This is a genomic window from Rhizobium sp. SEMIA4064 (assembly GCF_003025035.1).
Lineage (GTDB): Bacteria > Pseudomonadota > Alphaproteobacteria > Rhizobiales > Rhizobiaceae > Rhizobium > Rhizobium paranaense.
In genome coordinates this window covers 57,672-112,943 of record NZ_PYJN01000006.1, presented here as the reverse complement: position 1 = coordinate 112,943, position 55,272 = coordinate 57,672, and the positions used below count along the sequence as shown (strand labels likewise).

At 60.6% G+C, this 55,272-nt stretch carries 57 protein-coding genes and 1 pseudogene (2 of these 58 running past the window's edge); 26 read left to right on the top strand and 32 right to left on the bottom strand.

The features are described from left to right. Together chrA and C9E91_RS04350 are read right to left on the bottom strand one after the other, a co-directional pair. On the bottom strand, nt 1-1,380 hold the 5' portion of the coding sequence (chrA, locus tag C9E91_RS04355; RefSeq protein ID WP_181316008.1) for a chromate efflux transporter. 57 nt of this gene lie to the left of the window's left edge; 1,380 of the gene's 1,437 nt are visible here — the first part of the coding sequence; it begins with the start codon at nt 1,378-1,380; its stop codon lies off the left edge, out of view. Further along, nucleotides 1,377-2,198 carry a chromate resistance protein ChrB domain-containing protein gene (locus C9E91_RS04350; protein WP_107107143.1) on the bottom strand — a complete coding sequence of 274 codons (822 nt, stop codon included), beginning with the start codon at nt 2,196-2,198 and terminating at the stop codon, nt 1,377-1,379. Before C9E91_RS04350 ends, chrA begins: the two co-directional genes overlap by 4 nt. A 267-nt stretch (nt 2,199-2,465) precedes the next feature. Here C9E91_RS04350 and groES point away from each other — a divergent pair, with 267 nt between their 5' ends. From groES to C9E91_RS04335, 3 genes are all read left to right on the top strand, one after another. Further along, entirely contained in the window at nt 2,466-2,762 is a 297-nt protein-coding gene (groES, locus tag C9E91_RS04345) for a co-chaperone GroES (RefSeq protein ID WP_004109735.1), read from the top strand. Between the two features lie 75 nt (nt 2,763-2,837). Then, nucleotides 2,838-4,475, top strand: coding sequence for a chaperonin GroEL (groL, locus tag C9E91_RS04340; protein WP_107107142.1), 1,638 nt, complete (start codon nt 2,838-2,840; stop codon nt 4,473-4,475). A 428-nt stretch (nt 4,476-4,903) separates the two neighbouring features. Further along, nucleotides 4,904-5,410 carry a hypothetical protein gene (locus tag C9E91_RS04335; protein WP_107107141.1) on the top strand — a complete coding sequence of 169 codons (507 nt, stop codon included), beginning with the start codon at nt 4,904-4,906 and terminating at the stop codon, nt 5,408-5,410. A gap of 239 nt (nt 5,411-5,649) precedes the next feature. On the opposite strand, the gene C9E91_RS04330 is transcribed toward C9E91_RS04335, so the two are convergent. Next, nucleotides 5,650-6,357, bottom strand: a complete 708-nt coding sequence (locus C9E91_RS04330) for a glutathione binding-like protein (RefSeq protein WP_107107140.1) — start codon at nt 6,355-6,357, stop codon at nt 5,650-5,652. Nucleotides 6,358-6,569: 212 nt separating this feature from the next. Between C9E91_RS04330 and C9E91_RS04325 the strand changes: the two genes are divergently transcribed. Next, nucleotides 6,570-7,013, top strand: coding sequence for a DoxX family protein (locus tag C9E91_RS04325; protein WP_107107139.1), 444 nt, complete (start codon nt 6,570-6,572; stop codon nt 7,011-7,013). A gap of 80 nt (nt 7,014-7,093) precedes the next feature. Here C9E91_RS04325 and hisG read toward each other — a convergent pair whose 3' ends face one another. Genes hisG through hisS form a run of 3 tightly spaced genes read right to left on the bottom strand, consistent with a single transcriptional unit; the run spans nt 7,094 to nt 10,422 of the window. Continuing rightward, a complete protein-coding gene (gene hisG, locus C9E91_RS04320; protein WP_107107138.1) occupies nt 7,094-7,789 on the bottom strand; it encodes an ATP phosphoribosyltransferase in 696 nt (231 codons plus the stop codon). Beyond that, nucleotides 7,789-8,907 (bottom strand): ATP phosphoribosyltransferase regulatory subunit, encoded by a 1,119-nt coding sequence (locus tag C9E91_RS04315; protein WP_107107137.1) that lies wholly within the window; start codon nt 8,905-8,907, stop codon nt 7,789-7,791. The genes hisG and C9E91_RS04315 overlap by 1 nt, the downstream gene beginning before the upstream one ends. Next, nucleotides 8,908-10,422: a histidine--tRNA ligase gene (gene hisS, locus C9E91_RS04310; protein ID WP_107107136.1), complete on the bottom strand. Its 1,515-nt coding sequence runs from the start codon at nt 10,420-10,422 to the stop codon at nt 8,908-8,910. 134 nt (nt 10,423-10,556) lie between these two features. Here hisS and C9E91_RS04305 point away from each other — a divergent pair, with 134 nt between their 5' ends. Together C9E91_RS04305 and copM are read left to right on the top strand one after the other, a co-directional pair. Further along, the gene (locus tag C9E91_RS04305; RefSeq protein WP_107107135.1) at nt 10,557-11,105 is read left to right on the top strand and encodes a 2'-5' RNA ligase family protein; all 549 of its coding nucleotides are present in this window, start codon (nt 10,557-10,559) and stop codon (nt 11,103-11,105) included. Between the two features lie 512 nt (nt 11,106-11,617). Beyond that, on the top strand, nt 11,618-11,986 hold the full coding sequence (copM, locus tag C9E91_RS04295) for a CopM family metallochaperone (RefSeq protein ID WP_107107134.1): 369 nt from the start codon (nt 11,618-11,620) through the stop codon (nt 11,984-11,986). 143 nt (nt 11,987-12,129) lie between these two features. Here the strand turns inward: copM and C9E91_RS04290 are convergent, their stop codons facing one another. After that, nucleotides 12,130-13,182, bottom strand: coding sequence for an aldo/keto reductase (locus C9E91_RS04290; RefSeq protein ID WP_107107133.1), 1,053 nt, complete (start codon nt 13,180-13,182; stop codon nt 12,130-12,132). A gap of 303 nt (nt 13,183-13,485) precedes the next feature. Between C9E91_RS04290 and C9E91_RS04285 the strand changes: the two genes are divergently transcribed. After that, nucleotides 13,486-14,190, top strand: coding sequence for an HAD family hydrolase (locus tag C9E91_RS04285; protein WP_107107132.1), 705 nt, complete (start codon nt 13,486-13,488; stop codon nt 14,188-14,190). A gap of 28 nt (nt 14,191-14,218) precedes the next feature. On the opposite strand, the gene C9E91_RS04280 is transcribed toward C9E91_RS04285, so the two are convergent. Together C9E91_RS04280 and C9E91_RS04275 are read right to left on the bottom strand one after the other, a co-directional pair. Next, a complete protein-coding gene (locus C9E91_RS04280) occupies nt 14,219-14,764 on the bottom strand; it encodes a hypothetical protein (RefSeq protein ID WP_107107131.1) in 546 nt (181 codons plus the stop codon). Further along, on the bottom strand, nt 14,761-15,390 hold the full coding sequence (locus tag C9E91_RS04275) for a DNA-3-methyladenine glycosylase I (protein ID WP_107107130.1): 630 nt from the start codon (nt 15,388-15,390) through the stop codon (nt 14,761-14,763). The genes C9E91_RS04280 and C9E91_RS04275 overlap by 4 nt, the downstream gene beginning before the upstream one ends. A 302-nt stretch (nt 15,391-15,692) precedes the next feature. On the opposite strand from C9E91_RS04275, the gene C9E91_RS04270 reads away from it, so the two are divergent. From C9E91_RS04270 to C9E91_RS04260, 3 genes are all read left to right on the top strand, one after another. Continuing rightward, nucleotides 15,693-16,490, top strand: coding sequence for a L,D-transpeptidase (locus C9E91_RS04270; protein WP_107107129.1), 798 nt, complete (start codon nt 15,693-15,695; stop codon nt 16,488-16,490). A gap of 203 nt (nt 16,491-16,693) precedes the next feature. Further along, nucleotides 16,694-17,395, top strand: a complete 702-nt coding sequence (locus tag C9E91_RS04265; RefSeq protein ID WP_107107128.1) for a L,D-transpeptidase — start codon at nt 16,694-16,696, stop codon at nt 17,393-17,395. A 335-nt stretch (nt 17,396-17,730) separates the two neighbouring features. Next, nucleotides 17,731-18,399, top strand: coding sequence for an outer membrane protein (locus tag C9E91_RS04260; RefSeq protein WP_107107127.1), 669 nt, complete (start codon nt 17,731-17,733; stop codon nt 18,397-18,399). A gap of 99 nt (nt 18,400-18,498) precedes the next feature. Here C9E91_RS04260 and glcF read toward each other — a convergent pair whose 3' ends face one another. The 3 genes from glcF to C9E91_RS04245 form a co-directional block, all read right to left on the bottom strand. Further along, a complete protein-coding gene (gene glcF / locus C9E91_RS04255) occupies nt 18,499-19,818 on the bottom strand; it encodes a glycolate oxidase subunit GlcF (RefSeq protein WP_107107126.1) in 1,320 nt (439 codons plus the stop codon). Between the two features lie 133 nt (nt 19,819-19,951). Then, nucleotides 19,952-21,151 carry an FAD-binding protein gene (locus C9E91_RS04250; RefSeq protein WP_107107125.1) on the bottom strand — a complete coding sequence of 400 codons (1,200 nt, stop codon included), beginning with the start codon at nt 21,149-21,151 and terminating at the stop codon, nt 19,952-19,954. Next, nucleotides 21,148-22,587: an FAD-binding oxidoreductase gene (locus C9E91_RS04245; RefSeq protein ID WP_107107124.1), complete on the bottom strand. Its 1,440-nt coding sequence runs from the start codon at nt 22,585-22,587 to the stop codon at nt 21,148-21,150. Before C9E91_RS04245 ends, C9E91_RS04250 begins: the two co-directional genes overlap by 4 nt. A gap of 122 nt (nt 22,588-22,709) precedes the next feature. Between C9E91_RS04245 and C9E91_RS04240 the strand changes: the two genes are divergently transcribed. Both C9E91_RS04240 and C9E91_RS04235 read left to right on the top strand, forming a co-directional pair. After that, nucleotides 22,710-23,606 carry a LysR family transcriptional regulator gene (locus tag C9E91_RS04240; RefSeq protein ID WP_107107123.1) on the top strand — a complete coding sequence of 299 codons (897 nt, stop codon included), beginning with the start codon at nt 22,710-22,712 and terminating at the stop codon, nt 23,604-23,606. Between the two features lie 39 nt (nt 23,607-23,645). Continuing rightward, nucleotides 23,646-24,209, top strand: coding sequence for an O-acetyl-ADP-ribose deacetylase (locus C9E91_RS04235; protein ID WP_107107122.1), 564 nt, complete (start codon nt 23,646-23,648; stop codon nt 24,207-24,209). Here the strand turns inward: C9E91_RS04235 and C9E91_RS04230 are convergent. After that, nucleotides 24,210-24,557 (bottom strand): annotated as a pseudogene (locus C9E91_RS04230) (LysR substrate-binding domain-containing protein); the annotation flags it as partial. On the opposite strand from C9E91_RS04230, the gene C9E91_RS20135 reads away from it, so the two are divergent. Beyond that, nucleotides 24,449-24,685: a zinc-binding dehydrogenase gene (locus tag C9E91_RS20135; RefSeq protein WP_107107244.1), complete on the top strand. Its 237-nt coding sequence runs from the start codon at nt 24,449-24,451 to the stop codon at nt 24,683-24,685. The pseudogene C9E91_RS04230 and the gene C9E91_RS20135 sit on opposite strands and share 109 nt — an antisense overlap. Nucleotides 24,686-24,819: 134 nt before the next feature. Here C9E91_RS20135 and C9E91_RS04220 read toward each other — a convergent pair whose 3' ends face one another. Beyond that, nucleotides 24,820-25,983: an adenosylhomocysteinase gene (locus tag C9E91_RS04220; protein ID WP_107107121.1), complete on the bottom strand. Its 1,164-nt coding sequence runs from the start codon at nt 25,981-25,983 to the stop codon at nt 24,820-24,822. Nucleotides 25,984-26,095: 112 nt separating this feature from the next. Further along, on the bottom strand, nt 26,096-27,019 hold the full coding sequence (locus C9E91_RS04215; protein ID WP_107107120.1) for a LysR substrate-binding domain-containing protein: 924 nt from the start codon (nt 27,017-27,019) through the stop codon (nt 26,096-26,098). A gap of 265 nt (nt 27,020-27,284) precedes the next feature. Between C9E91_RS04215 and C9E91_RS04210 the strand changes: the two genes are divergently transcribed. The 3 genes from C9E91_RS04210 to C9E91_RS04200 all read left to right on the top strand — a co-directional run bounded on the left by C9E91_RS04210 (nt 27,285) and on the right by C9E91_RS04200 (nt 30,165). Beyond that, complete coding sequence (locus C9E91_RS04210) at nt 27,285-27,782, top strand: NUDIX hydrolase (protein WP_181316009.1); 498 nt, start codon at nt 27,285-27,287, stop codon at nt 27,780-27,782. A 99-nt stretch (nt 27,783-27,881) separates the two neighbouring features. Beyond that, the gene (locus C9E91_RS04205; RefSeq protein ID WP_107107119.1) at nt 27,882-29,417 is read left to right on the top strand and encodes an inorganic phosphate transporter; all 1,536 of its coding nucleotides are present in this window, start codon (nt 27,882-27,884) and stop codon (nt 29,415-29,417) included. A gap of 10 nt (nt 29,418-29,427) precedes the next feature. Then, on the top strand, nt 29,428-30,165 hold the full coding sequence (locus C9E91_RS04200; protein ID WP_107107118.1) for a 16S rRNA (uracil(1498)-N(3))-methyltransferase: 738 nt from the start codon (nt 29,428-29,430) through the stop codon (nt 30,163-30,165). A 41-nt stretch (nt 30,166-30,206) separates the two neighbouring features. Here C9E91_RS04200 and C9E91_RS04195 read toward each other — a convergent pair whose 3' ends face one another. Then, the gene (locus tag C9E91_RS04195; protein WP_107107117.1) at nt 30,207-30,818 is read right to left on the bottom strand and encodes a LysE family translocator; all 612 of its coding nucleotides are present in this window, start codon (nt 30,816-30,818) and stop codon (nt 30,207-30,209) included. Nucleotides 30,819-31,062: 244 nt separating this feature from the next. Here C9E91_RS04195 and C9E91_RS04190 point away from each other — a divergent pair, with 244 nt between their 5' ends. The 3 genes from C9E91_RS04190 to C9E91_RS04180 all read left to right on the top strand — a co-directional run bounded on the left by C9E91_RS04190 (nt 31,063) and on the right by C9E91_RS04180 (nt 34,475). Further along, nucleotides 31,063-32,436, top strand: a complete 1,374-nt coding sequence (locus C9E91_RS04190; RefSeq protein ID WP_107107116.1) for a glutamate--cysteine ligase — start codon at nt 31,063-31,065, stop codon at nt 32,434-32,436. 134 nt (nt 32,437-32,570) lie between these two features. Then, nucleotides 32,571-33,446, top strand: a complete 876-nt coding sequence (locus C9E91_RS04185; RefSeq protein WP_107107115.1) for a DUF937 domain-containing protein — start codon at nt 32,571-32,573, stop codon at nt 33,444-33,446. Between the two features lie 150 nt (nt 33,447-33,596). Continuing rightward, a complete protein-coding gene (locus tag C9E91_RS04180) occupies nt 33,597-34,475 on the top strand; it encodes an aldo/keto reductase family oxidoreductase (RefSeq protein ID WP_107107114.1) in 879 nt (292 codons plus the stop codon). 29 nt (nt 34,476-34,504) lie between these two features. Here C9E91_RS04180 and C9E91_RS04175 read toward each other — a convergent pair whose 3' ends face one another. After that, a complete protein-coding gene (locus C9E91_RS04175) occupies nt 34,505-35,071 on the bottom strand; it encodes a dienelactone hydrolase family protein (RefSeq protein ID WP_107107113.1) in 567 nt (188 codons plus the stop codon). A gap of 177 nt (nt 35,072-35,248) precedes the next feature. Continuing rightward, entirely contained in the window at nt 35,249-35,548 is a 300-nt protein-coding gene (locus C9E91_RS04170; RefSeq protein WP_107107112.1) for a DUF1127 domain-containing protein, read from the bottom strand. A gap of 199 nt (nt 35,549-35,747) precedes the next feature. Between C9E91_RS04170 and C9E91_RS04165 the strand changes: the two genes are divergently transcribed. Beyond that, nucleotides 35,748-36,701, top strand: coding sequence for a LysR substrate-binding domain-containing protein (locus tag C9E91_RS04165; protein ID WP_107107111.1), 954 nt, complete (start codon nt 35,748-35,750; stop codon nt 36,699-36,701). Between the two features lie 33 nt (nt 36,702-36,734). Here the strand turns inward: C9E91_RS04165 and C9E91_RS04160 are convergent, their stop codons facing one another. The 6 genes from C9E91_RS04160 to guaB form a co-directional block, all read right to left on the bottom strand. Next, nucleotides 36,735-37,286 (bottom strand): alpha/beta fold hydrolase, encoded by a 552-nt coding sequence (locus C9E91_RS04160; RefSeq protein WP_107107110.1) that lies wholly within the window; start codon nt 37,284-37,286, stop codon nt 36,735-36,737. A gap of 59 nt (nt 37,287-37,345) precedes the next feature. After that, complete coding sequence (locus C9E91_RS04155; protein WP_107107109.1) at nt 37,346-37,999, bottom strand: TetR/AcrR family transcriptional regulator; 654 nt, start codon at nt 37,997-37,999, stop codon at nt 37,346-37,348. A gap of 191 nt (nt 38,000-38,190) precedes the next feature. Beyond that, nucleotides 38,191-39,072 carry a dienelactone hydrolase family protein gene (locus C9E91_RS04150; RefSeq protein ID WP_181316007.1) on the bottom strand — a complete coding sequence of 294 codons (882 nt, stop codon included), beginning with the start codon at nt 39,070-39,072 and terminating at the stop codon, nt 38,191-38,193. Nucleotides 39,073-39,220: 148 nt separating this feature from the next. After that, nucleotides 39,221-39,643 (bottom strand): MAPEG family protein, encoded by a 423-nt coding sequence (locus tag C9E91_RS04145; protein WP_107107108.1) that lies wholly within the window; start codon nt 39,641-39,643, stop codon nt 39,221-39,223. A gap of 145 nt (nt 39,644-39,788) precedes the next feature. Continuing rightward, complete coding sequence (locus tag C9E91_RS04140; protein WP_107107107.1) at nt 39,789-40,379, bottom strand: hypothetical protein; 591 nt, start codon at nt 40,377-40,379, stop codon at nt 39,789-39,791. 3 nt (nt 40,380-40,382) lie between these two features. Beyond that, nucleotides 40,383-41,867 (bottom strand): IMP dehydrogenase, encoded by a 1,485-nt coding sequence (gene guaB, locus C9E91_RS04135; protein ID WP_107107106.1) that lies wholly within the window; start codon nt 41,865-41,867, stop codon nt 40,383-40,385. Between the two features lie 173 nt (nt 41,868-42,040). Between guaB and C9E91_RS04130 the strand changes: the two genes are divergently transcribed. Then, the gene (locus C9E91_RS04130) at nt 42,041-43,072 is read left to right on the top strand and encodes a helix-turn-helix domain-containing protein (RefSeq protein ID WP_107107105.1); all 1,032 of its coding nucleotides are present in this window, start codon (nt 42,041-42,043) and stop codon (nt 43,070-43,072) included. A gap of 119 nt (nt 43,073-43,191) precedes the next feature. Beyond that, a complete protein-coding gene (locus tag C9E91_RS04125; RefSeq protein ID WP_107107241.1) occupies nt 43,192-44,238 on the top strand; it encodes an alpha/beta hydrolase family protein in 1,047 nt (348 codons plus the stop codon). Nucleotides 44,239-44,253: 15 nt separating this feature from the next. On the opposite strand, the gene C9E91_RS04120 is transcribed toward C9E91_RS04125, so the two are convergent. Then, nucleotides 44,254-45,129, bottom strand: coding sequence for an MBL fold metallo-hydrolase (locus tag C9E91_RS04120; RefSeq protein ID WP_107107240.1), 876 nt, complete (start codon nt 45,127-45,129; stop codon nt 44,254-44,256). 339 nt (nt 45,130-45,468) lie between these two features. On the opposite strand from C9E91_RS04120, the gene C9E91_RS04115 reads away from it, so the two are divergent. Continuing rightward, on the top strand, nt 45,469-46,893 hold the full coding sequence (locus C9E91_RS04115; RefSeq protein ID WP_107107104.1) for an MFS transporter: 1,425 nt from the start codon (nt 45,469-45,471) through the stop codon (nt 46,891-46,893). Nucleotides 46,894-46,934: 41 nt separating this feature from the next. Here C9E91_RS04115 and C9E91_RS04110 read toward each other — a convergent pair whose 3' ends face one another. From C9E91_RS04110 to C9E91_RS04085, 6 genes are all read right to left on the bottom strand, one after another. Continuing rightward, nucleotides 46,935-47,318 (bottom strand): VOC family protein, encoded by a 384-nt coding sequence (locus C9E91_RS04110; RefSeq protein WP_107107103.1) that lies wholly within the window; start codon nt 47,316-47,318, stop codon nt 46,935-46,937. Between the two features lie 59 nt (nt 47,319-47,377). Then, nucleotides 47,378-48,097, bottom strand: a complete 720-nt coding sequence (locus C9E91_RS04105) for an RlmE family RNA methyltransferase (RefSeq protein ID WP_107107102.1) — start codon at nt 48,095-48,097, stop codon at nt 47,378-47,380. Continuing rightward, a complete protein-coding gene (locus tag C9E91_RS04100) occupies nt 48,094-49,668 on the bottom strand; it encodes a Ppx/GppA phosphatase family protein (RefSeq protein WP_107107101.1) in 1,575 nt (524 codons plus the stop codon). Before C9E91_RS04100 ends, C9E91_RS04105 begins: the two co-directional genes overlap by 4 nt. A 167-nt stretch (nt 49,669-49,835) precedes the next feature. Beyond that, nucleotides 49,836-50,615, bottom strand: a complete 780-nt coding sequence (locus C9E91_RS04095; protein WP_107107239.1) for an anti-sigma factor family protein — start codon at nt 50,613-50,615, stop codon at nt 49,836-49,838. A gap of 16 nt (nt 50,616-50,631) precedes the next feature. Further along, nucleotides 50,632-51,276 (bottom strand): RNA polymerase sigma factor, encoded by a 645-nt coding sequence (locus tag C9E91_RS04090; protein WP_107107100.1) that lies wholly within the window; start codon nt 51,274-51,276, stop codon nt 50,632-50,634. A 48-nt stretch (nt 51,277-51,324) separates the two neighbouring features. Next, nucleotides 51,325-51,867: a tetratricopeptide repeat protein gene (locus C9E91_RS04085; RefSeq protein WP_107107099.1), complete on the bottom strand. Its 543-nt coding sequence runs from the start codon at nt 51,865-51,867 to the stop codon at nt 51,325-51,327. Nucleotides 51,868-51,885: 18 nt separating this feature from the next. On the opposite strand from C9E91_RS04085, the gene C9E91_RS04080 reads away from it, so the two are divergent. From C9E91_RS04080 to C9E91_RS04070, 3 genes are all read left to right on the top strand, one after another. Beyond that, on the top strand, nt 51,886-53,118 hold the full coding sequence (locus C9E91_RS04080; protein WP_331371071.1) for a type III polyketide synthase: 1,233 nt from the start codon (nt 51,886-51,888) through the stop codon (nt 53,116-53,118). Continuing rightward, nucleotides 53,118-53,615, top strand: coding sequence for an isoprenylcysteine carboxyl methyltransferase family protein (locus tag C9E91_RS04075; protein WP_107107097.1), 498 nt, complete (start codon nt 53,118-53,120; stop codon nt 53,613-53,615). The genes C9E91_RS04080 and C9E91_RS04075 overlap by 1 nt, the downstream gene beginning before the upstream one ends. A 111-nt stretch (nt 53,616-53,726) precedes the next feature. Then, complete coding sequence (locus C9E91_RS04070) at nt 53,727-54,974, top strand: NAD(P)/FAD-dependent oxidoreductase (RefSeq protein WP_107107096.1); 1,248 nt, start codon at nt 53,727-53,729, stop codon at nt 54,972-54,974. A gap of 10 nt (nt 54,975-54,984) precedes the next feature. Here C9E91_RS04070 and C9E91_RS04065 read toward each other — a convergent pair whose 3' ends face one another. Next, on the bottom strand, nt 54,985-55,272 hold the 3' portion of the coding sequence (locus C9E91_RS04065; protein WP_107107095.1) for a gluconokinase. 240 nt of this gene lie beyond the right edge of the window; only the last 288 of its 528 coding nucleotides appear in the window; its start codon lies beyond the right edge, outside the window; it ends in the stop codon at nt 54,985-54,987.

Below are 55,272 nucleotides of genomic sequence, written 5' to 3'. Positions count from 1 at the left end.
CACCCCTGCCCGCTGACGGAAGACCAGCACAATGGCGAGAATGAAAAGCAAAAGCGCGGAAATATCCAAGGTAACCCAGGCTGGCCAGGCGACGGCAGCGATCGGAACATTCGCATAGTCGCCACCCTGAATCTTCACGCGATGGCTCAAAAGAATGAGCCGCCCGGTATCGGCGAAGAGCACATGCAGGCCGAACCAAACCGACAGATTGGCCATGACGCCGACGATCGCAGCCGTGATCGCGGCAAGAGCCGCCGACAGGCCAGAATGACCGCGCAGCCGCTCGATGAAAGGGGCGCCGGCGAAAATGAAAAGGAAGCTCGGCGTGAAAGTCGCCCATGCCGTGAGGCCGGCGCCGAGGAAGCCAGCGGTCAACGGATCGAAGCCGAAGGGGTTCCGGAAGCCGGCGATGAAGCCAACGAAACAGAGAACCAAGATCAGCGGTCCCGGCGTCGTCTCCGCCAGCGCCAAACCATCCAGCATCTCTCCCGGCCGCAGCCAGGCGTAATGCTGGACGGCGGTCTGCGCGACATAGGCAAGCACGGCATAGGCACCGCCGAAGGTAACGACGGCCATGCGGGAAAAAAAGGAGAAGATGGTGCCGAAGACATTGCTTCCGCCGCTGAGCGTTTCGGCGATGATGTCCCTCGGACCATCTATGGCTTGGATCAGCAACAGCGGCGCCTGCCAGATCACCAGCCAGCATAAGAGTGTGATAATGGCGGTCCGCAGGCGGTCACTTCGCAGCGCTCCAATGCCGATATTGGCGACGGCAGGCCGCGGCAACCGCGGCCGCCAGTGGTCATCCTGGTAAGCCCGATAGAGCACGCGGCTATAGCCCGAGAGGCCGGCCAAAAGCACCACCAACGGAAATGGCAGGTCAAAGACGAAGAGCAGAACGAAGCTTGCGATCGCGACCGCGATATGGAACCGCGTCTTCAAGGCCCGGCTGCTCAGCCGGATCAGCGCCTGCAGCACGATCGCCAGCACGCCGGCCTTGATGCCGAAAAAGACGGTCGCAAGCAGGGTTGTATCGTGAAACACGGCGTAGAAGGCCGATAGCGCCAGGATGACGGCGAAGCCCGGTAGGATGAACAGGAGCCCGGCTATCAGACCGCCGCGGATGCCGTGCTGCAGCCAGCCGATATAGGTGGCGAGCTGCTGTGCCTCGGGGCCCGGTAGCAGCATGCAATAGCTCAGCGCATGTAAAAAGCGCTCTTCATCGATCCAACGCTTCTCATCGACCAGGATGCGATGCATCAACGCGATCTGCCCGGCCGGGCCGCCGAAGCTCAATACGCCGATGCGCGCCCATATGCGTGTGGCCTCGCTGAGGGAGGGAGGCGCGGCGAGAGCGTCAACCAAAACGGTTTCGCTCACGATCTTTTAGCTCCATGCGAGACCCAATCATGCTTTTCCTGCGTCGCGTCGCGCGCCCAGCGATAAAGCGCGTCATAACACAACATGCCTGCATCCAACTGTTCGATGTCGTCAGCGTACATACGCGACAGTCCGAGCGAAATCGCAAGCAAGCCGGCCGCCTGCGGTTCGAGATCGGGCCGGTTGGTATCGGCGCCCCTGACGATGCGGGAAAGATGATGAAGCGCCGGGAGTTCGAGCCGGAATTCCTTGACCATCGTATCGAAAGTGCATTCCTCCTCGCGATGGCTCCAAAATACCCCCTCCACGTCGAAGGGCGTCGCGCCGAAACGTTCGGCAACACCGTCGACTTCCTGCGGCGTGACAAAGAGAAACGACGCGCCGGGATCAATGAAACGGCGGATCAGCCAAGGACAGGCGATGCGATCGATCTTCGGCCGGGCGCGGGTCACCCACACGGTTGCACCCGACGCATTGGCCCCGGGCAGGATCGAAACAGGGATCAATGGCAATCCGGCTGCCCGCCAGGCATCGAGGCCACCATCGAGGATTTCCGCCGCAGCGCCGGCCAACCGCAGCCAGGCGGCGACGCCTTCGCTGAGCTTGCCGCCATGCTGACAGAGGCAGACGACATTTCGGTCGCGAAATTCGGCGGCCCAAGCCTCGACGTTCTCATGATCCCGGCGTCGCGAGGCCGGCAGCAGATAAGGATCGGCATCGAAATCATCGGTGTCGCGAACGTCCAATATGGCGGGCGCTTTCGGCGTACCGAGCAGACGAAGAAGCTTTTCGGGGGTGATGGCGTTGAACGAAGTCATGTTACGTCCCTTCCAAAAGAGATGGACGCGAAACTCCGGCATGACGCCTCGTGGGGTATTCGCAAACCCCATACTTCAGATTTTCCGGCAAAAGCCGCGGCAAGTCAACGAAGAGCTGTCCGAAAAAATTCACGGACACATTCTTGACTCGTTTAGCGGCCAATCCTAAATCACCGTCCGCTAGCACTCGCTAAGGCAGAGTGCTAACAAAGCCCCATACGGATCCCCCGCTGATCCGTGAATGTCATTTGATCGAGGGATTAGACAATGGCAAGCACCAATTTCCGCCCCCTTCATGACCGTGTCGTCGTTCGTCGCGTCGAGTCGGAAGAAAAGACCAAGGGTGGCATCATCATTCCGGACACCGCCAAGGAAAAGCCGCAGGAAGGCGAAATCGTCGCCGTCGGCTCTGGCGCCCGCGATGAATCCGGCAAGGTCGTAGCACTCGACGTCAAGGTTGGCGATCGCGTTCTGTTCGGCAAGTGGTCCGGCACCGAAGTCAAGCTCAACGGCGAAGACCTTCTGATCATGAAGGAAGCCGACATCATGGGCATCATCGGCTAATCCGGCCGATTTCCCCTTTTCCGATAAAGCTGACGGGCCATAAACCCGGACAACGCGAATTCAGGAGTTTCAAACATGGCAGCTAAAGAAGTAAAATTCGGCCGCAGCGCCCGCGAAAAGATGCTTCGTGGCGTCGACATCCTCGCTGACGCAGTGAAGGTCACGCTCGGCCCGAAGGGTCGTAACGTCGTTATCGACAAGTCCTTCGGCGCTCCGCGCATCACCAAGGACGGCGTCACCGTCGCCAAGGAAATCGAACTCGAAGACAAGTTCGAAAACATGGGCGCTCAGATGGTCCGCGAAGTTGCTTCGAAGACCAATGACATCGCCGGCGACGGCACCACGACCGCAACCGTTCTCGCCCAGGCCATCGTTCGCGAAGGCGCCAAGGCTGTTGCAGCCGGCATGAATCCGATGGACCTGAAGCGCGGTATCGACCTCGCCGTTGCTGAAGTCGTCAAGGATCTCCAGGCCAAGGCCAAGAAGATCAACACTTCGGAAGAAGTCGCACAGGTCGGCACGATCTCGGCAAACGGCGAAAAGCAGATCGGTCTCGATATTGCTGAAGCCATGCAGAAGGTCGGCAACGAAGGCGTCATCACGGTTGAAGAAGCCAAGACCGCTGAAACCGAACTCGAAGTCGTCGAAGGCATGCAGTTCGACCGCGGCTACCTCAGCCCCTACTTCGTGACCAACCCGGAAAAGATGATCGCCGACCTCGAGGACGCGTTCATCCTCCTGCACGAGAAGAAGCTCTCGAACCTGCAGGCCATGCTCCCGGTTCTCGAAGCCGTCGTTCAGACCGGCAAGCCGCTGCTCATCATCGCTGAAGACGTCGAAGGCGAAGCTCTCGCAACGCTCGTCGTCAACAAGCTGCGCGGTGGTCTGAAGATTGCTGCCGTCAAGGCTCCGGGCTTCGGCGATCGCCGCAAGGCCATGCTGGAAGACATCGCCATCCTGACGGGCGGCACTGTCATCTCCGAAGATCTCGGCATCAAGCTCGAGTCTGTCACCCTCGACATGCTCGGCCGCGCCAAGAAGGTTTCGATCTCCAAGGAAAACACCACGATCGTCGACGGCGCTGGCGCCAAGTCCGACATCGAAGGCCGCGTTGCCCAGATCAAGGCTCAGATCGAAGAAACCACCTCCGACTACGACCGCGAAAAGCTGCAGGAACGTCTTGCCAAGCTCGCTGGCGGCGTTGCCGTTATCCGCGTTGGCGGTTCGACGGAAGTCGAAGTGAAGGAAAAGAAGGATCGCATCGACGACGCTCTCAACGCGACGCGCGCTGCTGTTCAGGAAGGCATCGTACCGGGCGGCGGCACAGCTCTGCTGCGTTCCTCCGTCAAGATCTCCGTCAAGGGTGAAAACGACGATCAGGAAGCCGGCGTCAACATCGTCCGTCGCGCTCTGCAGGCTCCTTGCCGCCAGATCGCTGAAAACGCTGGTGATGAAGCTTCCATCGTTGTCGGCAAGATCCTCGACAAGAACGAAGACAACTGGGGCTACAACGCTCAGACGGGCGTCTATGGCGACATGATCTCCATGGGCATCGTCGACCCGGTCAAGGTCGTTCGCACGGCTCTGCAGGACGCAGCTTCGGTTGCTTCGCTGCTGATCACCACCGAAGCCATGATCGCCGAGCTGCCGAAGAAGGACGCTCCGGCTATGCCGGGCGGCATGGGCGGCATGGGTGGAATGGACATGATGTGATAAGGCATTAGCCTTATTACGACTGTTCAATCCGGCATCCGGAATTGACGAAGGGCGGCTCTCGGGCCGCCCTTTTCATTTATGTTGAACCGGCTGCCACGCAAGTTTCAAAAGATATTGCAACTATGCAAATTTACGCAAATTGCCCCATTGCCGTTTTTATAAAAGCCCCTATAAATCGCAGCGCAATGATGTTCGAGGGATTGTTGCAGAGCACGTAAATTTTACTTGTTTTTGTTTCGCGTTAGCCGCAACAAAGCGTGATCCTAACCTTTTATATAGATTGCGCGCGTAGCTTCATTACTTGAAATGACTTGATAGATTGAATTGACGATCCGGAAGCACGCCTGGGCGTGAATGGATTCGGCGAAGGTGGGGTTTTGCCGGTCCATAGCTGTGCAACATGCAGAGCGGCGCTCCGCCCCATAATGCATGAAATTCGGTTGAAGCGCGCGCAGGGGAACCCGCGCCTCAGGGTGGGGAATATCTTGTTCAAGATCGCCAAAGCCAATCTTGCCGCGCCTTTCGCTCCGGGGTCGTTGGAGTTTAGCGGACATGGCCCTGATCTTCTGGCGCAGTTCTGCGTTTCCGAAGGTTGGACCGGCGATTTATCGAGCGGCGTCATCAAGCTTGGTCAATGGGGCACCATGCTGCATGGGTTGACCTCGTCCGAATGCGGCCTGTTGAGCCTGATGCATTGCTACGAAGCCCATGACCGCGCCCGCATCCTCGACCTGTTCGAGCAGGCAGCAACCGCATCCTCCAGCTTCTGCTACTCCACCACCGCACTCGGCGTCGGCGGGCATCGCCAACCTATCTTCTGCGTCGGTGAATCTATCGGCGCGGAAGGAAAACATGCCGGTAGCATGGTGGGCGTCTTCCTGTTTCCGCGCTTCAAACTCGAGCCGGGCAGCCAGTTGGCGAGCCGGCAATAGGGCATCGTTGTTGATGACAGTCAGGTGAGGTCTGTCACCGCCTCATCTCTGTGCCTGGCCCCTCACCCCCACCCCCTCCCCGCTCGTGCGGGGAGAGGGAGCCCATCGGCTTCGTATCTGTCGAAGAAACCCTATTGAAAATTCGGATCGATCCCCTCGCCCCGCAAGGCGGGGAGAGGGTTAGGGGCCAGGCACACAAGCGCGGCAAAGTTGGACGCGCCTGACCTGCCTTAAGCCCATCAATCCCGCTTCGGAATATTCAGCCCGCGCTGGCTCGCCGGGCGGGCGATGGCACGTTCAAGCCAATCCATGACCGCGGGGAAACTTGTGAGTTCGAGAACCTCCCGGCCGCCATAAAAGACGTCGACGCCCCGGACCCACGGGAAGGTGGCAATGTCGGCGATGGTGTATTCGTCGCCCATGATCCACTGGCGGCCCTGCAAGCGGCTTTCCAAGACGCTCAGCAGGCGCTTGGCTTCATCGCGATACCGTTCGACCGGATAGGGATTGTTGGCGACCTTGTCGGCGGCGAATTTGAAGAAGTGGCCGAACTGACCGAACATCGGACCAATGCCCGCCATCTGGAAGAATACCCATTGCAGCGTTTCATAACGCCCGGCCGCGTCCCTGGACATCAGCTTGCCGGTCTTTTCGGCGAGATAGACGAGGATCGCACCGGATTCGAACAGGCCGATCGGCTTGCCGTCAGGGCCGTTGGGATCGATGATCGCCGGGATGCGGCCGTTCGGGTTGAGCGAGATGAATTCCGGCGACTTCTGGTCGTTCGTGCTGAAGGAAATCAGATGCGGCTCATAGGGAAGGCCAAGTTCTTCGAGCGCAATCGATACTTTGACGCCGTTTGGTGTTGGCAGCGAGTAAAGCTGGACGATATCCGGATTGCTGGCAGGCCAGCGCTTCGTGATCGGAAATGAAGACAGATCGGCCATAGGGCTTCCTTCTGAAGATCATGATTTGGCGAATAAATTCGCGCCAACATAGCCGATATCGGGCATATGGGAAGAGTGCCAGCCGCAGGAGATTGTTCAACAATTGTGAACTAATCGTACGCTTTTGTTTATCTTTCCAATCTCACGAAAATCGCAAATAAGGGATCCCAGGAATTGTCACTCGGCACCCGCCACCTTTACTGGAGACCGTCATGTCCAACACCAATAACATCATCATCCTCGTGGCGCGCATCCTGCTCGCCTTCATGTTCATCTTCGCTGGCTTCGGCAAGCTGACCGATCCGACTGGCACCGCTGGCATGATCGCCGGCGCCGGCATGCCGGCCGCTACGCTGCTCACCTATCTTGCCGGCGCCTTCGAATTCGTCACCGGCGTCTGCGTTCTCATCGGCTTCCAGATCCGCATCGTCGGCTGGCTGCTCGCCGTTTTCTGTGTCTTCACCGGCATCGTCTTCCATCTGCCGACCGTCAACGTTCCGGATTTCCCGGCGGCCGCCAATGGCTGGATCAATGGCCTGAACTTCGTCAACTTCCTGAAGAACATCACGCTCGCCGGCGCCTACGTCATGCTCGCCACCAACGGCCCGGGCGTCTATTCGCTCGACGCACGCCGCGGTGCCTACGCAGCCGCCTGATTGCGCAAGACCTCCCAAGCATGAAAAGCCCGCCGGTTCCCCGGCGGGCTTTTTCGTATCATTGAACAGAGCAGGAGATATCAGAGCGCGGCGCGCACGGCATCGATGATGCGCTGAACCAAGGGATCGCTCTCGTGGCTCTCCTTGCGCGCGCGGACGAGGCAGGCCTCGGAGCGCAGGATCGTGCCGTCGGAAAGCACCTTCAAATGGTTCGCCTTCAGCGTCGAACCGGTCGAGGTGATATCGACGATGATATCTGCAGAGCCGGCGGCAGGCGCCCCTTCCGTGGCGCCGAGGCTTTCGACGATGCGATAGAGCTGGATACCGTGCTGGCTGGAGAAGAACTGCTGCGTCAGCCGCCAATATTTGGTGGCGATCGTCAGCCTGCGGCCGCGCCGCGCGCGGAAATCGGCAGCGACGTCGCCAAGATCGGCCATGGTATCGACATCGAGCCAGATATCCGGAACGGCAACCACGACGTCGGCATGACCGAAGCCGAGGCGGGCGCAGAACTCGACGCGCCGATCAGCATCGGCCAAGCCCTCACGCACCAGATCCTCGCCGGTGACGCCGAAATCGACGCTGCCATTGCCGATCTCGCGCGAGATTTCGGAAGCAGAGAGGAAAGCGACCTCGACATCGTCCCAGCCTTCGACACGACCGCGATAGGAGCGGTCATTGCCGACGGCAATGATGGGCATGCCGGCGCGTGCGAAGATATCGGAGCAGTCGTCCTTCATGCGACCCTTGGAGGGAAGCGCAATGGTGATGGTCATCAGGCGGCCCTCGCAGTTTCGATCCGGTCGAGCCAGAGCGCGAAGCCGACGGCTGGGATGTGGTCCTTCGCGCCGAGCAGTGTCAGCAATCGGTCAAAACGGCCGCCACCAGCGAGCACTGCCGGCGATCCTTCCACCATCACCTCGAAGACGAGACCGGTGTAATAGTCGAGCGGACGACCGAAGGCGGCGCGATACTCGATCCGGGAAGCATCGACGCCGGCATTGGCAAGAGCCGCGACGCGGGCATCGAAACGCTCAAGCGCCGTGCCCAGTTTCAGCCCGGCCGCATCGGCAAAGCCGGCCAGCGCCGAAGATGCATCGGCGAGCGGCAGGCTGAGCGACAGGAATTCCTCCAGGACACCGAAAGCCGCATCATCGAGATGGGTTTCCGAAAGGACCAGCTTTTCGCGGAGACGGCGAGCGATCTCCAATGGCGAGCGGCTGGCATTGGTGGAATAGCCGGTCGCCTTCATGGTGCTGTCGATATGCGTGACCAGCCCCTGCTCGTCGCCGCGCGTCAGAAAGTCCAGCACATGCGGATCAAGGCCGGTCACCGGCTGCGGGCTTGCGAGCCGTGCCAACAGCGTTTTGAGATGCGTCATATTGCCGAAAGCATGGATCAGCCGTTTCTGCCAGCCGGAGGGCAGACCGAGCGCCTGTACGACCGCCTCGAACACGGCTTGATCGCCGAGCGTCACGGAGAGCGCCTTGCCCGGCACAAGCCGGTTGAGAATGCCGATGGCATCGCCAATGAGGCGGGCGTCGGCGCCGGCGATATCGCGGTCGCCAAGATCCTCTATCCCCGCCTGATAGAATTCATTGCCGCCTTCGCGACGCTGGCGGAAGATTTCGCCGAGATAGGAATAGCGCTTCGGTGTGCCCGTCGCGGTCTCGATATGGCGCAGGCAGACGGGGATCGTAAATTCCGGACGCAGGCAAAGGCTGGCGCCGGTTTCGCTTTCTGTCATGAAGATACGCCGGCGAAGATCTTCGCCCGCCATGTCGAGGAACGGTTCGGCCGGCTGGATGATCGGCGTATCGACCCGTTCGGTCCGGCGGCCGGCAAACTCAGCCAGGAGATCGCCGGCGAAATCGGGGAGGTTGATCAGGGGCATTTATCCCGCCCTCTTCCGATCTTCCGCCTGCGCTGCCAAAATCTCTAGCACCTTGGCCACCAGATCGGCTTCCGGCACGGTCTCCTGCGCAACGCGGGCCTCGCGCCAGCTTGCATTGTCCTCGATCTCGCCGGAGAGACGCTTGCCTTCGATCAAGTCCTTGAGCTGTACGACGCCCTGGGCGCGCTCGTCGCCGCCCTGGATGATGGCAATCGGGCAGCCGCGGCGATCGGCGTATTTCAGTTGGTTGCCGAACTTCTTCCAATTGCCCTGGAACATTTCGGCACGGATGCCGGCGGCGCGCAGTTGCTGCGTGAAGCGCTGGTAGCGGCCCATGGCCTCGACATCGCCATCCATGACGGTGACGAGCACGGGTTCGATCACCTCTTCCGTGCCGAGCTTGCCGAGATTCTTCAGCGCCGTCATCAGGCGCGACACGCCGATGGAGAAGCCAGTGGCCGGCACCGGCTGGCCCATGAAGCGCGAGACGAGCCCGTCATAACGACCGCCGCCACCGACGGAGCCGAAGACGACCTTTTCGCCCTTCTCGTTGGTCACGTCGAACAACAGCTCGGCCTCATAGACCGGGCCGGTGTAATATTCGAGGCCACGCACGACGGACGGGTCGATCTTGATACGATCGGAATGATAGCCAGCGCTGGTGACCAGCGAACCGATCAGGTTCAGCTCCTCGACGCCTTCGCCGCCTTTGGATGTGCCGGCGACAAGCTCAGCGAGCCGGACAGCACTTTCGGCATAATCCTTGATGCCGACGAAGAAGAGCACTTTTTCGATCTGATCCGCGTCCAGCCCGGCACCCTTGGTGAAATCGCCGGACTCGTCCTTGCGCCCCGGTCCAAGCAGCAGTGCAACCCCTTCCGGGCCGAACTTGTCGAGCTTGTCGATGGCGCGCAGAACGTTCAGCCGCTGGGCGGCCTTGTCGTCGCCGCCAAGACCGATCGCTTCGAGCACGCCGTCGAGGACCTTGCGGTTGTTGACGCGGATCACATAGTCGCCGCGCTTGATGCCCAAGGCCTCCAGCGTGTCGGCCATCATCATGCACATTTCGGCATCGGCCTGCACGCCCGGCGCGCCGACCGTATCGGCATCAAACTGCATGAACTGGCGGAAACGGCCGGGACCCGGCTTCTCGTTGCGGAAAACATAGCCGGCACGATAGGTGCGGTAGGGAAGCTGGATCTCGTTGAAATTCTCCGCGACATGACGGGCGAGCGGCGCCGTCAGGTCGTAGCGCAGCGACATCCACTGCTCGTCATCGTCCTGCAGAGAAAACACGCCCTCGTTCGGCCGATCGCTGTCAGGCAGGAATTTGCCGAGCGCATCGGTATATTCAAACAGCGGCGTTTCGACGGGATCGAAACCATAATGCTCGTACACGGCCCGGATCTTGGCGGTCATTTCGTTGACGGCGCGAATATCGCTCGCCGAACGATCGACAAAGCCACGCGGCAGGCGGGCTTTGAGCTTTTGCGGTTTCTTTTGTTTATCGCTCATTTGCAGGATAATCCGGTACGAGAACAGTGGCGGTTAACTAGCGGATAGCGCGGGATGCGGCAAGGATTGTTGTATGCTGCTGTCCGTCAAAACCGACAAAAGCAACAGAAGCAGATGACTGGGACGTGGAAGCCATGCCCTACGCGATCAGCCTGAAATGCACCAACAACACGGCGCTGCCCGTCTTCGATCTGTGGCGGCAAGCCGGCGCCTTCGAAACTGTGCCGTCAATGCAAGGGCTGAGCTATCCTCCGCATCTGACTTTTGTCATCTACGAAGATATCTTGCCTGAGCACCTCTGCGAGGCCGTTGCCAAGGCTTTTCACAATATTCCGGCGATTTCGGTGGAGTTCTCAGGCATCCGGCACTTCAGGAACGATGTGCTGGTGCTTTGGGCGAGTCCGGTCGACGACAGCGCTTTGCGCCACGCCCACCATGCCATTCATCAGGAAATCGATCCCACCCTCTGTGATGAGCACTACCGGCCCGATCATTGGCAGCCTCATTGCACGATCGCGATGAAAATACCGATGGCATCGGCGGAAACAGCGCTGACATGGGCTGCGGAAACGCCGGCGAGATTTACCGTGACTTTCGACGCTGTCGATTGCGTGAGATTTCCTCCCGTCGAAATTCTGAGCGAGATCAAATTGGCGCCACGATATGCTGCCAACCATCGCTAAGCGCGATTTCCGCTTGCCTTTTGCGACCACAAATTTAGATTTTTGCTCATGCGCTTCTTCGCGATCCTGACAATGCTCATTGCCTGGCTGTTCTACGGCGCCATGCCGGCGCTGGCGAAATGTCCCATTTGCGATTCCGCGATGACGATGCCGGCTATTTCCAGCAAGAGCATGCATACCGCCATGGCTGATATGTCCGGCATGACGGATCACGGTTCCATGGCCATGCACACGGACAAGAAACCGGACAATCCCTGTGCCGACGGTATGGCGCATGTGCCTTCCTGCGCCGCCTGCCTTGCGGTCGCGCCGGCGCTTGCTGCGGATAATGGCAAGGCTCTGGCATTCTCCTATCCCGCGCCCACGCATGGCCAACGGCTGCATGATTCCCGACCGGCTCCCACAGCGCCGCCCCCCCCGTTTCGCCTGACGCTCCTGATTTCCATTCAACAACGCAGCGGACTTTTCCGCACACGACTTCAGATGCCGTTCAAAAACGGAAAGGAATTCTCATGCCTGTTTCAAAGTCCATCATTCTCGCCGGCGCTTTTGCTATCGCCCTTGCCATCCCCGCTTTCGCCGACGACATGTCCGGCATGGATATGAGCAAGCCCATGGGTAACCAAGGCGCATCCAGCAAGGCATTCAACGATGCCATGGGCAAGATGCATAAGGATATGATGATCACCTACAGCGGCGACGCCGACGCGGATTTCGTCCGCGGCATGATCCCGCATCATCAAGGCGCCATCGACATGGCCAAGATCGAACTCAAATACGGCAAGGACCCGGAACTGCGCAAATTGGCGGAAGGCGTCATTAAGGCGCAGGAGGCCGAAATCAAGGAGATGAACGCCTGGCTGAAGAAGCACGGTAAATAAGTCGGGTAAAAGCCGAGCCAGAGGCGACATCCATACCGCCTCTCGTCGCGATTAGAGCTTCTTGGACTGTGTCAATCGAGCCGCGATGAATGGCGCCACCGCCTCACCTATGCGAGACGGCGGCGTTTCATTCATGAACCGGCTCAAGCCTTCGGTTCGAAGGGCTGCGGCACGCGCTGGACACCCTGGCGGGCGAGCATCCAACCGGGATATTCCGCAGCCAGCGCGCTAACCTCGTCGAGCTTGGCGAGATCGTCTGCATCGAGCTTCAGCTTGACGGCGGCCAGGTTCTGATCGAGTTGGTCGAGACGCTTGGCGCCGATGATGATGCTGGTGACGAAAGGCTTTGTCAGGATCCAGGCGAGCGCCACGGTGGCGACGCTTGCACCGTGTTTCTCCGCCACGTCGCGCATGGCGGCAACGCAGGCCCAGGCGCGGTCCTTGTCAACCGGCGGGAAGTCGAAGCTGGCGCGGCGCCCCTCGCCATTACCGGGTGCGCCCGGGCCGTACTTGCCGGAAAGCAGACCGCCGGCGAGCGGCGACCAGACCATCAGGCCGAGCTTTTCTTCCGCCATCAGTGGCACGATTTCGCGCTCCAGATCACGGCCGGCGATGGAATAATAGGCCTGCACCGTCTCAAACCGAGCAAAGCCGCGGCGTTCGGAAACGCCAAGCGCCTTGGCGATGCGCCAGGCCTGCCAGTTGGACACGCCGACATACCGCACCAGTCCGCGAGAGACGAGATCGTCAAGCGCACGCAGCGTCTCGTCGATCGGCGTCACTGTGTCCGTGGCATGGATCTGATAGAGGTCGATGTGATCGGTCTGCAGCCGCTCCAGGCTGGCTTGGACCGAGTCCATGATATGGCCGCGCGACGCGCCGCGGTCGTTCGGCTTGTCGCCCATGACGCCATAGACCTTAGTGGCGATGACGACGTCCTTGCGTGGCACGCCGAGGTTCTTCAGGGCCTGGCCGAGCAGCTTTTCCGAATTGCCGAAGGAATAGACGTCGGCGGTGTCGATGAAGTTGACGCCGGCCGCGAGCGAGCCTTCTACGATCTTGTCGGCCAGCGCCTGATCGACGTCTGCTATCGAGCCCCAGAGGCTGTTGCTGGGATTGGCTTCGCCGAAGGTCATCGTACCCAGGCAAAGTTCTGAGACGAACATGCCGGTATTACCGAGTTGGTTATAACGCATTTGAAGAAATCCCTTGTGATCCGCCGGAAGCGGCTTCCGGCCGGTGAATTCTTGTCTCTTGGCTATTGGCCTCGGCATGACAGCCGCTCGTCCGCGCTGCCTTGGGAGGTCCGGAGAAGGTCATCGAAGAGCGATCTTGGCACCGCTTTCATCGAGACAACATCGACATAATGCACCGGAATTCGATTTCAACGCGATACCCGGCACCGATCACGATGCAGTTACCAGCGCTTCACCCTTGCCTCCGTTTCGGCGCGCGATAGACTCTCGCATCCATGCAATCCGCAAGAGCACGAAATGTCCATGACGCAACGCCCCTTGACCACCATCGGCTTCGATGCCGACGATACGCTCTGGCAAAACGAACAATTCTATCGTCTGACGGAACGACAGTTCATCGAACTGCTTGCCGATTATGCCGAGAGCGAGAACATTTCCCAAGGGCTGCTGGAAGCCGAGAAGCGCAACCTGCATCATTACGGCTTCGGCATCAAAGGTTTCACGCTGTCCATGATCGAGACGGCGATCGAGATCACCAAGGGCGAAGTGCCGACGACCGTGATTGCGCAAATTCTCGACATCGGCCGCGATCTGCTTGCCCATCCCGTCGAAACGCTTCCCAATGTACGGCAGACATTGGAAGCTCTGACGGGCAGCTACCTGCTGGTCCTGATCACCAAAGGCGATCTTTTCGATCAGGAGCGCAAGCTTGCGCAATCCGGCCTCGGCGACCTCTTCGATGCCATCGAAATCGTCTCCGACAAGAATGCCTCCACCTATCGCCGCATCTTCTCCAAAGTCGGCGACGGGCCGGAACGGGCGATGATGGTCGGCAACTCGCTGAAGTCAGACATCGTGCCCGCGCTCGCCGCCGGCAGCTACGGCGTCTTCGTACCGCACGAACTCACATGGGCCTTCGAACATGTCGCCGAACCGACCGAGGCGCCGAGATTTCGAAAGATCGAGCATCTGGGGGAGCTGCGAGGGGTAATCGACGGGTTGGGTTGAAGGTCTTCAAAACCTGCGAATGAAAAACTTACTGCGGTTGCGAAGATCTTTTGGGAAATAGCGACGGCGCCTGATCCGCCGGCTGGTTCGATTGCTGTGTGGCCGACGGATTGGGATCGATGAGGATTTCATAGGGTGCGCCGAGGCCGCGGCGGCGGGTGACGCGGGAGTAATAGGGCTTGATCAGCCATGTCGTGTCCTCATTGACGGTGACATCGGCGACCATGCCATCTTCGTCAGTGCCGAAGAAGGATTCGTCATCGTTCGAGGAGAGATCGAAGATCGCCATATAGGCGTATTTGCTCTTTGAGCTGAAGGTGATCCGCACATGCTGCCCCTTCTTGAGCGGCAGCGTGTAGACCTTGCCCTTGCCGAACTTCGTCCAGCCCGTCAATTTCTCCAGGACGGCCGGGAAACCAAGCTTTTCCACGGTCTCGCCGCGATCGACTTGCGGAAGCGCCGTCTGCTGGGCACCCTGGCTGCTGTCATCGTTCTGGGTGTCCTGCGCATGGGCGAACTGACCGCCGAGCAGGGCGAAAGTGAGCAGGGAAAAAGCAAGCACCAGACGTTTCATGGCCGTACCAATGCACTGCGCATCGCCTCCACCTCTTTCCGGCAATAGCAGCCTTCGATGTGATCGTTGACAAGGCCCATGGCCTGCATGAAGGCATAGACCGTGGTGGGGCCGACAAAGGTCCAGCCGCGTTTCTTCAGGTCCTTCGAGATGCGCACCGAGACCGGAGTCGTTGGATTGGCGACGAGGGTCGGATAGTCGACAAAGGCCGGCCGCTCCTCGGCTGATGGCTCGTGGCTCCAGAAATACCGGGCGAGCGAGCCGAATTCCTGGCGCAACTCGATGGCGCGGCGGGCATTGTTGATGGTGGAGACGATCTTGCCGCGATGCCGGATGATGCCGGCATCGCCCAGGCAGCGCTCGATGTCAGCCTCACCGAACTCCGCCACTTTCTCGAAATCGAAATCGGCAAAGGCCGCGCGGAAATTCTCGCGCTTGCGCAGGATCGTCAGCCAGGACAGGCCGGATTGAAATCCCTCCAGGCAGATCTTTTCGAAAAGCCTGATGTCGTCGATGACGGGCCGGCCCCATTCCTGATCGTGGTAGCGCTGATACTCCAGCAGATTGCCGTGCCAGAAGCAGCGGTCCTTGCCATCCTCACCGGTGATGATGCCTGTTCCGGCCATTGTTGCAGTTCGTCCCCTGTTTCAGAACCCAATCCCGAAAACTGGCGGGCAGCTTTCGGATAAGATCATGCCAATCAAATACTTAAGATCGAGAGAACGATTCGAAGGCAAGTCATCCCGATTCAAGGTTTACCACTTGCAAACCGTCTTTCCAAACCAAGCGGTAACCCTGACAAAGGTTTATCGGCTTCGCGGCATTTTGATGAATAGATGTTTACCATTCGCTGGCGCGCAAGTGGCACCATGTTCCTGACCGGGCGCAATTACGCCCATCCTCGGCCCGTTTGTAGAGAGTTTGTCCGATGATGAAACAATGCATTTTATTTGCTGTGGGCGCTTTGAGCCTGCTTGCTTCCAGCGCCTTCGCCGACGATCGTTACCAGTCGCGTCCGCCTGTCATCGTCAGCCCCGATCTGACCGCCCCTTGGGTGATGCAGCTCGGCGGGGCCAGCGTACAGCCGGCCGTCTATCCCGGTCGCCCCATGGCGCGTCAGGCCGTCAACCCGATGAACGATCCGGCGGATAGCCAGGCCGCCAATCCGCAGGTACGGCGGGTGGTCCAGCCGCGCGGCCTGTTTTCGCGTCCCGTCGTGCAGCAGGTCGCTGTCGTCCGGCCGCAATATCCGGCGGTCCACGGCCAAATCGACCCGCAGTTCCTGCCGCAGATCGTCGACTACCAGACAAAAGAGAGGCCGGGCACCATCGTCATCGACACCAACGATCGCTTCCTTTACCTGGTGATGGACGGCGGCAAGGCACGGCGCTACGGCGTCGGCGTCGGCAAACCCGGCTTCGAATGGGCCGGTGCCCATACCATTACCCGCAAGCAGGAATGGCCCGATTGGACGCCGCCATCGGAAATGTTGTCGCGTGAAGCCGCGAAGGGGCACTATCTGCCGGCCCACATGGAAGGCGGCGAAGCCAACCCGCTCGGCGCCCGAGCCATGTATCTCGGCTCTACCCTCTACCGTATCCACGGCACCAATGCGCCCTGGACGATCGGCAACGCCGTGTCTTCCGGCTGCATCCGTCTGCGCAATGAAGACGTGATCGATCTCTACAATCGTGTAAAAGTCGGGACACGCGTTATAGTGATGTGATTGCTACCAAGATTGCTGCGCACGGCATAATCGGGCGCAGCAACCCCATTGTAAGCATTGATATAAATCGACAATAACGCTCTTTTGGACGCGGAACAGACAGCCGCCCAACCGGCTCGATCTTTGTCTTTCAGCGATTTCATCTTGATCCTCTCGCAAGTTTCGTTAGTTTCTCGCCGAGTAAATCGAGAGGGGAATGACGGATGAAATCAATACTACCGGTCGCGGCGGCGGCGGGAATGGTGATGTCGTGCCTTTTGGCGGCATCGGATGCGGCAGCCTTCAGCGCTTCCGCACCTAACGCTGCGCAAGTTGCGCACACCGATGTGGTCCGCGTGGCAATGCAGCCGCAGGGACAGATCAAGCCGCAGTTTCAGCGACGGGTCGTGCGATTGGTGACCAATGAAGCACCAGGCACGATCATCATCGATACCAACAACAAATATCTTTACCTCATTGAAGGCGACGACCGGGCGCGGCGCTACGGCATCGGTGTTGGCCGCGAAGGCTACGGCTGGTCCGGCGTCGTCAAGATCGGCCGCAAGGCGGAATGGCCCGGCTGGACCCCGCCGCCGGAAATGATCGTTCGCGAAGCCAAGAAGGGCCACAAGCTGCCGGCCTATCAGGAAGGCGGTGAGGGCAATCCGCTCGGCGCGCGCGCCATGTATCTCTATCGCAACGGCAACGACACGGCGTTCCGCATCCACGGCACCAACCAGCCCTGGAGCATCGGCCTGAACATGTCGTCCGGCTGCATCCGCATGATGAACAAGGACGTGATCGATCTCTACGATCGCGCGCCCGTCGGCACCAAGGTCATCGTCGTCGGCCCCGGCAACAAGCAGGGTGAGGTCAGCTACCAGGATCGCGGCATCGACGTGCTGCGGACGATATTCGGCGGCTGAGAAACCGCAGGCTTTCCCGACCAGGACGTTCGACCATGACGAACGTCTGATACCTCTCTGTCGCTATCGCACCGTCTCCCCCATCTTGGGGGAGACAGATAATGTATGCCGCCTTCTTTATGGCTGCGGCGCATCTGTCTGACCATGCACTGTGGCGCAGGTGTAACATCTCCAAACTTATCGCATCTGGCGCCCGGCAAACTCCCCGTTTTATTCAGTTTCGTGTCAGCTTTCCCACCTAAGCCAGTCCAAACACGGAACGCTGCAATAGAACTGTCACAAAAGCACGCTTAGATAGCGACACTTTGCCATTTGGGGCCACTTGGGGATTTCATATGCATCGGGCATTTCGCATTAGGCAGCCGGCCGTCGCCGCGCTTGCGGTTTCAGCTTTTGTCTTTGCAGCCGGTTCGGCCTCAGCAGAGATGCAGTTTTCGGTTTACGGCGGCTTCCAGGGCGCGACCGGCGACAACGTCAAGACGTCTGACGGCGCTGACTTCGATCCCAACTGGTCAGGCAAATCCTTCAAGATGCCGCCCTATTTCGGCGTTCGCGGCATCTGGTGGCTGGACCAGTTCGACAAGTCGAACTGGGGCGTCTCGCTCGACTACACCCATGCCAAGGTCTATGGCGATCTTGGCAACACGCCCGGCTGGTCGCATTTCGAGTTCACCGACGGCCTGAATATGCTGACGCTGAATGCGCTCTATCGCTTCCAGGATCCGAGCCGCAAGTGGACGCCCTTTGTCGGCCTCGGCGCCGGCATCAACGTGCCCCACGTCGAAGTAACCCGCGCCTCAGGCCGCACCTTCGATTACGAATTCGGCGGCGCATCGCTGCAGGCGCAGGCTGGTGTCAGCTATCAGTTCAGCCAGCGCTGGTCGACCTTCGTCGAATACAAGGGCAACTACAACTTCGTGAACGTCCCGATCGATAGCGGCGCTAACCTGAAGACCGATGTCTTCACCCATGCCATCGATTTCGGCGTGTCATTCAGCTTCTAAGAGTCGCGGCCATTGTCGTTGCCGGTGCCCCTAAATCAGTTTCGATTTAGGGGGTTAGCCGCAAGACGGAACTGTTTCCTACTTTTCCCCGGACCGGCCTTAAGAGGCTGCCACCTTGAGCCGGCGCACCTTAGCCGGCATCTCGCCGCCATAGGCCCAATCCAGCAATTCGACCGTGTGCAGGATCGGCATGTCGGTTCCTGTCGCGATCTGCGTGATGCAGCCGATATTGCCGGTCGCGATGATATCGGCCTTCGTCGCCTCGAGATTCCTGACCTTACGCGCCCTCAGCTCGCCGGAAATTTCCGGCTGCATGATGTTGTAGGTGCCGGCCGAGCCGCAGCAAAGATGCCCCTCCGCCGGATCGCGCACGGTGAAGCCTGCCGCCTTCAACAGCAGTTTCGGCGCCATGGTGATCCTTTGGCCATGCTGCATCGAGCAGGCGGAATGATAGGCGACGGTGATGCCACGCGGCATATGCGATGGCAGATCGAGGCCGGCGAGATATTCGGTGATGTCCTTGGCGAGCGCCGAGATTTTTGCAGCCTTGTCCGCATAGGCCGGATCGAGCCGCAGCATATGGCCGTAGTCCTTGATCGTCGTGCCGCAACCCGATGCGGTGATAATGATCGCGTCGAGCCCTCCGGCTTCGATCTCGCGCATCCAGACATCGACATTGGCGCGGGCGCTGGCCAGCGCCTGTTCTTCCCTTCCCATGTGATGCACCAGCGAGCCGCAGCAGACCTCGCCTTCCGGCACCACCACTTCGACGCCCAAGCGGGTCAGTAGCCGGATGGTCGCCTCGTTGATGGCGGGATCGAGCACCGGCTGGGCGCAACCGGTCAGGATCGCTACCCGTCCACGCCGCTCCTCCTGCGGCTGATGCCGGCCGGGCTTGGCGAAGGACGACGGCGCCGGGATGGAGCGTGGCGCGAGATCCAGCATGGCAACAAAGGGGTTCAACGCCGGAATGCGCTTCATCAAACCCTTAAAAGGCTGCCCCCAGCGAGCAAGGTTGAGCGCAAAGCGAAACCGGCCGGGATAAGGCAGGACCGCAGCCAGCACGCTGCGTGTCAACCGGTTCATCAGGGGTCGTTTGTAGGTCTCTTCGATATGGATGCGGGCGTGATCGACCAGATGCATATAGTCGACGCCGGAGGGACAGGTGGTCACGCAGGCGAGACAGGAAAGGCAGCGATCGATATGCGTCACCACCTCCGCGTCGGCAGGCCTGCCGTTTTCCAGCATGTCCTTGATCAGATAGATCCGTCCGCGCGGACTGTCGAGCTCATTACCGAGCGTTACATAGGTCGGACAGGTGGCGGTGCAGAAGCCACAATGGACACATTTGCGCAAAATCGCCTCGGATTCCGCAACGTGCGGATCGGCAAGCTGGGCTGGGGTGAAGTTGGTTTGCATCAGGCTCTCCCTACCTTCGCCACAGCAGGGCCCGGCGCTTTGCGCCACCCCCTCATCCGCCCTGTCGGGCACCTTCTCCCCCTCGGGGAGAGGGTGAGCGTGAGGGGGGCCTGAGCAAAAGATTCCATCCGCATCACCCCATCTTCCCCGGATTGAGAATCCCAGCAGGATCGAACTTTTCCTTCACGCGCGCCGACAGCAAAGCCACGGCCTCGGGCTGCGGCTGGAAGGCGGACGTCGTGGCGCGAGCGGCGGGCGTAGCACGCAGCAAAGTGGCGTGACCGCCGCCAAGCACATGGATATAGCGACGCAGCAATTCACCCTCCGGCTCTGCCTCCATGCGCATCCAGACCAGGCCGCCCTGCCAATCATAATAGGCGTCGACGCCAGCCTCGAGGCGCAGCGCTGCGACGAGCTGGTGACCAATGCTAGGGGCGACGGAAACGCGCCAGACAGGGCGCATCGTGTCGTCGGCGTAGGGCTTCACATTGCGGATTTCACGCCAGAGACGGTGGCTTTCGGCTTCGGCAAGTCGCGCGACTGGGCCAAGTCGACGCATCGCGGCGGCCAGCTTCTCCGCCCTCACCGAGACGGAGCCAGCCAAACCTTCGACGCGCAACGCCGTCGCCGCTCCGTCCGGCAACCCGCCGTCCAGAAGCGTCCAAGTGACGGTCAGCGGCAAATGCGCAGCACCCGACACATCGACAGGCAACGCCATGGCGGCCGCCATGACATTTGCCGCCTCGGCATCGTTGAGGCCGGAAACGATGATCGTCTCCTCCGTCTTCGGTCGCGGCGGCACCCGGAAGGTGACTTCCGTCAGGAGACCGAGCGTACCGTGCGAACCGGCCATCAGCTTGACAAGATCAAGGCCGGTGACATTTTTCATCACGCGCCCGCCGGCCTTGATGATTTCGCCCTTGCCGTTGACGAAGCGAACGCCGAGCAGGCTGTCGCGTGCGGCGCCGCTTACGAAACGCCGCGATCCGGAGATATTTGCAGCGAAAACGCCGCCAATCGTCGGCTCGCCATCGGTCGCCATCAACGGCCGGTGGTCCATCGGTTCGAAGGCCATCATCTGACCGTTCTCAGCCAACACCGCTTCGATATCGGCAAGCGGCGTCCCCGCTCGCGCGGTCATCACCATCTCGCCCGGATTATAGGCGATGATACCGGTAAGTTCACACGAACATAGCGTGGCCTCCGCGGCAACGGCATTGCCGAAACCGGCACGGGTGTTACCGCCGACTATGGCCAATGCCGCGCGGCGCGCAGCGTGATCGCGGATGATGGCGGCCGCCTCGTCTTCCGTCTTCGGCAAAAATTCTCTCATACGGCGTTGCGACCATCCAGCGGGAAGACTTTAGAGGGATTGAGGATCCAGCCGGGATCGAAGGCAGCGCGCACCGACATCATCTGGGCGAGATCGGCCTCGGCATATTGGTGCCGCATCAGGTCGCGCTTCTCGATACCGACGCCATGCTCGCCCGTCAGGCAGCCGCCGGCATCGACACAGAGCCGGAGAATATCGTTGCCGGCTGCTTCCGCCTTGGCGGCATCCTCGGGATCATTGGCGTTGAACAGGATCAGCGGATGCATATTGCCGTCGCCGGCATGGAAGACATTGGCGACACGCAGGCCGTAGCGATCGACGATTTCGGACGTCTTCTTCAGGACATAGGAGAGCTGGCTGAGCGGCACCGTGCCGTCCATGCAGATATAGTCGGCAATGCGGCCGGTGGCGCCAAAGGCGGATTTACGTCCCTTCCAGATCAGCGCCGCTTCAGTCGCCGACTGGCATTCGCGCACCGTCTTCACCTGATGAGTACGGGCGATCTCGACGATACTTTTCAGCATGTCGTCCATCTCCGCTTCCGACCCCTCGACCTCGACGATCAGCAGCGCGCCGACATCCAGCGGATAGCCAGCATGGGCGAAAGCCTCGCAGATTTCGATCGCCGGCTTATCCATGAACTCGATGGCGACGGGGATGATGCCGGCGGCAATGACATCGGCAACACAGGCGCCCGCTTGCTCCGATGTGTCGAAACCGAAGAGAACTGGCCGCGCGCCTTCCGGCTTGGCGATCAACCGCACTGTCGCCTCAGTGATGATGCCAAGTTGCCCCTCAGAGCCGCAGACGAGCCCCAGCAGGTCATAACCCGCCGTATCCAGGGCCTTGCCGCCGAGATCGATCACCGTGCCATCGGTCAATACCAGCTTGACGCCCAGCAGATTGTTGGTGGTGACGCCGTATTTCAGGCAGTGCGCGCCGCCGGAATTCATCCCGATATTGCCGCCGATGGTGCAGGCGAGCTGCGAGCTCGGGTCGGGCGCGTAGAAAAATCCGTCCGCTGAGACGCTTTCGGAAATATGCAGATTGGTGACACCGGCCTGCACGGTCGCCGTGCGGTTGGCGAGATCGACGTCGAGAATGCGGTTCATCTTGGAAAGGCCGAGCACGACGGCATCTTCCTGCGGAATGGCGCCGCCGGAGAGCGACGTGCCGGCACCACGCGGCACGACGGGAATGCCGTAGCGATGGCAATATTTCATCACAGCCGCGACTTCGGCCGTCGAGCGCGGCAAGGCGACGGCGAGCGGCATGCGGCGATAGGAAATGAAAGCGTCCGTCTCGAAGGGCATGAGTTCGCGCGGCTCATGAACCAGACATTCCGGGGGCAAGAGATCAATAAGATCTGCGACGATCTCACGGCGGCGGGCAAGGACATCGGCGCGCGGCGCCAGAAATGAAATGGCCTCTGCCATGGCGTTCTCCTCTTGCACCCGAATATGGACGCCCCTCTTTTTAACGCCATATCATGCTTACCACTTTCCCGAAATTGGCGTAAATGACAAGCATTTATGCCAAAATAGGAATAAATTGCACCATGACCAATCTTGGGGATCTCGAAATCTTTGCCAGTGTCGTTACGACCGGCAGCATGTCGCTCGCCGGCCGCATACTCGGCTTTTCGCCGGCGGTGATTTCCAAGCGAATCAAACGGTTGGAAGATCGGCTCGGCACACGGCTTTTGCAGCGCACGACGCGGCAGATTTCGCTTACGGAGGCTGGCCAGGGCTTTTATGACCGGGTGCTTGCCATCCTCGCGGGACTGGAAGAGGCTGAGGCCTATATTGCCGGCCGGTCCGCGCAGATGCAGGGCACGCTGAAGATTTCCGCCCCCACATCGTTCGGCCGGCTGCACATCGCCCCGCACCTCAAGACGTTCATGCAGGCGCATCCGGATCTGGCGATCAATCTGACGCTGACCGACGAATTCACCGACATCGTCGGCGGTGGCTACGATCTCGCCATCCGCATTGCGGAGCTCACCGATTCCAGCCTTGTTGCCCGGCGCCTGGCGCTGGTGCGCCGCGTGCTCTGCGCCTCGCCAGCCTATATCGCTGCCCATGGCATGCCGGAGGATATCGATGATTTGCGGCGCCACACCTGCTTGCCGCCGCACAATCATGACCCCTGGCGGCTGGACGGACCGAAGGGCCCGCTGACCTTTCGGCCGGAAGGCAAGCTGATCACCAATTCCAGCGAGGTGATCCGCGAAGCCGTCATTGCCGGCCTCGGCATTGCGCTGCGCTCCACCTGGGATGTCGGCCCCGAACTCAAGGACGGGCGTCTGGTGCAGGTGCTGCCGGCCTATGAAGGCTCGCACAGCGTCACGCTCTCGGCCGTCTATCCCAGCCGCCAGTTCCTGCCGGCAAAGGTGCGCGTCTTTATCGATTTCCTGGCGGAACTTTATGGACCGGTTCCCTATTGGGAACGATAGCCGGCCACAACCTCACCCTAGAGATTGGAGAGTGTCATCATGCCCGCTTTTGAAACCATCCGCTCCGATCTTTCCGCGGTCTCGAATACACGCTTCACCATCATCCTCGGCGACATCACCAAGCTGGACGTCGATGCCATCGTTAATGCAGCAAACAGCAGCTTGCTTGGCGGCGGCGGCGTGGATGGCGCCATCCATCGTGCCGCCGGGCCGGAACTGGTGGCGGAATGCCGGATGCTGAATGGCTGCAAGACCGGACAGGCCAAGATCACTAGGGGATATCGCCTGCCGGCAAAACATGTGATCCATACGGTCGGCCCCGTCTGGAATGGCGGCGGGCGTGGCGAGCAGGATTTGCTCACAAGCTGCTATCGCAACAGCCTCAGCCTTGCCATGGATCACGGTCTCAAGACCATCGCCTTTTCGGCCATCTCTACCGGCATCTATCGTTTCCCTGTCGAGCCCGCAGCGATGATCGCGACACGCACCGCTGTTGCCGAGAGCATGCGCGGCGGTTTTAGTGAGATCATTTTCTGCTGCTTTGGCGATGAAATGGCTGGCATCTACGACCGGCTACTACCTGGGGCGCTGGCGAAGGCTTAGTCAGTTCGCCAACCGTTCAATCACCAGATCCAACAGTGCCCGCAGCCGTGCGAGCCGCTTGAGATCGCGGTGATAGCCGACCCAGGTATCGCGACCGGGCGGGGTTTCGCCGATGTCCACCCGCTCGATACCGGCGATCGCGTCGCCGAGAGGGCGGGGCAAGACGGCGAGGCCTGCGCCCCGGGCACAAAGTGTTGCCTGGACATCCCTGTTGTTGCTGCGCATCGCCACTTCTGCCTTTGGAAGCACGCGCTTCAACCAGGCAACATCGGGCATGCCGCCGAAGGCTTCATCCATGGTCACCAGCCTTGCGCCCCCGCCATCGCCTCGACGCGGATGCTCGGACCCGCTCGGCCGGCAAGATCGTGCCCAGGCTCGATCCCCACCGTTTCACGCTCGCCGATGTCGACAAGGCGCATGCCCTGATCGAGAACCGCCAGGCGCACGGGAAAATCGTTGTAGATGTGAATGGTTGATGCGGGAGGTGCCGTGTGTCGGCGAGATCACATGCGTCCTTGCCTACCCCGCCCTTGCGAAATCTAGCACTTAGCCTGCCGGCCAAATGCTGATTTCGCTTTCCCACTCGCCAAGGGCGGGATCGGCTTCGGGCTCATCTCGCCAGATCGAGATAGGCCGATGCCACCATGGCGTCGATATCCGCCGGTACGGGAATGACGCAGGACTCTTTGCCGAGACCGCCCTTTGCCACACGCTCCAGGCAGCGGGATTGCAGCGCAAAGCCGAGATCCATGGATTCAACGGTATTGCCGAGCGGGCGCGGGCCGGCGAGGTTGGCCATGTGGCCGGCGCCGAGGATGTGGAAAGAGCGTCCGTCCCGCATGCGGATGGTCTCGATATGCTCGGCCTCATAGCGATCGATGCCTGCAACATCCGGACTGTTTCGGAAGGCGGCGACATCGATCTCATGCGGGAAATGGCCGCCGTTCATCAGGATCGCGCCATCCTTGATCAGCGGCAGGTCCGCCGTGGTCACGATACCGGGATAGCCGGTGACAGTAATGAGGATATCGGCGGAGCGGATCGCCTCGGCGCGCAGCGGCGTGACGAAGCCGTCCAGATGCGCCTCCAGCGTCGTCACGGGATCGATGTCGACCACGCTGACCGTCGCATAAGCGTTGCGGAAACAGGCCGCCGTGCCCTTGCCGCAGGCGCCATAGCCGAAGACGGTGACGCGCTTGCCGTTGGTGGAGCGGTTGGTGAAGCGTAGATAGCTCTCGAACAGGCTTTGGCCGACCGCGTGCTTGTTTTCGGCGAACTGCTTGATCGGACTGTCATTGATGACGAGGATCGGCATGGCCAGCCTGTCGCGCATCTGCAGCAACCGCGTGCGGCCCGAGGTCGTCTCTTCGGTGCCGCCCAAGAGGTTGGCATAGGGCCTTTCGGCGGCGCGCGCAAAGAGATCGCCGCCATTATCGAGCAGCAGATCCGGCTTTTCCGCCAGGATGGCATCGAGGCTGGCGCCGTGCTCGGCGGCATCGGTGGTCTGGGTGGCGAAAACGGCGATGCCCTGCGCTCGCAAATAAGAGACGGTTTCCGGCTGGGTGCTGTTGAGATTGCCGGTGCAGACGAGGCGTGCGCCGCCGGCCCGCAGCGTCGTCAACAGCGCCACCGTCTTCGGCTCGAGGTGAATGCCGGTTCCGATCGTCAGACCGTCAAAGGGTCTGGTCTCGCGGAATTCCGCTGCCGTCGCCGCCAGCAGTCGGCAGCTTCGGGCAACCCAATCAATGCGGGAAAGAGAGGAAGGCTGGTCCATAACGCACTCCTGGCGGCGGTCTGTCATGCCTTGATCTCACATAGGAAATGACAGGCCGTCTATGGACATTAAAATGAGCGATAGGGCAGAAAAAGTGCCATAGGCACGAGGCTTATCTCGCCCTTGGCGGGATAGGCTCAGCGCCTGCCTTGACTAGCCAATCGGCCAGCCTGACAAAAGCCGCGTCCTTCGCATCGCCGCTGCGGATGCTGAGGCTGTATCCGGCGGGTCTTTGGATGAAGCCAAAGGGCGCCACCAGCAGGCCGCGATCGATATCGTCACCGATGGCCGTGCGTGGGACGATGGCGACGCCGACGCCGGAGCGGGCGGCGCCGATCGCCAGAAGCAGATCCTCGAATTCGCGAGTACGGGCGAAGCGGATGGGCGCGTGGCCGCTCTCGGCAAACCAATCATCCCATAGGCGGGGGGCGGAACGGCTGGTGAGGGCGACGGCGGTCGCAAGGGCCTCCACCCCTGCGGCAAGGCCGAGACGGGCGGCGAGGTCCGGCGTCGCCACCGGGCCGAATTCGTCTTCCATGAAACGGATAGCAGTGATGTCAGGCGTTGGCCGATATTCTCCGCCCATGATCACGGCGTCGAGATCGGGATGGCGCTCCAGTGGCTCAACCACCGCCATCGGGATGATATCGACATCGACGTCGGGAAGCGCTGCTTGCAAATCCGCAACACGCGGCATCAGCCACCAGACGGCGAAGGCGGAAGGGACGCCGAGGCGCAGTGTCCGGCGCTCACCGGCCACAAGCTCGGCCGAAGCTCGCGCCAAGATGCCGAAAGCGATTCCGACTGAGTCGGCGAAGGCCCTGCCCTTCTTCGTCAGGACGAGGCGGCGGCCATCGCGTTGGAACAAAATTATACCGAAAAATGTTTCAAGCACGGCAAGTTGCTGGCGTACGGCGCCACGCGCGACGCCCAGTTCGTCAGCCGCTTTTAAAATGCTACCACGACGGGCAACGGCATCAAAGGCGCGCAGTGCGTTCATCGGCGGAAGGCGTAGCAGCGGAGAACGTTCGGACATAACGGAGATTTAGCTTATTTTCCGGTAAGATAGGAAGAAGGTATAGGGTGACTGCGCTATCTGCGGCATATTGAAAGCATTCGATGTCGCTATCAGCATAGTCGCTGGCGAATATCAGAGACCGCTTCCTCACATTTTTATCTATTGAGCACTGAACGAAAGTGTGTGGAAATACCATATAAAGTCATATGGAATGCACAATTTTTCCATGTAATGCTAATATGAGACTGATTCTAAACTCGAACTTTTAAAGGTGACCCGACCCTTGGCCATTCTCGCCCGTATCGCAAATGATGTGCAGCTCATGTTTCGGCGCCCGCCGCGACAGCAATATGCAGCGCTCTGCTATCGAGTGAGAAAGAAGACGGATGAGTTGGAAGTGCTGCTGCTGACCAGCCGCGATACCGGCCGCTGGGTCATTCCCAAGGGCTGGCCGATGCCGGGCAAGCTGTCGCATGAAGTGGCCGCCCGGGAAGCCTTCGAAGAGGCCGGCGTACGCGGCACCGTGGAAACCGATCCGCTTGGCGCCTTCAGCTACGACAAGGTGCTGAAGGACGGCATCCAGGTGCCTTGCCGGGTTCAGGTCTATGCGCTCGACGTCAGCGATCTCGCCAAGAATTTCAAGGAAAAGGGCGAGCGCACGATCGAGTGGGTTTCCTGCAATGAAGCGGTCAAACGCGTCCGTGAGCCGGAGTTGCGCGACATCATCCTCGCCTTCGAGCTGCGGATGACGACAAGACTTGTGACAGCAGCGGCCAAATAGGCCGTAACATACTCCCATCACACTATACTGAAATAATTACCAGACATTGCGCGGCCTGCCGGGCAGCGTAAAATTATATATTTCGACTCAGAGAATGGCATGCCCGACCGACCGGCGAAACTGACAAAAAGGACGCTAGACAAGGATCTCGACAAACTCACCTATGTCGAGGATGCGGCCTATCATGTCACGAAACGGCTGGTCGCTCCCGGTATCGGCCTGGTCTTCCTTGGCCTTGCAATGATCTTCGCCGGCATCAACGTGCTGAACCAGACGGGCGCGACGCTGGCAATCGCCGCCGTGGCACTCGCCGGCTACATGGCCATGAATATCGGCGCCAAGGACGTCGCCAACAATGTCGGCGCGGCGGTGGGGGCGCGTGCCATCACCATGACGCAGGCCCTGGTCATGGCGGCGATCTTCGAAATTCTCGGCGCCGTCATCGCGGGCGGACCGGTCATCAAGACCATCTCCTCGCATATCATCGATACCGACCGCATCATCACCAGCGGCAAGCTCGCCTGGCTGATGATGGCGGCACTGCTGGCCGCCGCGCTCTGGATCAACTTCGCGACTTGGCTGAAAGCACCGGTTTCGACCACGCACACGATCGTCGGCGCCGTCGTCGGCGCAGGGGCTGCTGCCGTCGGGCCGGAGATGGTCAATTGGCGCGTATTGGGAGCCATCTCCGCCGGCTGGGTCGTCACCCCTTTCCTCGGCGGCACGATCGCCGCCGGCATTCTGTTTTTCATCAAGACCTTCATCATCTATCGCAACGACAAGATCGCGGCCGCCAAATACTGGATTCCCATTCTGATCGGCCTGATGGCCGGCGCCTTTACCGCTTATCTGGTTCTGCAACTCGCGCCCAAAGACACCGTCGCGGGCTTCTCGACCATCGCGATCGGCGTCGTAGTCGGTTTGGCGATCTGGTTTGCTGCCAGGCCGCTGGTGGCGGCGCAGTCTGTCGGTTGCGAAAACAAGAATAGCTCGCTGCGTAAGCTGTTCCGCCTGCCGCTGATCTGTTCGGCGGCGCTGATGTCCTTTGCGCATGGCGCCAACGACGTCGCCAACGCCATCGGCCCGCTGGCGGCGATCATACGCAGCGTCAGCCTGGGAAGCAGTCTCAGTGTCGTTGGCGGTGCAGCGGGATATACCGCGCCCTATTGGGTCGTACTGATCGGCGGCTGCGGCATTTCCGTCGGGGTGCTGCTTTACGGTCCGCGCCTCATCCGCCTCGTCGGCGAGCAGATCACCAAGCTCAATCCGATGCGGGCCTATTGCGTGGCGCTCTCGGCGGCTCTCACCGTCATCGTCGCCTCCTGGTTCGGCCTTCCCGTCAGCTCCACCCATATCGCCATCGGCGCGGTCTTCGGCGTCGGCTTCTTCCGCGAATGGTACACCAGCCACTCGAAGCGCCGCCTCGCCTATATGCGGATGAAAGCCGAGGCTTCAGGCATAACATGGGCCGAGATGGTGGAAGCCGACGAGCACAATCCGGACGAAATCCATCGCCGACGCCTCGTACGCCGCTCGCATTTCATGACCATCATCGCCGCCTGGGCCATCACCGTGCCGGTCTCGGCCATGCTTGCAGCCGCGGTATATTGGGCTATGGTCGCGCTCTTCATTTAAGGGATTACCCATGCGCGCCAATTTCCGCATGCAGCGGCTGTTCGTGGTTTCGGATATCAAAGCGAATATCGGCATCGAGGCCGATCGCGATCAATTCAACTATCTCGCCAATGTGCTGCGCATGGAGGACGGCGCCGAGCTGTTGATCTTCAACGGCCGTGACGGCGAATGGAAAGCCAGCGTCTCCTTTCCCTCCCGCAAGCGCATCCTGCTGACGCCTAACGAGGAGACGCGGCCGCAGCCCGCCCCTTCCGATCTGCACTATCTCTTCGCGCCGCTGAAGGTCGGACGGCTCGACTATCTCGTGCAGAAGGCGGTGGAGATGGGCGCCGGCCTACTGCAGCCGGTGATGACGCAGCACGTGCAGGGCAAGATCACCAATCTCGACAAGCTCAAGGCCAATGTCATCGAGGCGGCCGAGCAATGCGGCATTCTCGGCGTCCCCGACGTGGCGGAGCCCGTAAGGCTTGCCGATCTCCTGGCACGCTGGCCGAAGGAGCGCCGCATCATCTATTGCGACGAAGGCGATGCCGGCCAGAACCCTCTGCCGCTCCTGGCAAAGGTCAAAGAGAAACATCTGGCGCTGCTGGTCGGTCCGGAGGGCGGGTTTTCGGAAGAGGAACGCGCTCTGCTGCACAGCCTCGATTTCGTCACCGCCATTCCCTTGGGGCCACGGATATTGCGCGCCGATACGGCAGCGGTGGCGGCCATGGCCGTCATTCAAGCGGCGATTGGCGACTGGAACTAGCTCGCTCGCCTGTATGACTGTGAACGTGCGCCGTCTGTTTTTCAACCCGCTAGCGCGAGCGCGGTCGTGATGACCAGCATAGCCGCCAGGGCAACGTTTACGATGCGCGAAATGGTTGGGTTCTGGAGGAAGCGGGACAGCGAGGTCCCGACCAGAAGCCAGCATAGGTGAATGACGACAATCATCCCGCTGAGCAGCGTTATCTTGATGACCGCATCCAGCGTGCGCTGATCCTTGAAAAGGCTGACCCCCGCGAAGACGGCAGCGATCGCCAGATAGGCCTTGGGATTGGTGACCGCCAATAGGAAACCGCCGGTAAAGGCGGGCGTCGCGACTTGATCACCGCGGCCAGCGAGCGGCGGAGCCGTGGCGATCCTCAAGGCCAGGTAGGCGATATAGGCTGTAGAGACGGCGGTAAGCGCCGACGCGCCGTACGGCACTGACAACAGGATTGCGACGACGCCGACCGCAACAGCCAGCAGCACGACAACCGTACCGGCGATGAGCCCGCAGACGTAGCCGATCGACCTACGGAAACCATAGGCGGCGCCAACCGCCGTGGCGCTGATGGTGGATGGACCGGGGCTGCCCATGATGACCAGAGATGCCAGAAGCAGCGTCAGGATCGGATAAAATACGGTCTGCTCGAACATCGATATGCCCTTCCGTCATCAGTGGAACGGCAAGACTATTTCGAACGCCGGTTGGGCGTCTTGAACGCTTGTGCAAGCGTGCAGGCATCAGCCGCCACTACAGCGTCGCTTCCAGGTCCCAAATCCTATTTTTTTGAACTGCTCTTGAAAGAAATTCACTTGCACCGTACCTCATTCCGCGTCAATCACGCTTCCTATTGGCTTGCGGCTTGCGCGGGCCTCCTTCCGAGATCAAGGTAATACCATGGCGCGCGATACCACCGACCAGACTCCGCTCTCTTCGGTCTCGGACATGACGGCCTATTTGGCGGCCGGCAGCAAGCCGAACGAGCAATTCCGCATCGGCACGGAACACGAAAAATTCGTGTTCTTCCGGGCCGACAACCGCCCTGTGCCTTATTTCGGCGATGCCAGCATTTCCGCGCTCTTGAAGGGCCTGCAGGAAAAGTCCCACTGGGAGCCGATCATGGATGGCGACAACATTATCGGGCTGGGCGAGCCGACCGGTATGGGCGCGATCTCGATCGAACCCGGCGGCCAGTTCGAACTGTCGGGCGCGCCGCTCGAAACCATTCATCAGACCTGCAAGGAATCGAACCAGCATCTGGCGACATTGCGCGAAATCGCCGAGCCGATGGGCATCCGCTTCCTCGGCATCGGCGGCAGCCCGAAATGGACGCTGGCCGAGACGCCGCGCATGCCGAAATCGCGTTACGACATCATGAGCCGCTATATGCCAAAGGTTGGCACAAAGGGCCTCGACATGATGTACCGCACCTGCACCATCCAGGTGAACCTCGACTTCTCTTCGGAAGACGACATGCGCCGCAAGATGCGCGTGTCGATGAAGCTGCAATCGCTGGCGACCGCGTTGTTTGCCTCCTCGCCCTTTACCGAAGGCAAGCCGAACGGCCTCTCCTCCTGGCGCGGCGACATCTGGCGCGATACCGACAACCGCCGCAGCGGCCTGCTCGACTTCACCTTCCGCGACGATTTCGGCTTTGAAGACTATGTGAAGTGGGCACTCGACGTTCCCATGTATTTCGTCGTCCGCGACGGCCGTTATCACGACTGCACTCACGTCACTTTCCGCCAGTTCATGAATGGCGCGCTGAAGGGCGAGATCGCCGCCTGGGAGCCGACGATGGGCGACTGGACGAACCATCTCTCCACCCTCTTCCCCGATGTGCGCCTCAAGCGCTTCCTGGAGATGCGCGGTGCGGACGGCGGCCCCTGGCGCCGCATCTGTGCACTGCCGGCCTTCTGGGTCGGCCTGCTCTATGACGACGCTGCACTTGCCGCGGCCGACGAGTTGACCAAGGATTGGACCTTCGATGAGGTCAACGCACTGCGCGATATCGTGCCGGTGCAGGGCCTGAAGGCGGACATCAAGGGCCATAAGCTGCTCGACGTGGCGCGCGAGGTTGTCGGCATTTCCCGCGATGGCCTGAAGAACCGCGCCCGTGTGAATGGCGACGGCCAGGACGAAAGCGTCTTCCTGGCGCCGCTCGACGAAGTGCTCGCCAAGAAGGGAACGCTCGCCGACGATCTGCTGATGCTCTATCACGGCCGCTGGAATGGATCGGTCGAGCCGGTCTTCGAGGAATATCAATACTGACAGCCGGCTTCGGCCTGGATTGTTGCGGCGCACACTGTCAGAAACCGGTATGCGCCGTTTTTTTTCCCGCTATACTACCAGAATTGCACGCTTTCTGATTCCAAAGCGGCATGATTGCGGGGAAAGGAACTTCGATGCTGCCACTCTTCGACATGATGATGCAGGCACAGAACGGTGCTGCCACGGAGGCGATGGCCAAGCAGTTCAACCTCGCGCAGGAACAGGCGACGAAAGCCATGGCGGCGCTGATGCCCGCCTTTTCCTCGGGGTTCAAGCGCAGCGCGACGAACCCCTATAATTTTATGGGCGTGATGCAGGACATCACCTCCGGCAACTATGCCAAATATTTCGAGGATATGAGCAAGGCCTTCACGCCCGAGGGCATTGCCGACGGCAATACCGTACTGGCCCGTCTGTTCGGCTCCAAGGACATGTCTCGCGCCATTGCCGCGCAAGCAGCGCAGATGACCGGCATCGGCCAGGAAATCTACCAGCGCATGCTGCCCGTCATGGCCGATACGCTGATGGGCGGCCTGTTCAAGGAAACCAGCGGCCAGATGCCTCAGATGGCCAATCCTTTCCTCAACACCGCAATGGGCGAGATGATGCAGAATTGGCTGCAGACCATCGGCTTTGCGCCGAAACAGCAGCCGACGCCGCAGGCGAGCATCTTCGATAACCCGTTCACCCAGGCGATGGAACTGATGTTCGGCACGCAGCCGGTCGAGCGCGAAAAGCCCGCTGCTGCCAATCCTTTCCTCGACAATCCCTTCGCCAAGGCGTTCCAGGATATGATGCGCAACTTCCCCATGCCCGCCGAGCCGCCGAAGGAAGCACCGAAAGCCAAACCCGCCGCTGCGCCTGGTGTCGATATGGCCGCCTATACCGAGATGTTCAACGCCATGTTCGACAGCGGCCTGGAAGTGCAGAAGAGCTATCAGAAGAACATGGAATCGATCTTCGATAGTTATATGCCGACGGGCGATAAGCCCGCTCCGAAAAAGGGCTGACCGGGACATATTTCCCGAGCCGCGAGCCGGTCCGCGCGATTTTGCCAACAAGTCGACTGTTCGTGATTCCGCACAACCCGTGCGGATTACACCCCGTTTTCATACACTCCGACGGCCTCTATCTCTATTTCATCTTCAAAGGAGATAGTCATGTCCAACATCGATCAATCCAGCAGCTTTACCCTCGGCGATCGCCGCGTCAAACGGCTCGGCTACGGCGCCATGCAGCTCGCAGGTCCCGGTGTGTTCGGCCCGCCAAGGGATCATGATACAGCCATCGCGGTGCTGCGGGCAGCGGTTGCGGCCGGCGTCGACCATATCGACACCAGCGATTTCTATGGTCCACATGTCACCAACCGGCTGATCCGCGAGGCGCTCCATCCTTACAGCGACGATCTCGTCATCGTCACCAAGATCGGCGCCCGCCGCGGCACTGACGCGTCATGGCTTCCGGCCTTCTCCCGCGAAGAGCTGATCCAGGCCGTGCACGACAATCTCCGCAATCTTGGTCTGGACGTGCTCGACGTCGTCAACCTTCGCATCATGCTCAATCCACATCATCCCACCGAAGGGTCGATCGAAGCGCCTTTGACGATCCTGGCTGACCTGCAGCGGCAGGGCCTGATCCGTCATATCGGGCTGAGCAACGTCACGGCCAAACAGGTGGCGGAAGGCCGGAGGATCGCCAAGATCGTCTGCGTGCAAAACCAATATAATCTGGCGCATCGGGCCGACGACGCCCTGATAGATGAGCTTGCCCGCGACGGGATCGCCTATGTGCCGTTCTTTCCGCTTGGCGGGTTCACCCCGTTGCAATCCTCCACCCTCTCGGATGTCGCCGCCCGCCTCGGTGCCACGCCCATGCAGGTGGCGCTCGCCTGGCTCCTACATCGTGCCCCGAACATCCTGCTGATCCCCGGCACCTCCTCTATCGAGCACCTGCAGCAGAACCTTGCCGCCGCCGGGCTCGGGCTGCCCGATCACGAGATCGCGGAGCTCGACCGGATCGCAGACGCCAGCGCCGACTGAACTGATATGCCCGCTCTTGGAAGGGAACTTTAGAGAGCGTCGAGAAAGCGGATGACGCGGCTCCATGTGAGATCGGTCGCCTTGGCATCGTAATCGGGCAGGCTGGCGTCGGTATAGAGGTGTCCGGCGCCTGGATAGGTAAAGACATCGGCTGCGATCTTCGACCGTACGGCTGCCGATCGCCATGCGGCGACATCTTCCGCAGGCTCGAAACGATCCGGATCGGCAAGATGGACCTGCACGGGCAAGCCCTCACGAGGGTTTTCCGGGATTTGGGCAATGCTGTGAAGGAAGAGCACGCCGGCGGTCTGGGGCCGCTTCGGCCAAAGACTTGCCGCAACCGCCGCGCCCATGGAAAATCCACCCAGGACCGTTGATGGCGGCAGGCCGGCCATCGCCCATTCCGCCCGCTCGCAGATGGTCGGCCAACCGATCTCATCCTTCAGTTCGAAGCCTTCGTCGATCGAGCTTGCAACCCAACCATCATAAAGATCGGGCGCGAACGCCTTGTGACCCGCCGCCTGCAAGCGCTCGACAGCGTCCAGTTCGAGAGGACTCAACCCATAAACGGAATGGAAGAGGATCACCGTCGCCATTGTCACAGACCTCGCATCTCAGCCAGGTGCTAACATAAGGCATTTGAAAGACATGGCAATTTCCCGGCCGTCCTTCGTCTCCCAAAAAGAAAAAACCCGGTGTCGGTTGGGAACCGAACACCGGGTAAGAGGCAGGGCTTATTGGCTATCACCCTGCGGGGAAACGTTTAGTCGGCCTCAAAGACGGAAGCTGGTAAGGCCGAAGGAGCGCGTACGGCGACGCGCAGAGTTGGTCAGATGGCTGGACGGGTCCTCGAAGAAGGTCGAAGTATTGAGCGCCGCCGTGACGTCGAGGCGGGTCAAGCCGATGTCCTTCAATTGGCTGTCATTCAGCTCATGCAGATAATTGATCTCGCGGCGGTTGCGGAGTGCTCGCCAGACGGATGCCATCTTATCGAAAGCAAGCGTCAGACGTGCCGTCAAGGGCAACGACGGCCTTGCGTGGCCGAGATGTAGTGTCCGATCTGTCGTGCGCATTTCAATGGTCCTTTCTTTCAGGCACACGCTGGCCAAGCCCCTTCCCGGAAGTCCGGAGAAGGAGCGTGGTTTGGGAGGAATTCGGCAGGAGTTCTGTCGATTGGTATGCTGATTTGCATTAGGAAGATGCCAAAGCCCTATTGATCAGTCCAACGAATGTTTCTAATGATAATTATCAAACTCCTTTATAGGTGAGATCATGGCCGCGCCGCTTGATATCGATCAGTTGCAGACCTTCATCGCCATCGTGGATTCGGGCAGCTTCACCAAGGCCGCCGACCGGGTCTTCAAGACGCAGTCGGCGGTCTCCATGCAGATGCGCCGGCTGGAGGAACGCGTCGGCAAACAGCTTTTCATCAAGGACGGCCGTGGCAACCGGCTGACGGCGGAAGGCGAAAAGCTGCTCAACTATGCGCGCCGCATCATCCGCCTGAACAATGAGGCGATTGCCGCCTTCGACGACAACAGGCTGGAAGGCACGCTGCGCATCGGCACGCCAGACGATTATGCCGATCGCTACATGCCAGAAATCATCGGCCGCTTCGCCAAGACGCATCCGAACGTCGAGCTCTATATCGTCTGCGAACCCTCGGTCGATCTCGCCGAACGCATGCATCGCGGCGAGCTCGATATCGCGCTGGTCACCCACAATCCGCGCGAAAGAATGTCCGATGTCGTGCGCACCGAGCCGCTCTGCTGGGTCGGTTCGGCCAATCATCCACTGCGCGACGATGCGCCGATTCCGCTCGCCGTCGGGCGGCGCGACTGTCAGTGGCGGCAGCTTGCCTGCGCAGCACTCGACGCCGGCGGCCGCGACTACCAGATCCTGTTCACCAGTTGGTCCTGCACGGTGGTTGCCGCTGCGGTGCTTGCCGGCATGGCGGTATCGGTCATGCCGGAATCGGCGCTCCGCACCGGCATGAAGGTGCTGAGCCAGGCGGATGGCTTCCCGCCACTGCCGCCAGTGCAGATCGGCATCATGAAGCGGCCGGGCCTCTCGGTATCGCTGATGAACGCTATCACCGCCCACATCTCCGCGTGCCTCGACAACATCACGCCGGCTGTGGTCGACGACGATCTCGACGGCGATGTAAAGACCTTCGCGCGCTACCATCCGCGCCTGCGCGCGGGGCATATCCTGCCGGGTTGGTGATTTCAGAAGTCGGGCGCGAACCCTGCGCTCGGCTTAGCCCATGGAACGGATGTCTCGCGCGACGTCGCTCATATCGTTGTTGAGCTGGTGATCCCTGTGGTCGAACACGCGGATCACAGCGTGCGGAATTGCTTTCGCATAGAGCTGAACATGGGCAGTCGGCACCACGTCGTCATCAGCGCCATGATAGAAATAGATGGGAACGCTGGGCGGAAGGCGTTCTGAAAAGTCCTTGCGACCACCGATGTCATCGCTCGGCCAGCCACCTTCACCGATGAAGGGTGCAGCGATGATAAACAGCCCTCCGAGCCCGGCTTTCGGTGGATGTTCGGCAAGCACATGGAGCAAAATAGTCCCGCCGATCGAGTGGCCGACGAGGAGCACCCCGTCCTCCAGCGAACCGAACTCCCTTATCAGCGCAGCCCTCCAAGCCGAATAGTGGGGATCGTCCTCGCCGGGCATTTGGGGATAGCGGACGGCATAGGTTTCGCCGAGTTCGCGCTCAAGGCACGCCACAAGCTTGCTGTCCCAGCGGGCGTGAGCGCCTTCGCCGGCTCCTTGAACGAAGAGGACCTGCTTAGCCATGGAGGCATTTTATTCTATGGATAGAGACCGGTGCAAGACCAGCGCTGTTCTAGGCGCACCTAGTGCCTGTTGCCGATTGCCACGCTGCTCGGCTCGGCAAACAGCGTCGTGCGGATCACCTGTTTCCATTCATTGAGCATGCGGATGGCAAGGCTCCTCTCGCTCATGATCGCGAGGCGGACGGAGGCGCCGATGAGGTGGCTGAAGAATTGGGCGCGAGCCTGCAGGTCTATTTGACTGTCGGCGGGAATGTGGGCTTCGATGCCCTGCAAGAAGATTTCGGCGACGCGATTGCTGTGCTGAATGTTCAGCTTCATAAGATCCTGATCCATCTCCGTCCCCAGCCACACGCCCATATAGGTCGGATCGCCGCGGAATTCGCGATAGTACCAGTCGACCATGCCGCAGACGAGATCGATGGCATGATCGAGGGATTTGACGGCGACGAAGACTTCCGCCGTCTTTTCCTGGACGAGAACGGCGTGGCGGTCGAACAGCGCAGTGACGATCGCAGCTTTCTCAGGAAAATATTGGTACACGGAACCAATCGGCACGCCCGCCACCGCGGCGAGTTCCGTCATCTTCATGGCGCTGACGCCTTTTTCGGCGATTAGTCGCGCGGCAGCCGATAAGATGACATCGACACGGTGGATGCTGCGTTCCTGCTGGGGCTCCTTGCGGAATTTGATGCGGTCGGGTTTGTCCGGGCTCATGAATTTCCCATTTTATTGTTCACTCGGAGCGACGCCGGGGCGTAAGGCAGCTTATGTCATAGGCATATTCAATGCGCGTAAAAGGGAAAAGTTCAATTTTAAGTGTTAAGTATTGTTAAGGTCGCAATAGAGCAACAACGGCTGGAGGATACCTTCCGCCGTTGTCACGTCCAGTCCTTGCTACCCGCGCTCTAGGCTAGATACTTTTTCAGGAAATCAACCGTCCGGCCCCAGGCGAGATCGGCGGCCTTCTTGTCGTAGCGGGCAGCCGAGGTGTCATTGTTGAACGCGTGGTTGGCGCCGTCATAGACGAAGATTTCGAAGGTCTTGCCGCCGGCCTGCAGCTCTTTCCGATAGGCGTCGATGCCGGCATTGGTGCGATCGTCGAGGCCGGCATAATGCAGCATCAGGGCGGCTTTGATGTCGGGCACATCGGCCGCGGCGGGCTGCATGCCGTAATAGGCAACGCCGGCCTTCAGCTCCGGTGATTTGGTGGCGAAACGGTTGATGACACCGCCGCCCCAGCAGAAGCCGACCGCGCCGACCTTGCCGCTGGAGCCGTCGAGCTTGGCGAGATAGGTTAGGCTTGCTTCGGCATTGGCAACCGTTTGCGCGGCGTCGAGTTTGGTGAACATCTCGCGCGCCTTGTCCTCATTTTCCGGCGTTCCGCCGAGCGGCGACAGGAAGTCCGGCGCCAGGGCGATGAAACCTTCCAACGCCATGCGGCGGGCGACATCGCGGATATGCGGGTTGAGGCCACGATTTTCATGAATGACGATCACGCCGCCGAGCTTTTCGCCCTCGCCCTTAGGTCGGGCGAGATAGCCCTTCATTTCACCGCCGTTGCCAGCATAGGTGACGTCTTTCGTCTCCAGACGGCTATCATCGGCGGCAATGATCTCGGCGCTTGCCTTGTTGGCCGCAAGCAACGGCGCGATCACGGCTGCGGCCCCCGCCGAGCCTGCGAGCTTCGTCAGCTTTTCCATGAAACCACGGCGATCGAGCGTCAGATGCGTGTATTCGTCATAGGCATTGATCATCGCCTGCGTCACGATGGGCTTATCTATGCTCATGGTGTGTTCCTCCTTATCTTTCCCCGGCAGCCAGCGTCCCAAGGCTCGGCTTCCGAGGACAAGATAGGTCAGCGGAGCGAGGTACGAGGGTCAAGGAAGAACACAAATACGTTATCGCAGGTTGCTTTCCGCGACAATGCAAGTCCGATCAGGAGAACACCATCCAGACGGCAAGCCAGGCCCACATGCCGGCAAGGGCAATATAGCCGAGCGCGAAGAGCGGGCTGCGGTAGCGCAGATCGTTGCTGGTGACATGGACATAGGCATGAGCATAGCGCGAGGCGACGAAGATCCAGGCCAGGATGACCGCAGGCAGATTATCGGCTTGGGCGACGAACAGCGCGATCGAGCAGGCATGGAAAAGGACGGGGAGTTCGAACTGATTGGCGATGCTGTTGCGCACAACCAGGCTTTCGGCCGGCTCATCGGCGGCATGGTTCTCGCGAAACTGCGAGCGTTTGATCTTGCCCGCTTTCACCGCACTTTGGCGGCGCAGGCCTAGCAGCGCATAGAGAATATAGACAAGCACCGCATGGGCCACCATGGGCCAGAACATTTCATAGCCGGTCACGCCGCCAACTCCTTAGAGCAATTCCCGGAAAAGGGCGAAGCGGCTTTCCGTCCGGAATTGCGTAAAAACAAAGGGATAGAGCGGGAAAGCGATTCCGTGAAACGCTGAAACCGCTCTAGGGATTGCTGAACGGCAGAACGCCCGCTCAGGACGGCTTGGAACCGTCCGCAGACAGGTAGCGAAGAATCGCGAAACGGGCCAGTAGAATGATAGTGATGACCAGCGAGAGGAACTTTAGCCGCACGACGATCGGCAGCAGGCCGGCGAGCAACGTCACTGTGGCATCCGATGGCGCGGCCGGCGGATAGAGCAACAGGCCGGCGATATTTTCGGCATAGTCCATGACGCCGTAGAAGACCGGCAGGCAAAAGATCAGGGCAATCACCGCAGGCGAGATCGGCCGCTTGAAGAAAGTGCCGCCGGGGCCAACCAGCCGCAACAGGCAAAAGAGCAGACCGGCCAGCACCAGCGGAAAGATGAGTTCCGGCCCGAGATACATGGAATGCAGGATAGCGGCCGGATCGGGATGATCCTTGAGGTAGCGCTGCATGGCGATGACATCATCGCGCTCATAGCCGCCGATGCGCGCATCGAGCATCTGCTCGCCGGCCGCGGCATCCCTGAAGGCTCTCACGAAGCCGGCATAGATCCAGGCAAAAAGCGCCAGGGAAAGAGCCGCAAGGATCGCCGTCAGGCCCTGCAAGGACCTGACGTCACCCTGAGCGTGATCGGCCATCGATCAGCCGCCAGCGCCCGGATAGTTCGGGCTTTCGCGCGTGATCGTGACGTCGTGGGCATGGCTTTCGCGCAGGCCCGCGCCGGAGATGCGTACGAAGGTGGCGCGCTCCTGGAACTCCTTGAGATCGGCGCCGCCGACATAGCCCATGGCAGCCTTGAGGCCGCCCGCGAGCTGATGCAGCACGCCCGAGACAGAGCCCTTGTAGGGCACTTGGCCTTCGATGCCTTCCGGCACCAGCTTCAGGGTGTCGCGCACCTCGGCCTGGAAGTAGCGATCGGCCGAGCCGCGCGCCATGGCGCCGACGGAGCCCATGCCGCGATAGGCCTTGAAGGAGCGGCCCTGGTAGAGATAGACCTCGCCCGGGCTTTCATCCGTGCCGGCGAGAAGCGAGCCGACCATGGCGGCCGATGCGCCGGCGGCGATCGCCTTAGCGAGGTCGCCCGAGAACTTGATGCCGCCATCGGCGATGACCGGGATGTTCTGGTCCTGCGCGGCCTGAACTGCCGACATGATGGCGGCAAGTTGCGGCACACCGACGCCGGCGACGATACGGGTCGTGCAGATGGAACCCGGGCCGATGCCAACCTTGACGGCATCCGCACCGGCATCGATCAGCGCCCGCGTGCCGTCATAGGTGGCGACATTGCCGGCCATGACGCGGACGGAATTGGAGAGCTTCTTGACGCGCGTGACAGCGTCGAGAACACGCTGCGAATGGCCATGGGCGGTATCGACAACCAAAAGGTCGACGCCGGCCTCGATCAGGCGCTCGGCGCGCTCATAGCCGTCGTCACCGACGCTGATGGCGGCAGCGGCGCGAAGGCGGCCCTGCGCATCCTTCGAGGCGTGCGGGTTGAGCTGCGACTTCTCGATATCCTTGACCGTGATCAGGCCGACAAGACGGCTATCGCCATCGATGACCAGCAGCTTTTCGATGCGGTGCTTGTGCAGCAGGCGCTTGGCCTCCTGCTGCTGGACGCCGTCCTTGACCGTGACCAGGTTTTCGCGGGTCATCAGCTCGTAGATCTTTTGCGAAGGATCGGAGGCGAAGCGGACGTCGCGGTTGGTGAGGATGCCGACGAGGCGGTGCGACTTTTCGACGACCGGGATGCCGGAAATGCCGTGCGCCTTCATCAGGCTGAGTGCTTCGGCAAGCGTCGCATCGGGGCCGATCGTGACCGGATTGACCACCATGCCGCTTTCGAACTTCTTGACCTGCCGGACCTCTTCCGCCTGTTCGATCGGCGTCAGATTGCGGTGGATAACGCCCATGCCGCCGGCCTGGGCCATGGCGATAGCGAGACGGCTTTCCGTCACCGTGTCCATGGCAGCGGAGAGGATCGGCAGGTTGAGTTCGATGTCCTGGGCGATGCGGGTGGCGATATTCGTCTGGCCCGGCATGACCTCGGAGTGCCCCGGCTGCAGGAGCACGTCGTCGAATGTCAGAGCATCCAACCCGGTTGACGTTTCAATGATGCGTGCCATGGCCAATTCCTTCGTCTGTGAAAAACAGGAAAGCCCGGAACGAATCGTCTACCGGGCGATCTTGCAAGTGTTGCTTGGAAGTTGGCGAGGGCTGGTAACACGTCTATGACAGGAAGGGAATAGGGAAAACGCGCCCGGCCAAGATGCCAACGCTTTCAGAAAGAGATGACCGGATGCCATTCATCCCGCTTTCCTTTGTCGTCGCCATCCTGCTCCTCATCTTGTTCGTCACAGTGATGAAAAGCAGCGATGAGTCAGCGTCGATTGGGAGAGCACCTAACGCCCCCTTTCTTGTATTGATCCTGCTGAGCGCTTTCCAAGCCTTTCTCTCAGGGTTGCGCTGGGGATACGGCATCGAGGAAGTGATGTATGTCGCCCCGGTGGGCGCCGCCCTCGTGCCACCATTGGTCTATTGCGGTGTAGCCAAGCTGGTCCAGAAAAGCGGCGTCTCCTCCGGCGCCCGTCTCGGCCTGCATGCGATCCCTGCCATCCTTGTCGTTTTGCTGATGACTGTCTGGCGAAGTGCGATTGACGTGGTGCTGCCTGCAATCTTCATCGGGTATGCCGGAGCGATCCTGCTTTTGATGCGATCAGGACCAGACGCTCTGAGGCGAACCCCGTTCGAGAGTGCGACATCAGTCTATCGGGCGCTGATTTTCGCCGCTGTGACGCTACTTCTGTCGGCCGCCCTGGATCTGTTGGTGTTCCTGGATTTTTCCTGGACCCAGGGCAGGCATGCCCCAGCCATGGTGGCGATCGGCAACCTCCTCGCGCTGATCATACTGTCGATCGCCAGCGCCGTGGCCGTACGCGGCCGGGCACCCGCCGAAACCGACGACGTGAAGCCTCCTGTCGACGAGCCGACCGACAAAGAAACACTCGGCGCAATTCGGTCTCTGATGGAGACAAAGCGGGTCTACCGCGACCCAGATCTCAATCTCGATCGCCTGGCGCGCAAAGCTGTCCTTCCGGCCCGGCAGATTTCGACGGCGATCAATCGCACCACCGGCAAGAACGTTTCCCAGTTCGTCAACGATTTCCGCATCGCCGATGCATGCCGGCTACTTGCCGACACGGACAAATCCGTAACCGAGGTGATGTTTGAAGTCGGTTTCCAGACCAAATCCAATTTTAATCGCGAATTCCGCCGAGTGACTGACATGACACCGGTGCAGTGGCGACAGACCCGGCCAAATCCCACCTGAGCCGGCCATCCTGACGTACAAGATCGCGATTCGGTACGACCAGAAACGTGTTCGAGGTCGAGATCAGGGCCGAAGCCGCCCTTGGTGACGCTATGAAAGCGCTCACAAAGGAGATTTCGATGAGAGTCCGGGCCATGCTTTGCGTTGTTGCAATCCCCATGATGATGCAACACGCAGCCGGCGCCAACGAATACGTTGGTGTACATCAAATCGTGGTGCCATCCAAAGAACGCGGCAACAATCTCAACGTAACAGTTTGGTACCCGGCAAAGTCGGGTGGTGAGCCCGTCGTGCTTGGCGAGAGCGTGTTCTTTGCAGGAACGCCGGCCATGCGCGATGCGCCAATCTCCGACGGAAAATTTCCGCTCATCCTTCTTTCCCATGGTGCTGGCCTGGCCGGAAACCCGCAAGCTATGAGTTGGATTGCAACGCCCTTGGCTCAGCAGGGCTTCGTGGTGGCAGGTCCGACGCATCCGGGAAATTCGGGTGAGAACAGGTCCGCAGCCGAAACGATGAAGATCTGGTTGCGACCTGGCGATCTCACCGAAACCTTGAATGCAATGGAGACGGATTCGTTTTTCAAAGCCCACCTTGACCAAGGCAAGATCGGTGCGCTCGGTCTTTCCATGGGTGGCAACACGGCTTTGGCAATAGCGGGTGCCCGCATAGACCCAAAACTCCTGGCAAGCTATTGCGATACGGACGCGCTCAATTCCTCTCTTTGCGAGTGGGTCAGGCAAAGCGGCGTTGATCTTCACACCATGAATTTACAATCCGCCGGTCGCGACAATGAAGACAAGCGCATTCGCTTCGCAATGGCGATCGATCCTGCCCCGATCGATATCTTCGAATTCAAAAGTTTTTCTGGCATTTCTATCCCGGTCGACATCGTAAATCTCGGTCAGCCAGGGAAAATTCCGCCGACAGCAGAGGCTTCCGAGGTGGCGAAAGCCATTCCAACGGCGAGTTATACGGCGATCGGGGATGCGAGCCATTACAGCATGTTTGCCGAATGCAAACCCGGTGCGTCAGAGATCGCGGCATCTGAAAAGATCGGTGATCCAATCTGTACAGACGGCGGAGGGCGGTCACGAAACGAGATTCATGCGCAACTGATTGACATGACCACCGTTGCTTTCAGCCACGCGCTAAAGACAGACCCGTAAAGCCGCGCAGTCGTTTCACAAATCGAACTGATAGGTTTTCGGGACATAGCGGAGCCCTTCCGGCTGCTTCTCGACGAAGCCGACGGCGGGGAATGGCATGTGGAAGCCGAGGAAAGGGATGCGGTCCGTGGCGATCATGTCGAAGATGCGGCGGCGGGTCTTGGCGGCCTGCGCCTTATCGATATCAAAACGTACTTCCCAATCCGGACGTCCGAGCGAGAGGATGTAGTGATTGGCCGTATCGCCGGTCATGACCAGCTGCTTGCCGTCCGATTCGAGATGGAAGACGAGATGACCGGGCGTGTGGCCGGGAGCGAGCATGGCGGTCATGCCGCTGACGATCTGATCGCCATCTCTGAGGAAAGTCATCTTTTCGGCAAAGGGCACGACATTGGCTAGCACGGCTTTGTGACCGCCTTCGGCGGGCGTTCCTTCGCGTGACTTGTCAGTCCAGAACTCATATTCGATCGCGCCTGTGACATAGCGCGCATTCGGGAAGGCCGGAGCGCCGTCCTCCATCAGGCCGTTGATATGGTCGCCATGCAGATGTGTCAGGGCGACGACGGTCACCTGCTCCGGCGTGTAGCCGACAGCCTTCAGGCCTTCGCGAAAGCGGCCCAAACCGCGGGGGCGGCCGGCAGCGCCAAAGCCGGTGTCGACGACGATCACGTCTGAACCGGTATCGATGATCGCAGGTGCATAGCTGTTGACTAGCTTTTCGGTCGGCAGGAAGTTCTGCGCCAGAAGCTTCCGCACCGTTTCCGGAGCCTGGTTCGACCCGAAGGTTTCCCAGGGATTATCCAGAATGCTTGCGCCATCCTTGACAACGGTGATGGTGCAGGACCCCAGCTTGAACTGATGGGTCTCGGGCGGCAGAACAACGGCTGTCATGATCTCATTTTCTCCAATGGTGGCAGCGTAAGCTGCGCCTGTCACCGTCTTCGGCGGCGGCAATACGAGCTTTCATGGCCGATAATTCGCCATGACATCTCGATCCAAATCCGCTAATACGCCAAACGACGTTTTATGCGCTTAGCATTTCTATGCGTTTAGCATATGTCGAACTTGGTAGCCTATACCGTGCGGCAACGGCATCACCAAGACGTGATCTCCAGGAAGCCAAAGGGCGGAATCGGAGATTGGCAGAGGCCGCACATAGGACTACAGAGCGGGTGCCCGTCTCATGCGGACCCCTTCCCCGAAGACACGACTCACCCAAGGCATATGCCTATGAATCGCATCGTTCCCCTGATCCTTGCCGTCGCGCTTTTCATGGAGCAGATGGATTCCACCGTGATTGCGACCGCCTTGCCGGCCATCGCGGCGGATCTCCATGTTGGTCCGATCACGCTGAAACTGGCGCTGACATCCTATATGGTGTCGTTGGCGGTGTTCATTCCGATCAGCGGCTGGATGGCGGATCGCTTCGGCGCGAAGAACATCTTCCGGCTCGCCATCTGCGTCTTCGTCATCGGTTCGATCATGTGCGCCTTCTCGGGCGGCCTCCTGGAATTCGTCGCCGCCCGCTTCCTGCAAGGTCTTGGCGGCTCGATGATGACGCCGGTCGGGCGCCTTGTGCTGGTGCGCACGACGCAGAAAAGCGATCTGGTCTCGGCCATGGCGCTGCTTTCCATTCCCGCCCTCGTCGGTCCTCTCGCCGGGCCGCCGCTCGGCGGTTTCATCACCACTTACGCATCCTGGCACTGGATCTTCCTGATCAATGTGCCCGTCGGCGTTCTCGGCGTCATCCTGTCATCGATCTTCCTGCCGGATGTCGAGGCGACCATGCCGCCGAAACTTGATTTCATCGGCTTCCTGCTGACATCCTTCGCCGCCGCCGGCGTCGTCTTCGGTATGTCGGTCATCAGCTTGCCGGCCCTGCCGCCGTTCATCGGCATATCGGCCATCGCTATCGGCTTCCTCTGCGGCTTCCTTTACGTCGGCCATGCCCGCCGCCATCCGGCGCCGATCCTCAACCTGTCGCTTCTGAAGAATGCCACCTTCCGCGCTTCCGTCACGGGCGGCACGCTGTTTCGCATCTGCATCGGCGCCATGCCGTTCCTGACGCCGCTGATGCTGCAGCTCGGCTTCGGCCTCAATCCGTTCCAATCGGGCCTCATCACCTTCGCCGGTGCTATCGGCGCCATCAGTACCAAGTTCATCGCCCGCCGCGTCTTCACTGCCGTCGGCTTCAAGACGGCGCTGCTGTCGGCGGCAGGCATCACGACGCTGACGACGATCTGCACCGGCCTGTTCCAGCCCTGGACGCCGCATCTCATCATCATCGGCGTGCTGCTGATCGGCGGTTTCTCACGCTCGTTCTTCTTCACGGGGATCAATGCGCTCGCCTACGCCGATATCAGCGACAAAGAGGCAAGTCAGGCCACATCGATGAGCTCGGTCATGCAGCAGATCAGCCTGGCGCTCGGCGTTGCTGTCGCCGCCATGATCCTGGAAACGTCGACCTTCTTCAACGGCACGGAGCTGCAGGTCCGCGATTTCCACATCGCCTTCTTCTGCATCTCGGTCCTGACCGTGCTTGCCACCATCCCGTTTATCCGCATGGACCGCAGCGCCGGCGCCTTGGTCTCCGGCCACAAGGCCAGCCTGAAGCGCGTGGCCGCGACGCAGCCGCAGGTGCCGATGGTGAAATGATGCGATCCTACCTTCTCCCCAGCGAGGAGAAGGCAAAAAACCTACTCAGGCCGCTCGCAGACGGCGCTGAGCTTGTTGCCGTCGGGATCGCGCACGTAGGCCGCATAGAAATTGGCATGGAAAGAGCGCAGGCCCGGCTTACCCTCATCGGTGCCGCCATGGGCAAGGGCTGCGGCATAAAAGGCGTCGACATCGGCGCGGCTTTCTGCGTGGAGAGCCACCATGGAGCCGTTGCCGATCGTGGCCTTGCGGTGATTGTAGGGAACCACGACCCAGAAACGGCATCGTGTATCGCCATCGGCCGCATAGCCGATTTCCTCATCCGATTCGCGTTGGCGCCGGTAGCCGATGACCGGCAGAACCGCGTCATAGAAGCTGCGTGCACGCGGAATATCGTTCGAGCCGAGAGTGACGTAGAGAAGCATGAAGAATGCGCTGCCTGCTGCCGATGGGACTGTATCATCGGACAAAAGCGATGGCTAAATCAAGCACTCGTTGCTTCGTCGTCTGTCTTGCGGCCCTTGAAGCCCTTCGCCAACAGGAACATCTCCACCGATTCGGCCCTGGATGCGCCCGGCTTCACATGAACGACCTGGCGGAAATTCTGCTTCAGGAAGGCCAGCAGGTCACGCTCCGTACCGCCCTGGAAGGTCTTGGCAAGGAAATGCCCGCCTTCGGCCAGGACTTCGACGGCGAAACGCGCCGCGACTTCGCAGAGATGCATGGTCCGCAGGTGGTCGGTGCGATGATGGCCGGTGGTCGGCGCTGCCATATCGGATATCACGAGATTCGGCGTGCCGCCGACGGCATCGATCAGCCGCTGCGGCGCTTGCGGATCAAGGAAATCGAGCTGCAGGATGCTGACCCCCGGGATCGGCGCCATTTCGAGAAAGTCGATGGCGGCAACGCGGATATCCTCTTCGGTCGAATCGGTCACCTTGGCGGCGATCTGCGACCAGCTCCCCGGCGCCGCACCCAGATCGATGATGCGGCGTGCGCCCTTGAGGATCTGGTGCTTCTCGTCGATTTCCAGCAGCTTGAAGGCAGCACGGGCGCGATAGCCCTCAAGCTGCGCACGCTGCACATAGGGATCGTTGATATGCCGCTCCAGCCATTGCCGCGAGGAGGCCTTCAGCTTCTTTTTCTTGACGCGTTGGCCGAGTTTGCGGCCCGTACGGTTACCGGCGATGGTTGGCTTGGTCACGTCTGCGGCCCCTTCATATCCCTCGGTCGATGACCCCGGCGCGAGCGGCCCCGCCGCCACACGCCATCGTCTGCCATCATGTCGGTCAGCAATCCTTCACGCAGGCCGCGATCGGCGACGCGCATGCGCGGGCTCGGCCAGCGGCGGCGGATCGCCTCGAGAATGGCACAGCCCGCCAAAACGAGATCGGCGCGGTCCGGCCCAATGCAGGGATTGGCGGCGCGGCCGGCGAAATCCCAGGAAAGCAGCTTCGCCTGCATCGCGGTCACTTCGTCGTCTGACAGCCAGACACCATCGACACGGCGCCGATCGTAGCGCGGCAGATCGAGGTGAACGCCAGCAAGCGTCGTCACCGTGCCGGACGTGCCGATGAGATGGAAATCGCCGCTGTCGCGGGCAGCGCCCTGAACCGGCGGGCAATCGAAGCGTTCGAGCATGCCTTCGACTTCACGCACCATGGTCTCGAATAGATCCGGCGTGACGTCGCGGCCGCCATGGCGTTCCGAAAGCGTCACGACGCCAACCGGCAGCGAGGTCCAGTGGGTGATGTGATTGGCGAGCCGACTGGAGCGGTTTTCGCCAATGCGGATGACGGCGATTTCCGACGAGCCGCCGCCGATATCGAAGAGCACAACCGAGCGCGCCTCGGGACCGACCAGCGACGAGCAGCCGGAGACGGCAAGCCGCGCCTCGGTCTCCCGATCGATGATTTCCAGCCGCAGGCCGGTTTCTTCCGTCACGCGGGAGAGGAACGCTTCGCCGTTCTCCGCCGCACGGCAGGCTTCGGTGGCGATCAACCGCATGCGGCGGATCTCACGCGTCTTCAGCTTGCCGGCGCAGATGCGCAAAGCCTCGACGGCCCGATCCATGGCATCGCTCGACAGCCGGCCGCTGGCGCCAAGTCCCTCGCCGAGACGAACGATGCGGGAAAAAGCGTCGACAACGCGGAACTGGCCAGGCCTCGTCGGCTGCGCGATCAGCAGACGGCAATTGTTGGTGCCGAGATCGAGTGCCGCGTAGAGATCGACGGGACGGTAGTCACCATCGGCATGATGATGCGGCGCGTGGCCGTCACGGCGCTGCTGGGGTGGATGCCGATTATCATGTTCATTGCGGGCAGGCGCCTGTTCGGCGGTAGCAGCAGCGGCCGGGGCGACGATCTGCGCCGTCTTCTCATGCACCAGCGGGCGACCCTGCAAACCGCGCTTGCTACGATGCTTGCGCCTGTTCTTGCCGTTCTTGTGCGACGGCCCGGCCGCAGCGCGCTGTTCCGGCGCTGAAGAAGCCTGTTGCTGCTGGGTTGAGGAAGCGTGCTGCGCACCATCATGCGCCCCGCCACGGGAACGCCGGCGACGCTTGCGCTTTTTGCCCGGAGAACCGGTGTCGTTGTCTATCGGGCGTGTCGCCGCCGGGCCGGACGTGCCGGTCTGGTTGGCCTCCGCAGAAAAAGCGTTCGGACGGGCGGGACCGCCACGCTTACGCTTACCGCGCCGGGAGGATTTACCCTTCCTGCGCTCTGCTACCGACGCCCCGTTTGCCTGCGGCGCTCTGCCGCTGTCGGGGTCACTCACGTATCTTTTCCACCGCGCCGCGCAAGGCCCCAGGGCATGCTGCAGGCGCTCATTCGATTTTCGTTGGGCGGAGAATATCAGCAGGAAGAGTTTTCGCCAAATTCTTTTTGAATCGCGCGATTTACGGAGCGCTAACTCTTCCTACGCGTTGGGAAAAAGGCTCGATCTCAAACCGCCAGGCTTCCCCGAACGCCATCCGCCAGCGCCTTCATCCGGTCGATCGGCAGATGGCCGATCAGCATGAAGGCGTGGGTGGCGTTCGACCAATAGACGACATTCATGCCGCGGCGGTTTTCCATGTCCGGTGCGGCAGCGCCTTTGGTCGAGGGGATGATGCAGAGCGCCATCGGACCGCTTTCGGGATCGAGATAAGCGATCTGCGCCAAGGGTTTACTGTCGTAATTCAATAGCTGGGCGCGCTTGAAATCGATGCCCGGCAGAGCAACGGTTTCGGGCGTCAGCGTGAGGCCGAGCTTGGAGCCTACTTCGCTCAATTGCGCGGCTTGTTCTGCATGATCGCCAGCCGGTGCGCTGAGCGTATCCGGCGTATAGAGCGAAAGATATTCGGCGACGACGGCGCGCCAGTCACTGCCCTCTTCCGGTTTGTCGATGCTGCGGCGGATACCGATCGCGGCGCGGTCGATGGCGACGCCCACGACAAGGCACGCCGCGATTGCGGACAGGAAACCACGGCGGCTAACGCCGGAAACGGCCTTCTTTTGCTCGTTTGTGAAAGGAATCGCGGCAAGCATGGCGGTAAGCTTGGCGCTTGGGGCGGCGGCAAGCACGGGCTCGAATGCCTCACGGAAGGGCAGATCACCGCGCGACAAAAAATCGAAGCGTTCCGCCACCTGGGCGTCGCTGGTGATCAGCTTTTCGATCTTTCCGCTCTCGGCGGCATCCAGCTCGCCGTCGATGAAGGCGGTGAGCAGCTCGTCCGAGGGCATGTTGCTGTTGTCCAATTCACTCATTCCCGTTCCCCAGTCGCCCACCCCCAGAAAGTCGCGCGCCATCCGCCGATCCCGCACCATCGGCAAGCTTCGCCCGCGCCGCCGCCAGCCGGCTCATCACCGTTCCGATCGGCACATCCAAAACCTCCGCCACCTCGCGATAGGAAAGCCCTTCCACATAGGCGAGGAACACGGCGGTGCGCTGCGCTTCCGGCAGCGCCTGCACCTGCTTCAGCACCTGACCGGCGAGAATATGCGTCTCCGTCTCGCGGGCGCCGTCAAAGACCAACGTCTCGTCGGCATCGACAAAACCCTGGCCCATGCGCACGCGGCGCGCCCGGATCTCGTTCAGCCAGATCGAATGCAGGATCGAAAACAACCATCGATCGAGCCGCGTACCGGCTGCGAACTGACCAGCCCGCTCCAGTGCTCTAACGCAGGTCGCCTGCACCAGATCGTCCGCGACGTCGCGTTGGTGCGACAGCACCACCGCATAGCGCCAGAGCCGCGTCAGATGCTGCGACAGACCGGCCCTGATATCCTCTTCGCTGGCTATGGCACCCTCCGCGAGGTTCGCGTTTTTGGGAATCGCCGGTCGTGCCGGCGGTTCCGATCTTACCCGACTATAAGCAGAAATTGTGGAATGAGCGACTGACACTCGTATATCCCTCTAAATGCTGACTGCTTATAGATCCGACGCCTGAAATCAGAGGCTCGACGGATGCTGGATGGCCTGGTTCAGGTCCTGGTATTCCTCACAGGACGTGTTGCCGCAGAGCGTCTTGATCGTGCTCAACTGATCCTTGGCGAGGTCGATCTGGCCCTTGATGACGTAGGCTTCGCCGAGATATTCGCGAACAAGCGAATATTTCGGGTCCATTGCGACCGACTTCAGGTAATAGGAAATGCCTTCATCCGTGCGGCCGAGCTTGCGGGTGGCGTAGCCGCGATAGTTCAGTGCTTCCGCCGTGTTCGGGTTCTGCATGGTGTCTAGAACTGCCAGCGCTTCTTCATAGCGGTGGTCCTCCTTAGCGAGCGAATAAGCATAGTCGGCGCGGTTTTCGTCGGTGATATTGGCGCCCTGCTGTTTCACGCACTTCTTTGTCTTCGTGTCGTAGATTTCGCCCTTCTTGCAGGTCGGCGTCGTGCTGCTGTTGTCGCCAGCCGCGAAAACCGGAACGGTGAAGGCACCGAGGGTGAGGCAGGCGCCGAGAGCGACAGAGGCCAGGCGGAAAGCGGTAGTCGTCATGGGATTGCTCCTTGGCAAATGAACGTTGCGATGGGAGAACACGCCATCCGTTCATTTTATTCGCGGGCGACAAAGATTTTTCTCGCGCTCTCACCCGCAACCTGCCGTCACTCTTTCGTGACCGCTGCCACGCCGAATAATTTCTGGTGCTGGCGTGTTTCTACCTGCGTACCCGCCGAGGGTCGCAAGGAGAAACAAGTGACCGATACCGTCAAGCTTGTCAGTCTGGCTGTCGCTACGCCCGACAACATCATCTACCAATCGGAGGCCGCCGAGACCGCCGGCCGCCTGTTTTCCGATCGCTTCCGCGATTTCAAGCATCTCGCCCGCGTTTTCGAAAGCGCCGGCATCCGCAAACGCTATGTTGCCCGACCGCTCTCCTGGTTCGAGCAATCGCATGGTTGGCAGGACCGCATGGAAGCCTATGCCGAGGTCGCAAGCCAGCTCTTCACGAAGACCGCGACTAGCGCGCTGGATCGCGCCGGCCTGAGGGCGGAAGAGGTTGATTGCATCGTAACGGTGTCGTCAACCGGCATGACCACGCCGAGCCTGGAGGCTCGGCTCTCGCGCGAGCTGGGCTTCCGCTCCGATATCGAGCGCGTGCCGGTCTTCGGCCTTGGCTGTGCGGCCGGCGTTTCCGGCCTTGGCATCGCCTCGCGCATGGCAAAGAGCCGGCCCGGCGCTGTCGTGCTCTTTGTTGCCCTCGAACTCTGCTCGCTTGCCTTCCGGCTGGACGAGCTGACGCGGCCGAACATTGTTGCGACAGCATTGTTCGGCGATGGCGCGGCCGCCTGTGTCCTGCGCGCCGGCAAGGATGGTCTCGCGGAGATCGAATCGACGGGCGAGCATCTCTTTCCCGATACGCTCGGCATCATGGGTTGGAAGATCGACGATACCGGTTTCGGCATCATCCTGGACCAAGCGCTGCCGCCCTTTGCCGAAGCGAATATCAAGCCCGCCGTCGCCGGCATTCTCGAACGCGCCGGCCTAACGATATCCGATGTCGATCGCTTCATCTGCCATCCCGGCGGCGCCAAGGTGCTGGTGGCGCTCGAGACCGCCTTCGGTCTCGAACCCGGCTCGCTGGATATAGAACGCGAGGTGATCAGCGATTACGGCAACATGTCGTCGCCGACCGTACTCTTCGTGCTGGAGCGAGCGATCAATGCCGGCCTGCCACCGCGTTCGGCTCTCGTCGCCATGGGTCCCGGCTTTGCGGCAAGTTGCGTCACGCTGAAGAGGGCAGCCTGATGGTCTGGCCATCGATCGCACTTTTGACCTTCGTCACCCTGCAGCGGCTGGCCGAGCTGCTGCATGCCCGGCGCAACACCGCCGCCCTCCTTGCGCAAGGCGCCCGGGAGATTGCCCCGGAACACTATCCCTATATGGTCGCGATGCACGCGGCCTGGCTCGTCGGTCTGTGGCTTCTGGCCGCAGACCGACCGGTCAGCCTGATTTGGTTTCTCGTCTTCATGGTGCTGCAGAGCTTACGCGTCTGGGTGCTGGCGACCCTGAAAGGGCGCTGGACGACGCGGATCATCGTGTTGCCGAGCGCAGCCTTGGTAACACGCGGACCCTATCGTTTCCTCAGCCATCCGAACTATGCGGTGGTCATCGGTGAGATCGCCGTGCTGCCGCTGGCGTTCGGCCTTCCGCTCTTCGCCTTGATCTTCTCCCTGCTCAATGCCGCCATTCTCACCATACGCATTCGCGCTGAAAATGCGGCTTTGAAACAGGTCGTGGCTTGATTGCATTTTTCATTTGCGCCGCAGCATTTTGGCAGGCATTTTCGATGCTTGAAGCGTGGTTCTTGAATAAGATCATGCGCAAATACAAGAAGCACGCGGATAGCAGGGAACATGACAAAAGACGCAATCGTGCTCGGTGCAGGCATCGTCGGCATCTCGACGGCCATCCATCTCCAGCGGCGCGGGCGCCAGGTCATCCTCGTCGACCGCAAAGCCCCAGGTGGAGAGACCTCCTTCGGCAATGCCGGACTGATCCAGCGCGAAGGCGTCGTGCCCTACGGCTTTCCGCAGCAGTTCGGTCTGCTCCTGCGCTATGCCTTCAACAACCGCATCGACGCGCATTATCACCTGCGCGCGCTGCCGGGGCAGATTGCCTTTCTCGCCCGCTATTGGTGGAATTCCAATACCAAGCGGCATGAGATGATCTCACGCGCCTATGCGCCGCTGATCGAGCATTCGATCAGCGAGCACAACGACCTCATAGAAGCGTCTCACGCCGAGGAACTGATCCGCAAGAACGGCTGGATGGAGATTTTCCGCACGAACGAGAAACGCGATGCGGAATTCGCCGAAGCCGAACGTCTCAATCGCGAATTTGGCGTTACTTACGATGCGCTGACCGGCGCCGATATCGCGACATTGGAGCCGCATATCAGGGGCAGCTTCTCCGGCGGCCTGCGCTGGCGCGATCCCTGGTCCGTACTCGATCCGCATGGGCTGACCGCTGCTTACCGCGCTTATTTCGAGAGCATTGGCGGGCGTTTTGCGATCGGAGACGCCGCCTCGCTCGGCCGGTCCGGCTCCCACTGGAAGATGGTGACGTCGGAGGGTTCGATCGAAGCCGAGGATGCGGTCGTCGCTCTCGGCCCCTGGGCCGATCTCGTGACGAAGCGTTTCGGCTATGCGTTTCCGCTGGGCGTCAAGCGCGGTTATCACATGCATTACGGCGCCGAGGGCAACGCCATCCTCAACAATTGGACGCTTGATGCCGAGCGCGGCTATTTTCTGGCGCCGATGAACCGCGGTATCAGGCTGACGACCGGGGCGGAATTCGCCCTGCGCGATGCGCCGAAAACACCGATCCAGCTCGACCGTGCCGAAGCCGTCGCCCGCACCGTCTTCCCGCTCGGCGAGAGGCTCGATCCGGAGCCCTGGATGGGCGCCCGCCCCTGCACCCCGGATATGATGCCGATCATCGGCAAGGCGCCGCGTCACGACGGCCTGTGGTTCGCCTTCGGCCACGCCCATCATGGGCTGACGCTGGGGCCTGTGACCGGGCGCGTGCTCGCCGAGCTGATTACCGGAGAAAAGCCGTTCATCGACATCTCGGCCTACGCACCGAACCGGTTCGCACCCTGATACATTGAATTTAGCGGATTGCGTCGAGACCCTTGAGCGCGGCCTCGACGATGCCGTCGACCGTGTCATCGATGCCGACCGTCACGACGCCGGGTTCGCCGGTCGGCACTTCCAGCGTTTGCAGTTGGCTTTCCAGCAGTGAGGCCGGCATGAAATGGCCCTTGCGCTCGCCCATGCGCTTGGTCAGCAGTTCCTTCGAGCCATCGAGATAGACGAAATAGAGGTGCCCGCCGGCGGCGGCGCGCAGACGCTCACGATAGCTACGCTTCAAAGCGGAACATGACACGGCGATCGCTTG

Excerpts from the sequence above, each read along its gene's own strand:
- C9E91_RS04150 (WP_181316007.1), bottom strand. The coding sequence starts at position 39,072 with ATGAGCATAGATAAGCCCATCGTGACGCAGGCGATGATCAATGCCTAT.
- C9E91_RS04160 (WP_107107110.1), bottom strand. The coding sequence starts at position 37,286 with ATGGCTAAGCAGGTCCTCTTCGTTCAAGGAGCCGGCGAAGGCGCTCAC.
- C9E91_RS04170 (WP_107107112.1), bottom strand. The coding sequence starts at position 35,548 with ATGCGCACGACAGATCGGACACTACATCTCGGCCACGCAAGGCCGTCG.
- copM (WP_107107134.1), top strand. The coding sequence starts at position 11,618 with ATGCCTGTTTCAAAGTCCATCATTCTCGCCGGCGCTTTTGCTATCGCC.
- C9E91_RS04265 (WP_107107128.1), top strand. The coding sequence starts at position 16,694 with ATGAAATCAATACTACCGGTCGCGGCGGCGGCGGGAATGGTGATGTCG.
- C9E91_RS04085 (WP_107107099.1), bottom strand. The coding sequence starts at position 51,867 with ATGACGACTACCGCTTTCCGCCTGGCCTCTGTCGCTCTCGGCGCCTGC.
- C9E91_RS04330 (WP_107107140.1), bottom strand. The coding sequence starts at position 6,357 with ATGGCCGATCTGTCTTCATTTCCGATCACGAAGCGCTGGCCTGCCAGC.
- C9E91_RS04275 (WP_107107130.1), bottom strand. The coding sequence starts at position 15,390 with ATGGCCGGAACAGGCATCATCACCGGTGAGGATGGCAAGGACCGCTGC.
- hisS (WP_107107136.1), bottom strand. The coding sequence starts at position 10,422 with ATGAGCGATAAACAAAAGAAACCGCAAAAGCTCAAAGCCCGCCTGCCG.
- C9E91_RS04305 (WP_107107135.1), top strand. The coding sequence starts at position 10,557 with ATGCCCTACGCGATCAGCCTGAAATGCACCAACAACACGGCGCTGCCC.
- C9E91_RS04110 (WP_107107103.1), bottom strand. The coding sequence starts at position 47,318 with ATGCTTCTCTACGTCACTCTCGGCTCGAACGATATTCCGCGTGCACGC.
- C9E91_RS04240 (WP_107107123.1), top strand. The coding sequence starts at position 22,710 with ATGACCAATCTTGGGGATCTCGAAATCTTTGCCAGTGTCGTTACGACC.
- C9E91_RS04270 (WP_107107129.1), top strand. The coding sequence starts at position 15,693 with ATGATGAAACAATGCATTTTATTTGCTGTGGGCGCTTTGAGCCTGCTT.
- C9E91_RS04175 (WP_107107113.1), bottom strand. The coding sequence starts at position 35,071 with ATGGCGACGGTGATCCTCTTCCATTCCGTTTATGGGTTGAGTCCTCTC.
- C9E91_RS04290 (WP_107107133.1), bottom strand. The coding sequence starts at position 13,182 with ATGCGTTATAACCAACTCGGTAATACCGGCATGTTCGTCTCAGAACTT.
- C9E91_RS04190 (WP_107107116.1), top strand. The coding sequence starts at position 31,063 with ATGGCGCGCGATACCACCGACCAGACTCCGCTCTCTTCGGTCTCGGAC.
- C9E91_RS04260 (WP_107107127.1), top strand. The coding sequence starts at position 17,731 with ATGCATCGGGCATTTCGCATTAGGCAGCCGGCCGTCGCCGCGCTTGCG.
- C9E91_RS04280 (WP_107107131.1), bottom strand. The coding sequence starts at position 14,764 with ATGAAACGTCTGGTGCTTGCTTTTTCCCTGCTCACTTTCGCCCTGCTC.
- C9E91_RS04325 (WP_107107139.1), top strand. The coding sequence starts at position 6,570 with ATGTCCAACACCAATAACATCATCATCCTCGTGGCGCGCATCCTGCTC.
- C9E91_RS04070 (WP_107107096.1), top strand. The coding sequence starts at position 53,727 with ATGACAAAAGACGCAATCGTGCTCGGTGCAGGCATCGTCGGCATCTCG.
- C9E91_RS04165 (WP_107107111.1), top strand. The coding sequence starts at position 35,748 with ATGGCCGCGCCGCTTGATATCGATCAGTTGCAGACCTTCATCGCCATC.
- C9E91_RS04155 (WP_107107109.1), bottom strand. The coding sequence starts at position 37,999 with ATGAGCCCGGACAAACCCGACCGCATCAAATTCCGCAAGGAGCCCCAG.
- C9E91_RS04220 (WP_107107121.1), bottom strand. The coding sequence starts at position 25,983 with ATGGACCAGCCTTCCTCTCTTTCCCGCATTGATTGGGTTGCCCGAAGC.
- C9E91_RS04185 (WP_107107115.1), top strand. The coding sequence starts at position 32,571 with ATGCTGCCACTCTTCGACATGATGATGCAGGCACAGAACGGTGCTGCC.
- C9E91_RS04205 (WP_107107119.1), top strand. The coding sequence starts at position 27,882 with ATGCCCGACCGACCGGCGAAACTGACAAAAAGGACGCTAGACAAGGAT.
- C9E91_RS04245 (WP_107107124.1), bottom strand. The coding sequence starts at position 22,587 with ATGGCAGAGGCCATTTCATTTCTGGCGCCGCGCGCCGATGTCCTTGCC.
- hisG (WP_107107138.1), bottom strand. The coding sequence starts at position 7,789 with ATGACCATCACCATTGCGCTTCCCTCCAAGGGTCGCATGAAGGACGAC.
- C9E91_RS04120 (WP_107107240.1), bottom strand. The coding sequence starts at position 45,129 with ATGACAGCCGTTGTTCTGCCGCCCGAGACCCATCAGTTCAAGCTGGGG.
- C9E91_RS04075 (WP_107107097.1), top strand. The coding sequence starts at position 53,118 with ATGGTCTGGCCATCGATCGCACTTTTGACCTTCGTCACCCTGCAGCGG.
- C9E91_RS04095 (WP_107107239.1), bottom strand. The coding sequence starts at position 50,615 with ATGCCCTCGGACGAGCTGCTCACCGCCTTCATCGACGGCGAGCTGGAT.
- glcF (WP_107107126.1), bottom strand. The coding sequence starts at position 19,818 with ATGCAAACCAACTTCACCCCAGCCCAGCTTGCCGATCCGCACGTTGCG.
- C9E91_RS04180 (WP_107107114.1), top strand. The coding sequence starts at position 33,597 with ATGTCCAACATCGATCAATCCAGCAGCTTTACCCTCGGCGATCGCCGC.
- C9E91_RS04140 (WP_107107107.1), bottom strand. The coding sequence starts at position 40,379 with ATGGCCGATCACGCTCAGGGTGACGTCAGGTCCTTGCAGGGCCTGACG.
- C9E91_RS04250 (WP_107107125.1), bottom strand. The coding sequence starts at position 21,151 with ATGAGAGAATTTTTGCCGAAGACGGAAGACGAGGCGGCCGCCATCATC.
- C9E91_RS04130 (WP_107107105.1), top strand. The coding sequence starts at position 42,041 with ATGCCATTCATCCCGCTTTCCTTTGTCGTCGCCATCCTGCTCCTCATC.
- C9E91_RS04235 (WP_107107122.1), top strand. The coding sequence starts at position 23,646 with ATGCCCGCTTTTGAAACCATCCGCTCCGATCTTTCCGCGGTCTCGAAT.
- C9E91_RS04335 (WP_107107141.1), top strand. The coding sequence starts at position 4,904 with ATGCATGAAATTCGGTTGAAGCGCGCGCAGGGGAACCCGCGCCTCAGG.
- C9E91_RS04315 (WP_107107137.1), bottom strand. The coding sequence starts at position 8,907 with ATGCCCCTGATCAACCTCCCCGATTTCGCCGGCGATCTCCTGGCTGAG.
- groL (WP_107107142.1), top strand. The coding sequence starts at position 2,838 with ATGGCAGCTAAAGAAGTAAAATTCGGCCGCAGCGCCCGCGAAAAGATG.
- C9E91_RS04215 (WP_107107120.1), bottom strand. The coding sequence starts at position 27,019 with ATGTCCGAACGTTCTCCGCTGCTACGCCTTCCGCCGATGAACGCACTG.
- C9E91_RS04115 (WP_107107104.1), top strand. The coding sequence starts at position 45,469 with ATGAATCGCATCGTTCCCCTGATCCTTGCCGTCGCGCTTTTCATGGAG.
- C9E91_RS04195 (WP_107107117.1), bottom strand. The coding sequence starts at position 30,818 with ATGTTCGAGCAGACCGTATTTTATCCGATCCTGACGCTGCTTCTGGCA.
- C9E91_RS04285 (WP_107107132.1), top strand. The coding sequence starts at position 13,486 with ATGACGCAACGCCCCTTGACCACCATCGGCTTCGATGCCGACGATACG.
- groES (WP_004109735.1), top strand. The coding sequence starts at position 2,466 with ATGGCAAGCACCAATTTCCGCCCCCTTCATGACCGTGTCGTCGTTCGT.
- C9E91_RS04080 (WP_331371071.1), top strand. The coding sequence starts at position 51,886 with ATGAACGTTGCGATGGGAGAACACGCCATCCGTTCATTTTATTCGCGG.
- guaB (WP_107107106.1), bottom strand. The coding sequence starts at position 41,867 with ATGGCACGCATCATTGAAACGTCAACCGGGTTGGATGCTCTGACATTC.
- C9E91_RS04200 (WP_107107118.1), top strand. The coding sequence starts at position 29,428 with ATGCGCGCCAATTTCCGCATGCAGCGGCTGTTCGTGGTTTCGGATATC.
- C9E91_RS04350 (WP_107107143.1), bottom strand. The coding sequence starts at position 2,198 with ATGACTTCGTTCAACGCCATCACCCCCGAAAAGCTTCTTCGTCTGCTC.
- C9E91_RS04125 (WP_107107241.1), top strand. The coding sequence starts at position 43,192 with ATGAGAGTCCGGGCCATGCTTTGCGTTGTTGCAATCCCCATGATGATG.